General features: G+C 45.5%; 59 protein-coding genes (2 of these 59 running past the window's edge). 34 read left to right on the top strand and 25 right to left on the bottom strand.

Features of this window, described 5'->3' with window-relative positions; genetic code table 11:
• The 4 genes from H8K32_RS05370 to H8K32_RS05355 all read right to left on the bottom strand — a co-directional run.
• Window positions 1-324, bottom strand: partial view of a c-type cytochrome gene (locus H8K32_RS05370; protein ID WP_222613017.1) — the 5' portion only. 264 nt of this gene lie to the left of the window's left edge; the window shows 324 of its 588 coding nt (coding positions 1-324); its start codon is at window positions 322-324; its stop codon lies beyond the left edge, outside the window.
• Between the two features lie 49 nt (window positions 325-373).
• A complete protein-coding gene (locus H8K32_RS05365) occupies window positions 374-997 on the bottom strand; it encodes a cbb3-type cytochrome c oxidase subunit II (protein ID WP_186911447.1) in 624 nt (207 codons plus the stop codon).
• A gap of 12 nt (window positions 998-1,009) precedes the next feature.
• Complete coding sequence (locus tag H8K32_RS05360) at window positions 1,010-2,662, bottom strand: cbb3-type cytochrome c oxidase subunit I (protein WP_186911446.1); 1,653 nt, start codon at window positions 2,660-2,662, stop codon at window positions 1,010-1,012.
• 593 nt (window positions 2,663-3,255) lie between these two features.
• Window positions 3,256-3,780, bottom strand: a complete 525-nt coding sequence (locus H8K32_RS05355) for a hypothetical protein (protein WP_186911445.1) — start codon at window positions 3,778-3,780, stop codon at window positions 3,256-3,258.
• Between the two features lie 644 nt (window positions 3,781-4,424).
• Between H8K32_RS05355 and recQ the strand changes: the two genes are divergently transcribed.
• The 8 genes from recQ (at window position 4,425) to H8K32_RS05315 (ending at window position 12,792) form a co-directional block, all read left to right on the top strand.
• Window positions 4,425-6,278 carry a DNA helicase RecQ gene (gene recQ / locus H8K32_RS05350; RefSeq protein WP_186911444.1) on the top strand — a complete coding sequence of 618 codons (1,854 nt, stop codon included), beginning with the start codon at window positions 4,425-4,427 and terminating at the stop codon, window positions 6,276-6,278.
• A 196-nt stretch (window positions 6,279-6,474) separates the two neighbouring features.
• Window positions 6,475-6,885, top strand: a complete 411-nt coding sequence (locus tag H8K32_RS05345; protein WP_186911443.1) for a GntR family transcriptional regulator — start codon at window positions 6,475-6,477, stop codon at window positions 6,883-6,885.
• On the top strand, window positions 6,882-7,742 hold the full coding sequence (locus H8K32_RS05340) for an ABC transporter ATP-binding protein (RefSeq protein ID WP_186911442.1): 861 nt from the start codon (window positions 6,882-6,884) through the stop codon (window positions 7,740-7,742). The genes H8K32_RS05345 and H8K32_RS05340 overlap by 4 nt, the downstream gene beginning before the upstream one ends.
• A gap of 215 nt (window positions 7,743-7,957) precedes the next feature.
• Window positions 7,958-9,160, top strand: a complete 1,203-nt coding sequence (locus H8K32_RS05335; RefSeq protein ID WP_186911441.1) for a hypothetical protein — start codon at window positions 7,958-7,960, stop codon at window positions 9,158-9,160.
• A gap of 25 nt (window positions 9,161-9,185) precedes the next feature.
• Window positions 9,186-9,875, top strand: coding sequence for a helix-turn-helix transcriptional regulator (locus H8K32_RS05330; protein WP_186911440.1), 690 nt, complete (start codon window positions 9,186-9,188; stop codon window positions 9,873-9,875).
• 374 nt (window positions 9,876-10,249) lie between these two features.
• Window positions 10,250-11,194 carry a phosphate/phosphite/phosphonate ABC transporter substrate-binding protein gene (locus H8K32_RS05325; RefSeq protein WP_186911439.1) on the top strand — a complete coding sequence of 315 codons (945 nt, stop codon included), beginning with the start codon at window positions 10,250-10,252 and terminating at the stop codon, window positions 11,192-11,194.
• A 154-nt stretch (window positions 11,195-11,348) separates the two neighbouring features.
• Window positions 11,349-12,140, top strand: coding sequence for a fumarylacetoacetate hydrolase family protein (locus H8K32_RS05320; RefSeq protein ID WP_186911438.1), 792 nt, complete (start codon window positions 11,349-11,351; stop codon window positions 12,138-12,140).
• Between the two features lie 34 nt (window positions 12,141-12,174).
• Complete coding sequence (locus tag H8K32_RS05315; protein WP_186911437.1) at window positions 12,175-12,792, top strand: hypothetical protein; 618 nt, start codon at window positions 12,175-12,177, stop codon at window positions 12,790-12,792.
• A 35-nt stretch (window positions 12,793-12,827) separates the two neighbouring features.
• On the opposite strand, the gene H8K32_RS05310 is transcribed toward H8K32_RS05315, so the two are convergent.
• Window positions 12,828-13,616 carry a substrate-binding periplasmic protein gene (locus H8K32_RS05310; protein ID WP_186911436.1) on the bottom strand — a complete coding sequence of 263 codons (789 nt, stop codon included), beginning with the start codon at window positions 13,614-13,616 and terminating at the stop codon, window positions 12,828-12,830.
• A 278-nt stretch (window positions 13,617-13,894) separates the two neighbouring features.
• On the opposite strand from H8K32_RS05310, the gene H8K32_RS05305 reads away from it, so the two are divergent.
• Complete coding sequence (locus tag H8K32_RS05305; RefSeq protein WP_186911435.1) at window positions 13,895-14,284, top strand: GFA family protein; 390 nt, start codon at window positions 13,895-13,897, stop codon at window positions 14,282-14,284.
• Window positions 14,285-14,374: 90 nt separating this feature from the next.
• Here H8K32_RS05305 and H8K32_RS05300 read toward each other — a convergent pair whose 3' ends face one another.
• Window positions 14,375-15,136 (bottom strand): hypothetical protein, encoded by a 762-nt coding sequence (locus tag H8K32_RS05300; RefSeq protein WP_186911434.1) that lies wholly within the window; start codon window positions 15,134-15,136, stop codon window positions 14,375-14,377.
• 381 nt (window positions 15,137-15,517) lie between these two features.
• Here H8K32_RS05300 and H8K32_RS05295 point away from each other — a divergent pair, with 381 nt between their 5' ends.
• The 7 genes from H8K32_RS05295 (at window position 15,518) to H8K32_RS05265 (ending at window position 21,342) form a co-directional block, all read left to right on the top strand.
• Window positions 15,518-16,435 (top strand): SEL1-like repeat protein, encoded by a 918-nt coding sequence (locus H8K32_RS05295; RefSeq protein WP_186911433.1) that lies wholly within the window; start codon window positions 15,518-15,520, stop codon window positions 16,433-16,435.
• 219 nt (window positions 16,436-16,654) lie between these two features.
• Window positions 16,655-17,095 carry a hypothetical protein gene (locus H8K32_RS05290; protein WP_186911432.1) on the top strand — a complete coding sequence of 147 codons (441 nt, stop codon included), beginning with the start codon at window positions 16,655-16,657 and terminating at the stop codon, window positions 17,093-17,095.
• A 10-nt stretch (window positions 17,096-17,105) separates the two neighbouring features.
• Complete coding sequence (locus H8K32_RS05285) at window positions 17,106-17,498, top strand: hypothetical protein (RefSeq protein WP_186911431.1); 393 nt, start codon at window positions 17,106-17,108, stop codon at window positions 17,496-17,498.
• Between the two features lie 640 nt (window positions 17,499-18,138).
• Complete coding sequence (locus H8K32_RS05280) at window positions 18,139-18,477, top strand: hypothetical protein (RefSeq protein WP_186910456.1); 339 nt, start codon at window positions 18,139-18,141, stop codon at window positions 18,475-18,477.
• Between the two features lie 213 nt (window positions 18,478-18,690).
• Entirely contained in the window at window positions 18,691-19,392 is a 702-nt protein-coding gene (locus tag H8K32_RS05275) for an SIMPL domain-containing protein (protein WP_186911430.1), read from the top strand.
• Between the two features lie 99 nt (window positions 19,393-19,491).
• Window positions 19,492-20,061, top strand: coding sequence for a DUF6624 domain-containing protein (locus tag H8K32_RS05270; protein ID WP_186911429.1), 570 nt, complete (start codon window positions 19,492-19,494; stop codon window positions 20,059-20,061).
• A 207-nt stretch (window positions 20,062-20,268) separates the two neighbouring features.
• A complete protein-coding gene (locus H8K32_RS05265) occupies window positions 20,269-21,342 on the top strand; it encodes a DUF5694 domain-containing protein (protein ID WP_186911428.1) in 1,074 nt (357 codons plus the stop codon).
• A 284-nt stretch (window positions 21,343-21,626) separates the two neighbouring features.
• On the opposite strand, the gene H8K32_RS05260 is transcribed toward H8K32_RS05265, so the two are convergent.
• Window positions 21,627-22,541, bottom strand: coding sequence for a LysR family transcriptional regulator (locus tag H8K32_RS05260; protein WP_186911427.1), 915 nt, complete (start codon window positions 22,539-22,541; stop codon window positions 21,627-21,629).
• 204 nt (window positions 22,542-22,745) lie between these two features.
• On the opposite strand from H8K32_RS05260, the gene H8K32_RS05255 reads away from it, so the two are divergent.
• A complete protein-coding gene (locus H8K32_RS05255) occupies window positions 22,746-23,612 on the top strand; it encodes a sterol desaturase family protein (RefSeq protein WP_186911426.1) in 867 nt (288 codons plus the stop codon).
• 87 nt (window positions 23,613-23,699) lie between these two features.
• Here H8K32_RS05255 and trmB read toward each other — a convergent pair whose 3' ends face one another.
• Both trmB and H8K32_RS05245 read right to left on the bottom strand, forming a co-directional pair.
• A complete protein-coding gene (gene trmB, locus H8K32_RS05250; protein WP_186911425.1) occupies window positions 23,700-24,416 on the bottom strand; it encodes a tRNA (guanosine(46)-N7)-methyltransferase TrmB in 717 nt (238 codons plus the stop codon).
• A 294-nt stretch (window positions 24,417-24,710) separates the two neighbouring features.
• Window positions 24,711-25,361, bottom strand: a complete 651-nt coding sequence (locus tag H8K32_RS05245; RefSeq protein WP_186911424.1) for a class I SAM-dependent methyltransferase — start codon at window positions 25,359-25,361, stop codon at window positions 24,711-24,713.
• Window positions 25,362-25,444: 83 nt separating this feature from the next.
• On the opposite strand from H8K32_RS05245, the gene H8K32_RS05240 reads away from it, so the two are divergent.
• Window positions 25,445-25,867 (top strand): GNAT family N-acetyltransferase, encoded by a 423-nt coding sequence (locus H8K32_RS05240; protein ID WP_186911423.1) that lies wholly within the window; start codon window positions 25,445-25,447, stop codon window positions 25,865-25,867.
• A gap of 33 nt (window positions 25,868-25,900) precedes the next feature.
• Here H8K32_RS05240 and H8K32_RS05235 read toward each other — a convergent pair whose 3' ends face one another.
• From H8K32_RS05235 to H8K32_RS05215, 5 genes are all read right to left on the bottom strand, one after another.
• Window positions 25,901-28,843 carry a CHASE domain-containing protein gene (locus H8K32_RS05235; protein WP_186911422.1) on the bottom strand — a complete coding sequence of 981 codons (2,943 nt, stop codon included), beginning with the start codon at window positions 28,841-28,843 and terminating at the stop codon, window positions 25,901-25,903.
• A gap of 93 nt (window positions 28,844-28,936) precedes the next feature.
• Window positions 28,937-29,341, bottom strand: coding sequence for a response regulator (locus H8K32_RS05230; RefSeq protein WP_186911421.1), 405 nt, complete (start codon window positions 29,339-29,341; stop codon window positions 28,937-28,939).
• Window positions 29,338-29,736 (bottom strand): response regulator transcription factor, encoded by a 399-nt coding sequence (locus H8K32_RS05225; RefSeq protein WP_186911420.1) that lies wholly within the window; start codon window positions 29,734-29,736, stop codon window positions 29,338-29,340. The genes H8K32_RS05230 and H8K32_RS05225 overlap by 4 nt, the downstream gene beginning before the upstream one ends.
• Window positions 29,737-29,804: 68 nt before the next feature.
• A complete protein-coding gene (locus tag H8K32_RS05220; RefSeq protein ID WP_186911419.1) occupies window positions 29,805-30,947 on the bottom strand; it encodes a sensor histidine kinase in 1,143 nt (380 codons plus the stop codon).
• On the bottom strand, window positions 30,944-31,552 hold the full coding sequence (locus tag H8K32_RS05215) for a response regulator (protein ID WP_186911418.1): 609 nt from the start codon (window positions 31,550-31,552) through the stop codon (window positions 30,944-30,946). The genes H8K32_RS05220 and H8K32_RS05215 overlap by 4 nt, the downstream gene beginning before the upstream one ends.
• Before the next feature lie 260 nt (window positions 31,553-31,812).
• Here H8K32_RS05215 and H8K32_RS05210 point away from each other — a divergent pair, with 260 nt between their 5' ends.
• Together H8K32_RS05210 and H8K32_RS05205 are read left to right on the top strand one after the other, a co-directional pair.
• Window positions 31,813-32,256, top strand: a complete 444-nt coding sequence (locus tag H8K32_RS05210) for a thioesterase family protein (protein WP_186911417.1) — start codon at window positions 31,813-31,815, stop codon at window positions 32,254-32,256.
• A gap of 56 nt (window positions 32,257-32,312) precedes the next feature.
• Window positions 32,313-32,669: a DUF1304 domain-containing protein gene (locus tag H8K32_RS05205; RefSeq protein ID WP_186911416.1), complete on the top strand. Its 357-nt coding sequence runs from the start codon at window positions 32,313-32,315 to the stop codon at window positions 32,667-32,669.
• A 73-nt stretch (window positions 32,670-32,742) separates the two neighbouring features.
• On the opposite strand, the gene H8K32_RS05200 is transcribed toward H8K32_RS05205, so the two are convergent.
• On the bottom strand, window positions 32,743-33,480 hold the full coding sequence (locus tag H8K32_RS05200) for an LOG family protein (RefSeq protein WP_186911415.1): 738 nt from the start codon (window positions 33,478-33,480) through the stop codon (window positions 32,743-32,745).
• On the opposite strand from H8K32_RS05200, the gene polA reads away from it, so the two are divergent.
• Window positions 33,481-36,270: a DNA polymerase I gene (gene polA / locus H8K32_RS05195; RefSeq protein WP_186911414.1), complete on the top strand. Its 2,790-nt coding sequence runs from the start codon at window positions 33,481-33,483 to the stop codon at window positions 36,268-36,270.
• 71 nt (window positions 36,271-36,341) lie between these two features.
• Here the strand turns inward: polA and H8K32_RS05190 are convergent, their stop codons facing one another.
• Both H8K32_RS05190 and H8K32_RS05185 read right to left on the bottom strand, forming a co-directional pair.
• Window positions 36,342-36,806, bottom strand: coding sequence for a hypothetical protein (locus H8K32_RS05190; protein WP_186911413.1), 465 nt, complete (start codon window positions 36,804-36,806; stop codon window positions 36,342-36,344).
• A 113-nt stretch (window positions 36,807-36,919) separates the two neighbouring features.
• On the bottom strand, window positions 36,920-37,204 hold the full coding sequence (locus H8K32_RS05185; protein ID WP_222613016.1) for a hypothetical protein: 285 nt from the start codon (window positions 37,202-37,204) through the stop codon (window positions 36,920-36,922).
• A 19-nt stretch (window positions 37,205-37,223) separates the two neighbouring features.
• Here H8K32_RS05185 and H8K32_RS05180 point away from each other — a divergent pair, with 19 nt between their 5' ends.
• From H8K32_RS05180 to H8K32_RS05160, 5 genes are all read left to right on the top strand, one after another.
• A complete protein-coding gene (locus H8K32_RS05180; RefSeq protein ID WP_186911411.1) occupies window positions 37,224-37,706 on the top strand; it encodes a GNAT family N-acetyltransferase in 483 nt (160 codons plus the stop codon).
• A gap of 223 nt (window positions 37,707-37,929) precedes the next feature.
• The gene (locus H8K32_RS05175) at window positions 37,930-38,844 is read left to right on the top strand and encodes an SDR family NAD(P)-dependent oxidoreductase (protein ID WP_186911410.1); all 915 of its coding nucleotides are present in this window, start codon (window positions 37,930-37,932) and stop codon (window positions 38,842-38,844) included.
• Window positions 38,845-39,051: 207 nt separating this feature from the next.
• Entirely contained in the window at window positions 39,052-39,996 is a 945-nt protein-coding gene (locus H8K32_RS05170) for a hydrogen peroxide-inducible genes activator (protein ID WP_186911409.1), read from the top strand.
• Between the two features lie 216 nt (window positions 39,997-40,212).
• Window positions 40,213-40,764: a GNAT family N-acetyltransferase gene (locus H8K32_RS05165; RefSeq protein WP_186911408.1), complete on the top strand. Its 552-nt coding sequence runs from the start codon at window positions 40,213-40,215 to the stop codon at window positions 40,762-40,764.
• A gap of 108 nt (window positions 40,765-40,872) precedes the next feature.
• On the top strand, window positions 40,873-43,128 hold the full coding sequence (locus H8K32_RS05160; protein ID WP_186911407.1) for a patatin-like phospholipase family protein: 2,256 nt from the start codon (window positions 40,873-40,875) through the stop codon (window positions 43,126-43,128).
• Here H8K32_RS05160 and H8K32_RS05155 read toward each other — a convergent pair.
• Entirely contained in the window at window positions 43,101-43,889 is a 789-nt protein-coding gene (locus H8K32_RS05155; protein ID WP_186911406.1) for a helix-turn-helix domain-containing protein, read from the bottom strand. The genes H8K32_RS05160 and H8K32_RS05155 overlap by 28 nt on opposite strands.
• A gap of 305 nt (window positions 43,890-44,194) precedes the next feature.
• On the opposite strand from H8K32_RS05155, the gene H8K32_RS05150 reads away from it, so the two are divergent.
• Window positions 44,195-44,401, top strand: coding sequence for a hypothetical protein (locus H8K32_RS05150; RefSeq protein WP_186911405.1), 207 nt, complete (start codon window positions 44,195-44,197; stop codon window positions 44,399-44,401).
• A gap of 14 nt (window positions 44,402-44,415) precedes the next feature.
• Here H8K32_RS05150 and H8K32_RS05145 read toward each other — a convergent pair whose 3' ends face one another.
• The 4 genes from H8K32_RS05145 to ugpB all read right to left on the bottom strand — a co-directional run bounded on the left by H8K32_RS05145 (window position 44,416) and on the right by ugpB (window position 48,787).
• A complete protein-coding gene (locus tag H8K32_RS05145; protein WP_186911404.1) occupies window positions 44,416-45,501 on the bottom strand; it encodes a sn-glycerol-3-phosphate import ATP-binding protein UgpC in 1,086 nt (361 codons plus the stop codon).
• 57 nt (window positions 45,502-45,558) lie between these two features.
• The gene (gene ugpE, locus H8K32_RS05140; protein WP_186911403.1) at window positions 45,559-46,410 is read right to left on the bottom strand and encodes a sn-glycerol-3-phosphate ABC transporter permease UgpE; all 852 of its coding nucleotides are present in this window, start codon (window positions 46,408-46,410) and stop codon (window positions 45,559-45,561) included.
• A gap of 2 nt (window positions 46,411-46,412) precedes the next feature.
• On the bottom strand, window positions 46,413-47,294 hold the full coding sequence (ugpA, locus tag H8K32_RS05135) for a sn-glycerol-3-phosphate ABC transporter permease UgpA (protein ID WP_186911402.1): 882 nt from the start codon (window positions 47,292-47,294) through the stop codon (window positions 46,413-46,415).
• A gap of 176 nt (window positions 47,295-47,470) precedes the next feature.
• Entirely contained in the window at window positions 47,471-48,787 is a 1,317-nt protein-coding gene (ugpB, locus tag H8K32_RS05130; protein WP_186911401.1) for a sn-glycerol-3-phosphate ABC transporter substrate-binding protein UgpB, read from the bottom strand.
• Between the two features lie 220 nt (window positions 48,788-49,007).
• On the opposite strand from ugpB, the gene ubiA reads away from it, so the two are divergent.
• The 4 genes from ubiA (at window position 49,008) to H8K32_RS05110 (ending at window position 51,110) form a co-directional block, all read left to right on the top strand.
• Window positions 49,008-49,874, top strand: a complete 867-nt coding sequence (ubiA, locus tag H8K32_RS05125) for a 4-hydroxybenzoate octaprenyltransferase (RefSeq protein WP_186911400.1) — start codon at window positions 49,008-49,010, stop codon at window positions 49,872-49,874.
• Window positions 49,875-50,078: 204 nt separating this feature from the next.
• Complete coding sequence (locus H8K32_RS05120; RefSeq protein ID WP_186911399.1) at window positions 50,079-50,390, top strand: ElaB/YgaM/YqjD family protein; 312 nt, start codon at window positions 50,079-50,081, stop codon at window positions 50,388-50,390.
• Between the two features lie 2 nt (window positions 50,391-50,392).
• A complete protein-coding gene (locus H8K32_RS05115) occupies window positions 50,393-50,776 on the top strand; it encodes a phage holin family protein (RefSeq protein ID WP_186911398.1) in 384 nt (127 codons plus the stop codon).
• Between the two features lie 13 nt (window positions 50,777-50,789).
• Window positions 50,790-51,110, top strand: coding sequence for a YqjK family protein (locus H8K32_RS05110; protein ID WP_186911397.1), 321 nt, complete (start codon window positions 50,790-50,792; stop codon window positions 51,108-51,110).
• 7 nt (window positions 51,111-51,117) lie between these two features.
• On the opposite strand, the gene H8K32_RS05105 is transcribed toward H8K32_RS05110, so the two are convergent.
• The 3 genes from H8K32_RS05105 to H8K32_RS05095 all read right to left on the bottom strand — a co-directional run bounded on the left by H8K32_RS05105 (window position 51,118) and on the right by H8K32_RS05095 (window position 54,850).
• Complete coding sequence (locus H8K32_RS05105; protein WP_222613015.1) at window positions 51,118-52,749, bottom strand: ArnT family glycosyltransferase; 1,632 nt, start codon at window positions 52,747-52,749, stop codon at window positions 51,118-51,120.
• A gap of 579 nt (window positions 52,750-53,328) precedes the next feature.
• Window positions 53,329-54,156, bottom strand: a complete 828-nt coding sequence (gene proC / locus H8K32_RS05100) for a pyrroline-5-carboxylate reductase (RefSeq protein ID WP_186911395.1) — start codon at window positions 54,154-54,156, stop codon at window positions 53,329-53,331.
• The gene (locus tag H8K32_RS05095) at window positions 54,146-54,850 is read right to left on the bottom strand and encodes a YggS family pyridoxal phosphate-dependent enzyme (RefSeq protein ID WP_186911394.1); all 705 of its coding nucleotides are present in this window, start codon (window positions 54,848-54,850) and stop codon (window positions 54,146-54,148) included. Before H8K32_RS05095 ends, proC begins: the two co-directional genes overlap by 11 nt.
• A gap of 120 nt (window positions 54,851-54,970) precedes the next feature.
• Here H8K32_RS05095 and H8K32_RS05090 point away from each other — a divergent pair, with 120 nt between their 5' ends.
• The 3 genes in view from H8K32_RS05090 to H8K32_RS05080 are tightly spaced (at most 41 nt apart) and all read left to right on the top strand, a layout consistent with a single transcriptional unit that may run on beyond the window.
• Window positions 54,971-56,014 (top strand): type IV pilus twitching motility protein PilT, encoded by a 1,044-nt coding sequence (locus tag H8K32_RS05090; RefSeq protein ID WP_186911393.1) that lies wholly within the window; start codon window positions 54,971-54,973, stop codon window positions 56,012-56,014.
• Window positions 56,015-56,055: 41 nt separating this feature from the next.
• Window positions 56,056-57,192 (top strand): PilT/PilU family type 4a pilus ATPase, encoded by a 1,137-nt coding sequence (locus H8K32_RS05085; protein WP_186911392.1) that lies wholly within the window; start codon window positions 56,056-56,058, stop codon window positions 57,190-57,192.
• A gap of 2 nt (window positions 57,193-57,194) precedes the next feature.
• Window positions 57,195-57,671, top strand: partial view of a glutathione peroxidase gene (locus H8K32_RS05080; RefSeq protein ID WP_186911391.1) — the 5' portion only. It continues 6 nt past the right edge of the window; only the first 477 of its 483 coding nucleotides appear in the window; its start codon is at window positions 57,195-57,197; the stop codon falls past the right edge of the window.

Genomic DNA, 57,671 nt, shown 5'->3' with positions numbered 1-57,671 from the left:
TGCAACGATCCAATCAGATTCAGCCAAGGGAGGAAATACACCCGCGATACCATTCCCATTCGCCTGGTGACAGGCGACACAGTTCGCGCTAAATAAAGCCGCACCATCAACCTTCGTCGTCGCAACTGGCGCTGCAAAATCAGCTGCAGTGCGAGAATCTCCCCAATTCTGATTGCCGCTCAGGTCGCTCGTTGCAAGATAAACGATTGCCCAGGTAAATAAACCCGCAATCAAAAACAGCAGTACAAAAGGAACTGGTTTAACTTGTTCATCAGGATCAGCATTTTCACGTTGCTGAGCAGCATCCGGTTTTATAGAGGTCATGGTCGTTATCAGTAATTATGAGGATACGAAGATCGAAATACCGGAATCTCTATTTTGACGCCGACGGCAAACTGGCTGGTATTTGACCAATTGTTGGCGCATCATCAACCGGATACGTATGGTCAAGTGCCATCAGATAGGCGACTAAATCCAATGCTTGCTGACCAGCTACTACGACGCCTTGTCGTGGCGCATAGGCTGGCGGTAAATTGACTATTTTATCGTGCGTCTCAGCATGTTCCTTCAGCACAAATAAATGCTGAAAATTAGGCATGATACTTTCCGCTGCATATGCGCGCGGTTGATACAAATGACCAAGTTGCCAATCCTGGCTTGGTTGACGGGCCGCAATATTAAACAAATCCGGACCGGTACGCATCGTTCCCAACAGCACAGGCTTATCGTAGTAATAGTCAGCGGCGACAGGTGCTCGCCCCCAACCCCGTTCGAAATCCGGTGCCTGGCTACGACTACGCGGTTGTTGCGAATGACAGGCCATACATTCATTTTCTATATATACCTGACGTCCACGCAATTCCTGTTGGGTGTACTGACGCAATCCCTTTGGTGCCTCGATTTTGCTAAATTCAGTGAATGGCAATACAACCAAGGCGGAGACGGCGATGCTCAACATAAACGAGCTGCCGAAAAGAAGTTTGATTTCATTATTCATATCGTTATCTTCTTAATTCGAGGTCGTTACTACGGCGTGAGTTGGCATGTAATCTCTCCAAAGCAGAGCAGCCTGATCGCGCTGCGGTCCACGGTGCAGAAGCATGAGCAAGAAGTGACCAACAAATACAATGTGACCCAGCGTCATGACAGCACCGCCGATAGAGCGACCTATCAATCCGACCTGCGTAACAACGACTGAATCAATAAATGGACGGCTTGCATCCAGCATCATCATGCCTTGTAAAAATCCAGCCCACGATAAGGCGATGAAATACAAAGCAAAACCTAACACAACCAACCAAAAATGCAGCGCAATCAATTTAGGAAAAGGCCATTCGTAACCACGTATACGCGGCATGATGAAATAAAACGCCCCAAACATTACCATCGTCACGAAACCGTACAATCCCAGATGGGCATGGGCAACGGTAAAGTGTGTGAAATGCGTGATGGTATTAATCGAGCGTAGCGCCTCCATCGAACCATGGACAGAACTGAGCGTATACATCATGCCGCCGAACACGATAAAGCGTAGCGTTGGTGAATGGACCAAAAGGCGAAAATGTCCCCTCATTGTCAAATGCTGATTAATCGTAAAGGCAGCAACCGGAACGATCATCATCACACTTTGGACGATCGACAAATTAATCAGCCAGCCAGGAACCGGACTGCCGATCAGATGATGCCCACCAACCTGTCCATAAAAAAAAGCAAGTGTCCAGAAACCGACCAAAGAAAGATTGTAATTCTCGACCGGACGCCCGATAATTTTTGGCAGCAAATAATAAATGCATGCCAAAGACAATGGCGTATAAAAAAGCCCCAGCACATTGTGGCCGAACCACCAGTTCATCGTCGCCTGTTCTATTCCAAAATGAATGGGTAACTTAGCGGCCAATAACAGAACTGGAAACCAGAACAACGCTGCGCTGATGTACCACACAGAGACATACAAATGGGTCGCCTTACGGTTCGCTAGCGTAAACACGAGTGGCATTGCAATTAATGCGCCGCCAACAACGATACCTAATGCGATCGGTGTTGGTATTTCTAACCACTCTAATCCCGTGTTATATCCATTTGCGATGCCTATCAAACCAAGCAACAAAGAAAGATTCCATACACACGCGCCAAGCATTGCATAACCCGAGCCTATCAATGTGGTCTTCAGCAAACGCGGCAACATCCAGATAGTACAACCGAGGCAAGCCATAGGCGCCCATCCGTAAGCCACAATGTTGAGGTGCAATGTGCGGGTAACGCCAAACGTCAACCAAAGCGCACCACTCAGCCAATCCGGGGCATTCAATTTTATTGAGCTGATTAATCCAAAAAAAGAGCCTGCCAGCAACCAGGCCGCTGCGAAACTCATCATCAGCAATGCGACTGACGCACTTGAGCGATCAGCATCAATGCGTTCTTCTATCTCTTTTGGATCGACTTTCGAAACGATCCCATCAGACTGTCTTTCCTCTTGCATTGCTGCTCGCGAAGTCCGGGTAGACGCAGGATCTTCGATTGCGCCGATTTCTCCGGCACCAAAGATAGACTCTGCTGCTTCACGATTCGTGCTGATGAGTTCTCGTCTTTGGGTCCAGATAAAAAACATTAAGCCGATAACGGCGATCACAAATGCTGAAAGCAAGATAGCCATGGTATTCATACAAACGCCCCTTTGAAATGTTTGTCGTACTCTGCTGTAGAGAAAGGACGCGATGGCGCAAGTCGCTTTCGTAAAACTCGGCGAAAAAAGTCGAAATAAAGTATGGAAAGCGAACTGATAAAAACGGTTGAAGCACTGCCTCAAATCGAGAAATATGAACATTCCTGATCCACATCAGCCGACAAGTTTCCATGTACGATCAAGTTCATATCACGATCATCCAACACCCATCATTGCTTTAAAGGGTATTAGTCAACATATTCATCTTGCGGCAGATAGTAAGTAAATAACATCCGCAAATCAAGTGTATTTTTATTACTAAAATATGACAGGTTAAAATTTCAACCAAATACGAATCTTGCGTAAATTATTGAACGCATTCGATGCAATTCACATCATTTACAGAATATCTGAGATGATGAGCTTATCGATGATTCAAATCTTGTTTGTAGCTGAAACGTGTAGCCCGTTGTGACACGCTAGCAAAAAAAATGCCGGTTTTTTCAAACGTATCCGAAAAAGACCGGCATTAAACTACAGGGAGACAATGAGTGTTGATGATCGCAAACCACGACCATCTGAAATCTTTTGGCTTACAACTTAATCCGCATTAAGTCGCCATTCAAAAACAGCATAGAAATACCATCCTGGTTCGGTTGAATCTGCATGATCTGCTGGTCAAAAACATTCGCATACACGTTTTTTCCATCAGCACGGAAAATACCTAGCCAGCGTTTGCCACTGGCAATCATTTTCGATGCCGAGTTGGCGGCCACCAGCAAATATTCGGTATCGCGCACACGCATACTGGCTGATAGCAATTCACCTCTCGTAAACATCGCTGGCAAATGTGCTGAAATGATGCGCTGGCCATGACGTTCAACTTGCATCAACATTCCCTTTGCCGCCTGAAACGGTACTACCGTAAATTGATAGCTGCCCATGCGGGTCGGTGTCTTTGCGGCGATTTCGGTTCTTTCATCAAAATCGGCAAAATACGCCTTGCTCAGATCGCTCATTTCAAGCATCTCAAAAAATTGATGATTGCTGAAATTGCCTGCATTACCTGCATTGCTTGAATGGCTTGAATTGCTGCTGGATGTCGAAGATAAATACATGGCATATCCTTGGTCTAGGCTAGGGGCTAATTCATTCGTACCGGTGCCAGCAAGAAATCCACTATCAACGGTGAGAACGCAGTATCAGTAGAATCAATTCGTATCTCAATTCAAACTTATAAGGTATTAAAAAACAGCACCATTCGTCTCAATGTTTTCTTTTTTACAATATTTAAATGATAATATAAGTTGTTAAAAAGTTCACTATTTATTTTTACGTGTGTTGTTACCTGACACGGATTGATTGATGGCAATCAAATCAGGTAGGCGAAGAAACGCTCATAAAATATACTCCCTACTAGTATAAAAATTTACCCTTTATTTGATAATAACAATTGCTATGTTTTATAAAAAAAAAGGGGGAGTATGTAAGATAACGACTCTAATGAAGTGGAATACCGGCAAAAACCAAGCTCATCGGTGTCCCAACATGGTAAGCTTCGTGCCGATCAAAACTAAAGAATCAGCACTTCGACAGCTATTCCAGAGCATCCTTGATTGATCGTCTGCCAGAGCAATCCCAGACCTGAACCACAACCCAGATCTCTCAACTTAGTCGCATCAGAAGCTGTCGTCCTGCTGACATCAACATCGAATTGCGTAAAATAGACGCAAAACAAACAAAAAAATGGGCAGAATAAGTAGTGTCGTCTTTTAGCACCTCCAGTTATCACAACAGCACCGAAGAGCAGGCACTCCACCTGCTGCAAACGGTATTTGGCTATCCAGCATTTCGTTCGCAGCAAGGACAAATCGTCGAACACGTGGTTCACGGTGGCGATGCGCTGGTACTCATGCCTACCGGCGGTGGTAAATCACTGTGCTATCAAATTCCAGCATTGATACGCAAAGGCGTTGGCATCGTCGTGTCACCGCTGATCGCGCTCATGCAAGATCAGGTCGATGCACTGGCTGAAGTTGGCGTGCGCGCAGCGTTTTTAAATTCGACCCAGACGTTTGAAGAAATTCTGAACGTTGAGAAAAAAATGCGCGAAGGCGATCTGGATCTGGTCTACATTGCGCCTGAACGCCTGCTCACGCAGCGTTGTCTCGAACTCTTAAACATCATCGACATCGCTTTATTTGCGATCGATGAAGCTCACTGCGTATCACAATGGGGACATGACTTCCGCCCAGAATACATACGATTGTCAGCACTGCACGAACGCTTTCCGCACGTGCCACGAATCGCCCTGACAGCGACTGCAGATCAACAAACTCGCGATGAAATCATTCATCGCCTGCAACTCGAAAACGCACTGCAATTTGTATCGTCTTTCGACCGGCCTAATATCCGTTATCAAATCGTCGAAAAAGCCAATGGGCGCAAACAGTTACTCGACTTCATTCATGCACAACACACTGGCGACGCCGGTATCGTGTATTGCCTGTCGCGTAAAAAGGTCGAAGAAACCGCCGAATTTTTAAATGAAAACGGTATTACATCCCTGCCCTATCATGCAGGCATGGATATGCAAGAACGCAGCCGTAATCAGGCACGTTTTCTGCGTGAGGACGGTATCGTCATGTGCGCCACCATTGCGTTTGGTATGGGCATCGATAAACCCGATGTGCGTTTTGTAGCGCATCTGGATTTACCAAAAAGCGTCGAAGGTTATTACCAGGAAACCGGTCGCGCTGGTCGCGATGGTGCCAGCGCCAATGCATGGATGGCATATGGTTTGCAAGACGTCGTACAACAGCGGCGCATGATCGATGAATCTGAAGCCAACGACACATTCAAGCGCGTCCAGGGCGTCAAACTTGATGCCATGTTGTCGCTGTGTGAAACCTTAAACTGCCGCCGGGTTCATATCCTCGATTATTTCGGTCAGGCTTCAGAACCCTGCGGCAACTGCGATACCTGCCTGAGCCCACCCACCTCATTTGATGGCAGCGTTGCTGCACAAAAAATTCTGTCGACTATTTACCGGGTCGATCAACGTTTTGCTGCTGGTCACGTCATCGACATTTTACGCGGCATTGACACCGAGCGCGTGACCCAATGGCGGCACGATCAATTATCGACGTATGGTATCGGTTCAGATAAGAGCGAAGCCGAATGGCGCGCATTATTACGTCAATTGATCGCTTTAGGATTGGTTGCGGTGGATTACGAAAATTTCAGCTCACTCAAATTAACCGAAGCCTCCCGCGCTGTTTTGCGTGGCGAAACCAAGGTGCAGCTGCGACAATACAAGAAAGCCGAAAAAGCCGTCAAACATAAACGCCAATCTGCCAAAGATTACGCCGAAGCAGAACTCTCCATGGCGGAACAAACACTGTTCGACAAACTGCGCTGGTGGCGCGTGGAAACCGCACGTACACACAATGTTCCAGCCTACGTGATCTTCCCGGACGCAACCCTGCGCGAAATCGCCCGCCAAGCCCCACCAACCCTGATCGCCCTACGCGCGATTTCTGGCGTTGGCGATAAAAAACTGGAAAGCTATGGTGCTGAGATTTTGCAGTTGATTGAAGAATTACAAACTAGTTAAATCAATACCGCCGATTGCTGTTGAGCGAATACGACCCGTCAAATCTCATCAAGCGTCATGACAGCATGAATTGCTGTCACCCTGCTATTTAAGCCCGACATCAACGATGTACGGGTTTTTTTTATTTTGAGCTTGCGCTTTCAAATTTAGTGCATTAGTATAGTAATGCACCAATTCAAAAAAAAGACTATTCACCATGAGTCCACCAAAACTACTACCGCCTGACATCTTTCAGGTTAGCACGGGCAGCAGCGAACCTATCTATCGTCAATTGATGGAGCAGTTGCGTCGCCTGAGTGCCAGCGGTCAGGTACAGCAAGGAGACACCCTGCCCTCGATTCGTGAGGTAGCACTGGCATTAAGTGTGAATCCGATGACGGTATCAAAAGCTTATAGTCTGCTAGAAAACGAAGGGCTGTTGATACGCAAACGCGGTATCGGCATGCTGGTTGCGTCCCTAGCCGCAGATTTTTCTGATGAAGAGCAACGCCTGGCGTTAGTGCGCCCGGGGCTGGAACGACTCGCCGCAGAAGTAAAACAACTTGAACTGGCACCGAAAGCTGTGCTGAATTTATTCCAACAAATTTTGCGAGACAATAAGTCATGAGCGCACCTGTCGACATTCTTTCCCTGAGCAAATCCTACGGCCAACAAAGCATACTCAAGTCCTTAAACTGGCAAATTCCCAGCGGCTCTATCATCGGTTTATTAGGCCGCAATGGTGCTGGTAAATCAACACTCATTGAATGCTTGCTGGGCTTGCGTGATTTCCAACAAGGCGAAATCCGTTTGTTTGGCGAAAACGTCAAGCAGCTCAGTGCAGCAAGTAAGGCAAAAATTGGTTACGTGCCACAGACGCCGGATATTTTCGGCTGGCTCACCGCAAAGCAATTATTCGCTTATTTCAAAGCCATGTATCCGCGCTGGAATGAAGCCAAGATAGCGACGCTGATGCGCAACTGGGATTTGCCTTCCGATAAAATCATCAACAAATTATCGGTCGGTCAAAAACAAAAAATATCGATTATCCGCGCACTGGCGCATGAGCCTGAACTATTGATTCTGGATGAACCGGTATCGAGCCTTGACCCCGCAGGGCGTCGTGATTTTTTACGTGAGTTGGTTGCGCAGATCGATCAACAAACAACGATCGTTTTTTCTACCCATATTTTGTCCGACCTGGAACGCATTGCTATGGATGTGGCATTCTTAAATCACGGATGCATCAGCTTGCAGCAACCTTTGGATGTATTGATGGATAACACGCGAAAAATTACTGGCAGCACATCAACGATACAAAAGCTAGACATAGGCAACCCGCTGAAACGCGCAGAACTGGCGAATGGTTACAGCAGTGTACTGGCACAATTTTCTGAAGCAGAACTCAGCGAACTCAATCGACATACCGACATGCGTATAGAAAAATTGGGCTTAGAAGACTTGTTTATAGAATTAACGAAATAAGCTGAGGACTCGCCATGAAAATTCTATTGCAGATTTGGATGCAACCGATGTATCAGTACATCAATAATAAAGACTATAAAATTTTTTACTTTTTATTCGCTATTTTGCCTACCCTGTGTCTGACCTTAGCTTACACGGGATCTGGATTGACTGTGAAGTCTTGCGCCCTTGCGATACTCATTGGAATTAGTGCTGCCTGCGTCATTTTAATGATGTTGTGGTTTTTTATGATGATGCTTTTTGTCAGGCAGCAATATATTCCATCGAATGCACAACTTATTCCAGATTACCAAGCAAACATGAAATTAGCGTTCGCGATTCCTATTCTACTCATCGCCACCGTTTTGACTTTCTCTTTAAAATTGAGATCTGGATATTCAGCTGGCACTATTTGGGTAATGAGTATCCTAGCGCTTATAAGTGGCGCGTCCACTATTCGTAGCGATTTCATTGTCCTCGTTTTTCCTGGCTATACGATCATTTCGGGCGTCTTACCATCGTTCTCAATCACGAACTTATTTCCAGGGAATTTAGAAAGTTTTGACCGGGTTTGGTTCATGATACCGTTGGGAGTATTGATGCTATACGGCGGATTGCAATGGATATTCAACATAGAAAAAGATCAGCTTTTTCAAAGAAAAGGTAGCTTAGAAAAATTAAATAAACAAGCTGAAAACGCGTCAACTGCCAACGACCAGGGATATTCAAGAAAATTAAATTTCTATGACTACTCTTTAAACAGAGCAACAACGCAGGAAATAAAACCGGATCGCTTATTGCCATTTCTTTTTGGCCCTTCCACTCATTGGTCTCAGCCACTATTATCTTTTATCCTGTTGGCTGTTTTCATCGTAGGCTGCATGATGTTTTTGGACATCGTTCAATATGCGCTCATTGCATTGATGTTCGGATTGAATTTGATTTTGTGTGTTCGAATAGTGCATTTTTGCTGGGCATTTTATGGACGAAGACAAGAACAAAGTCTCGTATCGATGACGCCGTTAGTGACGTCGAATCAGGAAATAACCCGTTTGATATTAAACAGTGTATTGAAGAATATTTATGCTTTTTGGACGATCAATTTCGTATTCACGATTATTGTATGCACCACTACGGAAGTCTCGTCGGCAATTTTTCGCATCGCATTTCTATGCTGTTTCGGCAGCCTGATTTTCATCCATTGCCTGCTAAAAAATCACGCAGTAAAAAGTCAATTGCATGAGACTGGCTTTATGGTCACCACGCTCGTTTTTATTGCTTACGTCGGAATATCAATGGCGCTCTGGACGAGATTTGATCAATTTAATATTGCCATTCCATGTGCCTTACTTTTCATTATTCATATTGGCTTGGCTCGTCACCAGTGGCAGCAACGCTTACACCAAAACGCATTATTCCCAGTTGGACGAGCTGTATAAAAACTTAAAAAATAGAAACTAAACCATGTCACGCTCTGAACGTCTGCTGCAATTGATGCAAATGCTGCGTCGCTACCGCTATCCTGTGACGGCGGTAACGTTGTCACAGGAGTTGGGAATCAGCGTACGTAGCGTGTATCGCGACATCGCGAGCTTGCAAGCGCAAGGGGCAAAGATTGCGGGGGAAGCAGGTATCGGCTACGTATTGCAAGATGGCTTTACTTTGCCGCCGTTGATGTTTTCTGCCGAAGAGATTGAAGCTATCGTGCTCGGTTCGCGTTGGGTGGTGGAACGTGGCGACGAGAAGCTGGCAGAAGCCGCCCGCGATGCGCTAGCTAAAATTGCGGCGGTGTTGCCTGTGGCTGAAAAGCGTGAATTAGAAACCGCCGGTTTGCTGGTGGGCCCACGATTTGATAATCAGGGCAACGATGCGTTGTTACGTGATATCCGCTTTGCAATCCGCAATGAATACAAACTCACGCTGGACTATCAGGATGAAAATGGCACGCTAAGCAAGCGTGTGGTCTGGCCTTGCGCACTGGCATTTTTTGAACAAGTCAGGATGGTTGTTGCCTGGTGTGAATTGCGCCAGGATTTCAGACATTTCCGCACGGATAGAATTCAAAGTTTACATTCCGCAAAGGAACGTTTCCCACAATCACGAGCCAGTCTTTTAAAGACCTGGCGGCAGCAGCAAGGCATACGCCAGAACTGACCTGTATCCAGGCTTTCTTCCGTATCACTATGCGACATGGTGCTTTAGCGCTGATGTTCTCATTGTTTTATCAGTTTTTGAAATACGCCCTTGAATTTTACAATTTGACCACCTAATATAATAAAAGCATGTTTATTTATTAATATTTACAGTAAGTTGTGTGTACGCAATTGACTGATCTGACCCCAAGCAGACCAGCCTGTAAATTAAAAAATAAGCATGCATTTTTTCTGGTGAGTAATTCTGCTCTACAGATCTATGGTCAAGAGGTCAGGCAAGGCGCCCATCAGGCTTCGATCCAATTCAGGCAAAGCGCCGGTTCATGGCAAGGACAAATCGTGTGGCAGCTATTTCATTCTCTGAAGGAGAATCTGATGAAAGACAGACGTAGTTTCATACTCAATAGTTTATGTGCAGCATCTGGAATGATACTAAGTACGTTTGGCAAAAATACCTGGGCGCAAAATAATGTTGTCCGCTTCGGTATCACGTCACAGCGTCCTGCAACCATCACCAAAGAGCGCTGGACAGAAATAGGTAGCTATCTGAGTAGCAATATGAACTGCAAGGTAGAAATTGTGCCTATTCCCATTGCGCATGTCTACCAACATATCGCCGAAAATAGCGTTGATTTTGTGCTGGCAAATCCCAATGAAACAATGCTTCTTAAATACAAACAACATGCAAAAATTTTAGCTTCTTTAAATGGGCAACATGGGCCTTTATTCGGTGGCGTGATCGTCGTTAGAAAAGGCGGTGAGATTAAAAAAATTGAAGACTTGAATCAAAAAGCAGTTGTCGCTCTTGGTCAACAATCAGCAGGTGGTTATTTATTTCAAGTACATCTGATGGCTGAAAAAGGTCTGTACCCACATCGTCAATATGGCGTCGTGATGGCGGACACACAGGACGAGGCTTTGCATATCCTTAAATCTGGCAAAGTCAGCGCTGCCTTCATTCGTAGCGGCGTGCTAGAAAGCATGACTATAGAAGGAAATATTCAGCCTGATGAGTACGCAGTGTTAGCCGAGCGTAAAGACACGACGTTCCCGTTACAACATTCGACCGAGCTATACCCTGAGCATTACGTATTAGCACTGCCCCACGTCAGCAAGGAATTGGAGGGGAATTTTAAAAATGCTCTTTTAAAGCTTTCACCCTCAGATGTTGCTGCTCAAAAAGCTAATATCAAAGGCTTCATTGAACCTTTAAGTATTGCGAGTCTGGAAAACGTGATGAAGCCTCTGAAAGTCGCACCATTTGATCAACAAAATCAGGCCAGCAAAAAGCAAACAGCCTCTACCATTTTGCTAGATTGAGCAAGGACTACGCACCGTTGTTGACTGTATCTGATGTTGACAACCAACACCAGATACAGCAACAAATTAGCTGTAAAGAAAAAACATCCCCTATTCACATCTCAGCCGTCTCCGATTACACTCAGCGCTTCTACTTTGTATTGAAAGCGTAACTTTGTCCTCGTTGATTACCAATCCAGAATCGGATCGTTTTTTGGATGCAGCAAAAATCTTAGCGCAACGTCGTTTACGTGGCGAAAGCGGCGCACAACTTCCATTTGATTTGCGCCCCACCAATGTGGCGGACGCGATGCAGATTCAAGCTTTGCTCGCCAGCCAAATGCAAGACGACATCGCTGGGTGGAAATGCGGTATGCCAAGTGAAGACAGGATTGTGATTGCGCCAATTTTTGCGAAGACAGTCTTTCAACAAAAGTTAAGCAATATCTGCAAAGTCTATGATAAAAATTTTGTTAAGATAGAACCGGAAATTGCCTTCGTTCTCGCCACAGATTTGCCACCGCGCATAACGCCGTATGTTGCAGACGATATACGTGCAGCCATTTCACACGCGCAATTGGCATTAGAAATCATTGGCTGCCGTTACTCTGAACCTGCATTGACAAGCTTTACTGAACATTTGGCTGATGGACTGTTTAATCAGGGCTTATTTCTGGGTCCCCAAATTCATCTGCATGACGCAGAACAGGCACAGAAAATGACTATCAGACTGAGCGTTGAAAACGCTGTACAACAAGAATTTGATGGGATACATCCAGCCTTCGCCCCCATCGAACCTTTATTCTGGCTGGTAGAATACCTGCGTCAACAAGGAGCCGGCCTCAAAGCTGGTCAGGCAATTATCACTGGTTCTTTCGCAGGTAGCCCCACCGTTCCAATCAACAAGAACATATCATTGCAATTTGCAGAATTAGGTAGTATCGACGTTCGTTTTGAGCAATATTAAGAACAATAGCGTTGCCCCAACCGTAAAAGGCGAAATGAATACAAAAGACTTGAAAAATAAAATTATAGGCTATGGTAAATCGGCGATCTCCATCGTCAAACCGCGAATCATTGGCAGCATGTTTGATGCGGCTCAAAAAATTCCCGAATCATTCATTGGCGAATACATCCGTGGTCAGGCAAGATTAGGTGCTTATAAGTTTTTATTTGAAACCCATCGCTCAGTGATCAACGCCATCCTTTGGCAAAATGCACTGTTATTGAGCTCAATCATGCTGGTTTATTTTTTTCAATCAGCTATACCGTTTTATCTTGCTTACGCCTTCGTTGCGATCTACTCCGCGTCAATTGTGCTGAGATCATGGCCAAAGTTACGCCAATGGTTTAAGTTTCGCAGCCTGTTTTTAATCGTCAAGCAAACGATCAGTGAAGAAATAGAAAACGAATTATGCCGTTTGCCTATCTATGGAAAGAAAGCGATTGAATATCTAGGCCCCGATCTTGATACACTATCACACGACATCACAGATGAGCTTTTGCCAGATATCAGGGCTGCGTTAATACACATGGGTTTAACGTTAGTCATGGCTTTTATTGCATTTCGGCTGACCGCGATTCCGATGTTGGAGCACCGTGCCTTGCACCTCGGTTGACGAGTAAAACTGAAATGCTTTAGTTATTTACTTATTTACTTATTTAGCTTACGTGCCACGAACCACGGCTCTTTTTTCATTTTTAAAATCACTTCGTTAATTCTATCAATGACAGAATTGTCTGCATCTAACTTGGTTGCGAAGTAGACATTCAAGGTTGCGAAATCTTTATCGTTCACACAAAATAATTTTTCTGCTTTGCTCGCCTGATCAGGTGTTAGCTTCATTGAAACGCTATTTAAATTCTTTTCAACCTCGGCATTACTAAAGCTTCCGCTATAAAAGAATAGTGCATCAACTCGCCCATACATGAGCTTCTGCAGCCTTGATTCGATACGGTTATTGTCAAAGTCGGTATAGTAAAAAATATTCCGCATTCGATCTAATTCATTCCCATAAATTGTTCCTCTGACTAAACCTATCATTTTGCCTTTCAGATCGTTAATTGAAGAATAATTTGCTTTATCCTTACACTTGGTAATAAGTAAAACACGGTCTGAATATACCGGCAAAGAAAACCTGAATTTTTTTAGTCGCTCCTCATTTTGAGATATACCCCAGATGACGCCTCCACCTTCTTCCGCCATGTTTAATGCTCTGGCCCATGGATACTGTTTGAAAACAACTTTATGACCGATATTTTTTTCAATATACGTGAACACTTTTTTAGTACGGACAGGGATAGGAATTTGCTCACCCTTTTCGTTTAATTCTTCACTAAATAATATCGTCACCGGCTCGTCGGTTGGAGCAGCTTGAATCTCACTCAATCCTAAGGCTTGAACGAATAGCGAGATCAAAAGGAGCTTCAGCTTAAACGGCATATGCTTACTAACATTAAAGAGAAAAAATCGCTTTGAAAAGTACGCTACTAATCACGACGAAATAAACAATATATTCAGTCACCATTTATTGCTCAACAAAAAGTCATGCATATAGATATTACAATACGGCTGTATAGATGGCGTAGCGTTTTACCTTTCAGTGCAAGGATTATTCGCCTTTGATACTCTTTATTGCCGTAATATTAAGTAAAATATTTACCTAAACAAACCGCACAAATTTCCAATTAAATTTCCAATTGAATACAAGGAACCTTAGCATGATAACGGAAAGCTCAAACCTTATAGACCTGCATGGTTCTTGTCACTGCGGGGCGGTACGCCTGACACTGCCATCAATGCCAGATACCGGCATCAAATGTAACTGTTCACTATGCCGGCGACTAGGCGGTTTGTGGGCATACTATCCATTTGGCGCAGTAGTCATATCAGGACATCCGGAACATACAACAGAATACATTTGGGGCGATAAAACACTCAGAACAATTCGCTGCAAAACCTGTGGCTGCGCAACCCACTGGGAACCGATCAACGGTGAACCAGGTGCCCGGCATGGAGTGAATTTGAATAACTTTTCCTTGTCACTACAAGAGGCGGTGAACATACGCTATTTTGATGGCGCGGATACCTGGAAATACATCGATGATTGAAAGGATTCGAGTCGGAAGAAAATCAGAAAAACCTACGCTCATCTACAGATAGTCAGCAATGAGTCATCATAATCGGATGAGTCAAGATTATCAGCCACCGTTTGCTGACAACAGAGATTTTACCCACGCCATCATTAACTCCTGATTGTCTTTAATATCCTTATCCGAATAATAGCTACGGAACGCCCCCAAAATAACCAGCTTTCCTTTAATAAAACAATATGCTGAGGTAGACACGTTATACTGCGCGGTATTGGACGTTTCGGTAGAGAAATTAACTTGTACCTTTGTTGAATAAATCAGTCCCTGAGTATCATTACGATCAACCGAAATTGGCACAACCTGCCCAATACCAAACCCCACTTGCTTACTCTCAATCTTTGATAAAGCTTTAGATACCCGATTGGTCTCAGCTGAAAGTTGTGGCTCCAAACTTTGTTTTAGATTGACTTGCATCGCTACGAGCTTGATTCTTAAGTTATCAAATTGTGCTTGAGTCGCAACGCGATCCAAATGACTCACGGGTGTCTGTACCAAGAGCCATGATTCAAACATATCAACCTGCGTTTTGTCATAGGTTTCCAAATCCTTTTCAGTAACCAAATGTGCCAACGTGAGGATATCAGCATTATCCATTATCTTCGCATGTGCCCATAGTTTAGCGTTACGGCGCGACACATCAACAAAACCAGGCGGCGAGACGAAACGAATAGTTTGCGCACCAATATGGAGTTCCGCCACTGAATCATCCGATTCTGCACTTCGGGATTCGGGTTGAAAAATCACGAGTAGAAATAGCAGCAAACCAGATAGCAACAAATTCGAACGGTGGTGCCTGGAGAATAGCATCATGATTTATTCCAACTTCAAGTTAATTGATTGTCAAATGCAAAAAACCGGAAAAACAATTTTTGGCAAAAAAAGTTAAATTACTTAGCAAAAAGGGATAGTAATTGCTCGTATTTTGTTGAAGTAGTTTTATACCTTGTGTTGAGCCTATAAGAGCCTATAAGAAATTCTATCTTACAATCCACCATATCATGCTTGAAAACAACTGTTTTCTGTCTTCCACGTCAATTTAATGTACATGACAATTGCCCCTCAGGTAATATTTCTCTCGCACAATTGCATTGGTTGGTCTATTACCTGATCTCCATGGCATTCTTGTTATCCAACCACGAACACTCTCACAATTTGCTTCCATGGAAGCCCACACTGAAAGTGAAACAAAAAATGAAAATATTACTTAACATATCCCTCTTAATGGCATTGTCTATCTCTCAGCTGAGCTTTGCTGATTCAAACGAAGATGCGATGGCATTGATCAAAAAAGGCGACTACTCTGGCGCATTAAAAATCATTCAGCCCATTGCCAACAAGGGAGATGCGAATGCCCAAGCATACTTGGGCATGATGTACGCACGTGGCTTAGGCGTTAAGCAGGACTATACCGAGGCTTTTCGCTGGTACACCCTGTCATCGAATCAAGGGGACGCAAACGCAGAATACAATCTCGGACTGATGAATGAAAATGGTTTGGGTGTCAAACAAAATTATGCAGAAGCCTTGAAGTTATATCGACTGGCGGCGACACAAGGAATGCCCGAAGCGCAAGACAATCTGGGACTGATGTATGAACGAGGTCTGGGCACACCCCAAGACTACTCCGAAGCAATGAAATGGCATAAGATGGCGGCAGATCAGGGACTTGGAACCGCGCAATTTCAGGTTGGCTTTATGTACCGCAACGGACTTGGCGTCAAGCAGGATTATTCCGAAGCTGTCAAATGGTATCAACGTTCAGTATTACAGGGATATGCACCTGCGCAGTCCGATTTGGGCATGATGTATATTAATGCCCAAGGTGTTACCCAAGATTTTACCGAAGCAGGTAAGCTAATTAAATTATCAGCAGAACAAGGGTTTTCGACTGCTCAGACGAATTTGGGTGTGTTATACCGGATTGGTAAAGGTCTGGCAAAAGACGAAACAAAAGCATTAATGTGGTTCAAATTGGCATCTATGTCCGGTGACGCACAAGCAATCCAAAGACGCGATCAGCTTTCTTCTCAATTGCCACCGCAAGCCGTTGCTCAAGCTGACAAGTTAGCAATTGAATGCAAACAAAAGAAATTTAAATCATGTGATTAAGCACAAAGACGTTTAAACATTTAAAGCGACAAGTGCATCAATGATCAGTTTAAATGTACTAGTTCAAACTTCACCGGACATGAACTGTCAGATGAGTTCAAATTCTGAAAGGCCGCTATCGGCCAACTGCGGACATTCGCACTCGACTCCAAATTAATATTGCTTTGTCAATTTTTGTGTGGCAGGATTAGATAGATTATTCGCTGCGGCAACTCCTCGATGAGAATTCCTACCTTTGAAATCGTGCCGACATTCGGCATTGGACAGATACAGTTCGGCATGTCCCGACATGAAGTCAGGTCGGCGCTAGGTGCACCGGAATTTTCTCATGACTGCCAAGACGGTTTTCTGTCAGGATTTCATGTTAGCTATGACCCGGCTGGACTTGTTGAATTCATAGAGTTGGCAAAGTCAGATAAATTCTTCACGTCTTTTCATGATAAATCCCTAAATAGCCTGAAGGCAGACCAAACGGTTGCCTTCGTTTCGGAGTTTGATGACGCGGATATTAGCGCCCCTGAGTTCGGCCATTCATTTATCTTTCCGGTGTTGGAGATGAGTCTTTGGCACGCAGTGATGCCGGACTCCCCCGATGACCCGGAAGGCCAGTATTTTGACGCAATTGGTATTGGCCGCTTGGGATATTTCTCTGACCGGTAATGGATAGAAAATGACAGACGAGGAATGGCACACTTTTTTTCGGATTTGTTCAACGGTTCTCGGCCGAGGCTCTTCGCTCGCAAGGCTAAGTGATTCTTGGTGTGGATGGACCACTTTTGATAAATTAACTGATTGTATTTACTATTGGAATTCAGGATTGCCGAATTCTGACGACTTGGAACCTACTTATGTTAAAGATGCAGGGGTATGGAGCCAACCATTCTTGTATCAGTCTATTGCCCATATTGTTATTCCCAAAACCTTTGGATGGGAATCTGCTCCTGGACCGGACTATATATACGACACAAAAAATCAAGATATTGAACGACTTTCAAGAGAATTATCTGATGCCGGTATCAACCATCGAAAGACGGATATGGTCCTCGAAATTAAGCTGTATTAAGTCGGCCAAATGCGGCCTGTCGAGGTCGTCGTTCAATTTGAGAAATAGCTCAATGCATAAATGAAAAGTTCTTATCACCGAGACAGTTACCATTGGCTAGGCCGGCGTACAAGCAAGGCCAATGATGAACTCAAGTATTGGCGAAATCTTTGGCGCAAGGCGCGATGTATTGCGATTGATCTGCCCGACAAAAAGTGGTGCGACTATTGGCACACGCACTTTGATTGGGATAGTAGGGGGAAACGGAGTCGCTTTGAACATCGGAAGCATATACGCCCGTTGATGTTTGCCTTTGCCCGAGCAAGAAGTGAACTCGCAAGTCAATCAACGCCATATCAGGTCTTTGTGTGCATCTACCCATCCGATCCTGGATCGGACGCGCTATATGTACACACGCCGAATCCGCAAACGGAGTTTCCTGCGAAATTTGAAGAATGCCAATTTACAGATGTATGTCCCCCTTTGCTCATGGGCTTAGTTGATATTGAAAGATGTAAAGTCGGTGTTTCAAAATTCCAAGGCGGCACCTACTACACCGTCATGCCACGATGATGACGTCCAGAGAGATTGCTGCTTCCGGCCAGGAGCAGACGGTCGCAGGCAGTCGGAATTGGAGAAAATCTGAACTATCAACTGGAAAATGGACAAAAGCAATCACTTGAAAAATCTATTTGCGGACAGTTCGCTGTGGGTTTCGGCGAATATTATTGGCATCTTCGTATATTTGAATGCACGCGAGTATTCCTGGCCGACTGCAACTGATGAAGGCTTGATAGCTACCGGAAATGACGCAATTTTCTTTGGACTAACAGAATTGCCGGTGTTGGCCCTATTCTTTGTTGTGAACACGACTTGGTTGTTGCGAATATTTATGCGCCGAAATATGCCGATGTTCCTAGTTTGGATAGTGATCGCAATAGCTTGGGCAACGCCACTCGCAATTGAGTTCCATGCCAGAACCCATGCTGTAGCAGTCTAGTTGAGGCCATTTCCCCGATTGACGCTAGGGATTGCGGCAGTCGGCCACAAGCAGTCATTTGACCAAGCTTTTTTTAATATTGCTTTGCCGACATGACTGTGGCAAGATTGGATGTTGCTTCAAATTTAATTTTTTCAACGCCTCACTCTGGTTCGACTAATCATGCTGCCATGCTTATTGCAAAATTGCACTATAACGTTCAAGAAAATATTCTTGCTGGCTATTGTGCTGTGTTTTCATAGCTCCGGATTGGCATCGCAACTACCGGACTATCCTTTTATCCATACAACAGGAATAGCCTATGTTCGCGTCACACCCGATATCGGCGAAATTAATTTCGACGTCCACGTTAGCGACGCCGACGCCGAAAAAGCGCTGACCGTCGCGACGGCGCGGATGGCAGAAATTAAATCCGTGGCTGCGCAGCAAGGTACGCAGGAGGAGGATATCGTCATTCGCGACTTGAAGAAAGAGATGAAAAAGGATGCTGCCGGCGCTAATGCAGCCGAGCCCATTTATCAATTGAGCTATAGCGTCGTTCTCAAAATACGTGATCTGAAAAATTGGCAGGCCATTATGTCACCGCTTCTTAAGCTGAGTAATATCGATAAAGTCGAAGCTTCTTTCGATTCCACTGTACGAGACAAGATTGAATTAGATTTATCTATTGAGGCGGTAAAAGACGCCCAAAGAAAAGCCAGTGGATTGGTGGGCTCCTTTGGTAAGCATCTAGGGGCGGTAACGGCAATGTCCGAAGGCAAGCTCAAAAATCTCAGTACTGCGATTGGATTGGTGAATGAGCAATCAACTTTTCTTCCTGAAGTGGAACGCCGCCAAGCAATTGGAGAAGACTTGTTTGTTATTCCTCCGCTCAAGTTACAGTCTTCCGTAGACGTGATATTCAGAATCAAATGACGTCGGAGGAATTTTACGTTCGGCGTCATAAGCTGAAACCATCCAACAACTGCCGGACGTTGGACGGTTTCGCGGAATATTAAATTACGCAATGTCATTATGAAAATTCAGAAATTTTTAACTATCGGCTTAACGCTGCTCTTCTTCTCCCAGTGCTCATTCGCTAACGAATGTAAAAACACGATACTCGCCAAGAAATATGCGCAAATGTATCGCGATGACCAAGCTTTGAGAGGCAGGTACATCAATATTCTTGAGATGGAAAACAGAAAAGAAAATATTGATTTCAAGGAGAAAGAACAACTTGAAATTGAAATAACAAAAACGGACGATGCTAATGAAATTGAGCTTGACAAGTTAATCGGTCTCTGTGGCTGGCCCGGTAATCTGGACGGGAATCGTGCGTCGCTCTCGGCGCTTGCGATTATTCAACACGCAGATTTGGACTACCAATTAAGGCATTTTGCAATGGTTAAAGCTGCAAACCAGCGCAGAGAGATACCCAGTGATAGATTCGTTTTGCTAGTGGATAGGATTTTAGTGAGACAAGGAAAATTACAACTCTATGGAACTGAATTTGAATATGGGAGCAACAACGTTGCACCCATCGAGGACCCGAAGAATCTAAATGCTCGCCGAAAGAAGATGGGACTACCACCGATAAATTAATCGCTATTGACCAAGCTCGGCCACAAGCGGTCATATAGCCAAACATTTTCAATGTTGCCTTGGCAATACCAATATGAAAATATTGTGTGCTGTTTGAAGTTTAATTATTTCCAACGTCTCATTCTGGGCCAACCGATTATGCCGATACGCTCGTTGCAAGTTAGCACCATAGTCCATAAGACATATCCAACTCCGTTCAGGAAGCGCATGCATCGCTTACTCTGGAGTATTTTTTTGGTGCCTATCTTTCATGCCTCAGTATTTGCGGACGAACCTGCCACCCCAGAATTTTCTCCTGGTACGCTTAAATTGGTGAGGGGGCAAATCAACGAAGTGCTGGTGCTCGGTTCACCGCATTTGTCGCAACTGCCGAAATCGTTCGATTTGTCTCAATTGGGTTTGCTGACTGAACGTTTAGAAAATTGGAAGCCACAGGCCATCGCGATAGAAGCACTTTCCGGTTTGCAATGTGCCTACTTGCGGGGCTACCCACAGCGCTACAGCGATACGGTCAAGAGCTATTGCCGAGATACTTCGGTCGCCCGTGCCGCTACCGGCCTCGATATTGTCGAGGCGAGCGCGCAAGCGGAGCGTCTTCTGAGCTCCTGGCCCGCATCGCCGGCTGCGGCACAACGGCGTACGCTGGCATCGCTGTTCCTGGCTGCCGGTGAACCCGCCTCGGCTCTGGTGCAATGGCTACGCCTGCCGATGGAAGAACGGCGGGGCGGCGACGGATTAAATGAACGCTTGGTGGAGATGCTCAATTCGCTACAGAAGCGGCGCGACGAATCCTACCGTATTGCCGTGCCGCTCGCCGCGAAAAGCGGGCTCGAGCGCGTATACGCAATGGATGACCACACGGCGGATATGCCCGATGCGGACGAAAAAGCCTATGGCGAAGCCATTATGAAAGCGTGGGATAACCCATTTTCGGCGGAACGCAAGCGAATGGATGAGGCGCTGGAAAGTCATCTGGATACACCGCAAGGCGTTCTGGCGATGTACCGCGGCTACAATGAGCGCAGCCAGGCCGGCCTCGTTTTCAAAAGCGATTTCGGTGCGGCTCTCGAAGAACCCTCTCCCCAGCATTTCGGCCGTGGTTACGTCGCCTATTGGGAGACGCGCAATCTACGGATGGCGTCGAATGTTCGCGAAGCGATTTCCCCGCAGGGTATCCGTACCTTGGTTATCGTTGGCGCCTCGCATAAAGGCTACTTGGAAGCATACTTAAATCAAATGCATGACATACGTATCATCAGTGCGGACGATATATTGCACTAAATGAAATGCATGAACGCTTTGAATCGTATGGCGACCTCGGCTCTGCATTGGGTGTAACAGACGAGGATAAGTGCTCATTTTCACGACATGCAGCAATCAAGTTACGGAGGACCTTTCCAGTTTATTGAATGTCCGCTTTGGGGCGGAAGCTGCCGGTCGTCAGTCGAGCACCGTGTGTCAGGTCAAGTATGAATTAGTACAGTTTAAAGATTATTTAAAGCGTTGACTAAATACGGGTAGTTTTCTTTTCTACGCTGACTGCATCGCTCTCAATACACTTAATATTAATTGTCACTTTTGCGTATTTCTATGTATTGACGGATTTTCTCAATCAACCAACTGGCGGCAGGTGATAAGCTCCTGCCTGCCAGCGTCACAATACCCATTTCTGCATACACCTCAATTTGGTCTGGCATAGTTAATTCACACATGGTACCGCGCTCAATTTCTGTCTGAACGACGGGATAGGTACTCAATAAAACGCTGTCGCTGTGTAAGCAAACGTAGTGCAGCAAGGTTGGGTTATCGCATGTCAAAGAGAGTTCAAATTTCTGATCGGCTGCCAATTCAAAATATTTATGCAATTCATTGTTGACGCTCTCAGGTAAGCGCACTGAGACCAAAGGATATTCAAAAACCTCCTGTTTATTGTTGAATGCTTTTCCCACCAACGGATGCTCGCGCCGACAAAAAAAACCGCCGTATTGACGCGAAAACCTTTGTACGGTAATTTTTTTGTCCTCGGTCAGATTATGTACATCAGCAATAAAAAACTCTAATTGCTCATCGTATAGTTGATTCAGCAAGGCATTCCAGTTATTGATATTCACTTCCGTGCGTAGCTTTGGATAGTCATTCAATAGCTGCGCCAACACGGGTGGTAAAAAGGTCGCACCGGGTAAAGGGCCTACACCAAAATGGATGTCCCCCATTTCGTGGTTCTGCATGAGTGTGACTTCATGGCGTAGATTGTTAGCGTCGATCAGCAATTCTTTCGCACGCTTTACCACCCGTAACCCAATGGGAGTGATGCTAACCCCATGTAAAGTGCGGTCGAATAACTTGCCATCAAGTTCGTCTTCCAGGCTTTGGATACTGCGGCTTAGGGCAGATTGCGTCAGATTGACTTTTTGCGCCGCCCGAGCAAAGTTCAATTCTTCCGATAAGACCACGGCGTGTCGAAGTTTCCGGAGATCCATAACTGCCCCCTACCTTTTCTGGTATGTGTCTGACCTGAACGGCAGGCCATCAAAAACATCGCAATAATGATTTTTACTCATTAAAGATCATAAAATAATGCATTGGACGAATAGCAAATACAAGAGAAGAATGGGGCTTAACGCTACATCAGAGAGCGAAAACAACAGGACATGCCTGTTTGTACAACACATTGGAGACTTTTCATGAACCCGATTCAACTCATCGCCATTACGGCGATCTATCTTGGCTTTGGGCTAGTAGAGGTGGTCAGCGGCCGTTTTAGCAAACTTGGCGCCTCAAAAGACGACTGGAAAATTGACAGCGCGATGCTGCTTCTGTTGCTCACGCTGATACAGCCAGGCATTGTGGTGGCGGTGAATTTTTTGGGGATGCATTTTTTCCCATCGCAGCATAATGCGTATAGTTATTTACCAGCATGGAGCATGTTTTTGATCCTGCTGGTGGCAGACGATTTGACGCAATACTGGTGGCATCGCCTCTCACACACGTCGTGGATGTGGCCATTCCATCGCGCGCATCACTCGGCGGCCTATATGAGCATCCGTGTCGTCTATAGAAATAACTTTTTCTATTACGCTGCGATGCCAGGAATATGGATTTCGTCTATCTTAATTTATCTTGGATTTGGCGACGTTTATGTAGTCTACGTGATCCTTAAACTAGCAGTCATTATCGGTGCGCACAGCGCCAACCCCTGGGATAAGCCATTGTATGAAATGCCTGTCATGAAGCATGTGATGTGGCTGGTGGAGCGTACTATTTCAACACCGGCAACGCACTATGCACACCACGCACTAACTATGGATGATGGCATCGGTCATTACCGCGGCAACTATGGGAATTTCTTATTTTTCTGGGATATTTTGTTTGGGACAGCATTGATCACACGGCGTTACCCACCCAAAGTTGGCTTACAAGATGATCTGCTATATGGCAAAGAAAACTGGCTGGCGGAATTGTTTTACCCTATACTCAAATCCAAACGTAGTCATTCTGCGCTGGGAAAAGAGAAGGTAATTATTGACGAAGCTTTGGCGCAAGAGCAGTGAGTTTGTAGGGCAGGTACAGCCCGCGCGGGCTGTACATTTGATCGGAGTTGATGGTTACACCCGCCCTATGCAGGTAGGACTACAAAACTAGATTTTTTCGAACACTAAATCCCACACACCATGACCGAGCCGCAATCCACGGTTTTCAAATTTGGTTACTGGACGATAATCCGGACGTGGCGCATAACCTTCAGCGGTATTTTTTAATGTTGGCTCAGCGCTTAATACTTCCAGCATTTGCACGGCATAATCTTCCCAATCGGTTGCGCAATGCAGATAGCCACCAGGTGCCAGACGCGATGCCAGCAATTGTACCAATGGCCCCTGAATCAAGCGGCGCTTGTTGTGGCGCGCTTTGTGCCATGGATCTGGGAAGAAAACGTGCACACCATGCAGTGACAAGGGCGCGATCATATTGGTCAACACTTCAAACGCATCGTGTTGAATAATGCGTTGATTTTGCAAACCCATTTCTTCGGTCAGCTTGAGTAAGCTACCGACACCTGGCGTGTGTACTTCAACGCCGATAAAATTTTTGTCGGGCATGCTGGCCGAGATTTTGGCGCTGGTTTCGCCCATACCAAAACCAATCTCAAATACAGTTGGTGCGGTACGTCCAAACGTCGCATCAACATCAAGCAACGCCTTTTGGTAAGGAACGCAAAAACGTGGTCCAAGCGTCTCGATCGCTCGCGCCTGCGCATCAGACAAGCGTCCGGCGCGGGTCACAAAGCTACGAATACGGCGCTCAGTAGGGTCATAAAACAGCGGCTTGCCGCTATCAGCAGGTTTGGAATCAGACATACGGGAACTTAGCAAAAGAGGAAGATCTGGAACAATTGAACAACATCGAAGGGCGTTAAAAAACATCAATCAGGCAATGATCCGGCAATCTGCTTTTTTCACCCTTTTTTTACGCCCGCTTTTGACAAAGCGGCTTTCGATGGTATTTCAGTTCCGTAAAGGCCGTATTTTAACAGAGCCAGCGCACGATAGCCAAAACCTGAACCAAATCAGCGCCTTAGCCGGAGACAGCTATCACGATCGCCAGGGTAAAAGCTGACAAAATATTAAAAATGATCGATATTTTGGTGGAAATTAAATCTGTTGTGTCAGCTTTTTGGCGATCAAAACCACATCCTGCGTTGGAGATGGCGCATTTGCCGGGCTCGCCACTAACTCAACAAACTGCACTTCAAAACCGTAACTCACCAGCATATCGCTAATTTTTTGTGGAGTACGATACACCGTCAACAATTCATCGCCACTGCTTGATCGCTCATAACGTGAAGAACTCTCAGAGGCTGAAATTGTGCTCAATAACAATACGGCGTCCGCATTTAATACGCGATTCAACGAGGTAAAAAATTGCTCCGCATCAGTCTGATTCAGATAGCTCAATCCAAATGCAAACACGGCCCCATCACAGTCTGTTGCAAGCTCATGTAAACGGCGACAATCTCCGACAAAAAACTGTCCCGCCGGCACGCGCTGCCGCGCAATGTCTATCATTTTCGGCGCCAGATCTACGCCAGTCAACGATAAATCAGGACGATGTCTTAGCAGGTAAGCAGACACATTACCCGGACCACAAGCAATATCAATCACCCGCGCAGCATGCGGCAACTGCGCAGCGAACATCGCATAGAAACGATCATATTGCTCAAGGTCAAAATATTTTTCTGCATAGCGTTCTGCAAATTGATTGAACAATTTAACTGAAGCCAGGCAATCATCTTCGGGGAGCATTCCTAAATACTTTCTATAAGATAAAACTGATTGTTTAAAAATAAGATAACATTGCCTTTTATTTCTGACTACCTTTTAAGAGCATGCGTATCACACTACCGCCCGGCTACAGCACTGCATTGTCAACACCTAGCATTGAAGATTATTGCCGCTTGCGCAGCGCCAGTGGTTTGAGCGCAAAAACTATTGAGGCGGCGGGTCGCGGCTTAATCAATAGTTTATTTGCAGTGCAGATCATCCATCAGCACACGACGATCGGTATGGGGCGCATCATTGGTGATGGGGGATGTTTTTATCAGGTGGTCGATATTGCGGTATTACCAGAGCATCAGGGCAAAGGCTTGGGGAAAATCATCATGCAAGAAATTATGCGATTTATTCAAGATGAAGTCCCCTCCAGCGCGTATGTCAGTCTGATCGCTGATGGAAAAGCACAGGATTTGTATGCACAGTTTGGTTTTAAGCACACTGCGCCGCGGTCAGTTGGGATGGCGATCAAAATATAAAAGAAGGTAGGGACTATTCCCTACCGACCGCGATTATGCCTCCAGCAACTCTTGCTCTCTGATCGTTGGTAACCATAGCGTGACGGTAGTACCGATGTCTTTTTCACTTTGAACATCCACCCTGCCTCCATGCAGTTCAATAATCTCTTTGACGATGCACATACCAAGACCCGTGCCGGGAATATTGCCGGATGGGTCAGCACGGAAGAAACGTTCAAACAAACGTGACAACTGCGCTGGCGTAAGACCTATGCCCTGATCACTGACGCGTATGCCGATTTCATTCACCTCATCATGCTCTTCACACAATATACGAAGATCAATATTGCCGCCGTTTGGTGAATACTTATACGCGTTGCTTAATACGTTCATCAAGGACTGGCCAATTTTTTCAGCATCCACATTCACCTTAGGTAAATTTTCGCTGATAGTGACATTGACGCGACGTGGATCGTTATTGACCAACAAGGCGGCTACGGCATTTTCAACAATCGGAGCGATTGGCTGTACCGTAAATTTAAAATCCTTGCCTGCGCGTGCTTCTATCCGAGCCAGATCCAGCAGTTCATTGATCAGATTAATCATGATGCCAGCCTGACGGTTAATAGTTCCAAGCAAATCTTTTTGCGTTACTTCATCATATTTACGACGTAATAAGAGTTCGGAAAAACCGAAAATACTCGCCATGGGGGTACGTAACTCATGCGCTGCAGTCGATAGAAACTCGCTCTTAATGCGATCAATTTCGGTTTCGCGTGTTACATCGCGGAAGTAAATAACCTGCTCCAGAGAACCCGCCGCAACCACACGTATAGAGCGGATTAATATCCTGGTCTGCGGTGTCGACAGATACACCATTTGCTGCCTCGCCTGTACCATGTCATCATCAGAATCGAGCACCAGATTCATCATATTTTCATCATGTGCTGAGACGTAAGCATGTGCAGGATCACACAATGCCTCCATCAATTGATCAAACTCCTGCATGCTTAAGTTTGATAATTGGATATTGCTAAATCCTGTCATTTCTAAAAATGCCGGATTGACGTTGGTGAGTTTTCCATTGGCATCAAAAGCAACCACTCCATCAGGGCTCAAAGTGCAAATGGCATCAAGACGCATTGATCTGATGCGTAAATTCTCCTCTGCTAACACGCGATCAGTCACATCATTTTGACTGCTGACATAATGCGTGATGCGTCCATCGTTATCGACAACGGGTGCGATGGATAAGTCGTTCCAGAACAAACTACCGTCTTTGCGATAATTACGTAGTAGCACTTTGCATTCACGACCTTCCTTAATGGCTTGCGAGAGTTCCGCAATTTCTAATTGAAAGCGATCATCTGCTTGCAGGAGACGGCAATTCATACCTAGCATTTCACTTGCGGTGTATCCAGTAATTCGTTCAAAAGCAGGATTGGTATAAATGATAGGCTGACTAGGCATCGTCATATCTGCGATCGCAATACCGTTATTTGCAGCTTCTATCGCTTTTAAACGCAATTGCAAAATCGCTTCTGCCATTTTGTCGTCACTAATGTCCCTGACCATCAAGGAATAATTCACTTCATCATTTTGATTAAATTGACTTAATGAAACTGCCAATGGAAATTGATCACCAGATGATCGAATACCAAAAGACTCAAATCTGGCGCTACGCATCGCACTGCCAGCATTGCCATAGCTATTTAATACCTCTGTCAACTTATTGACATCCATTCCGTCAATAATTTGTTCCAGCGGAAAATCAGACTGAATATCAGAAGACAAACCAAATATATGCTCAGCAGCCATGTTTACTGATTTCACCCTGCCATTGCCATCGACACGCAAAATACCATCAGCAGCGGAGTCAAGAACTGCTCTTAAGGCATTTTCACTATGGCTCAATTGGGTTGTCATTTCCTTTGCCATGCCAAAGGCGCGATTACGTGTCGCAGCAAGATTGGTGACGACGAAGGTCAACAAAAAGGTTACCAACACACCTGCGGCAAAGATCATGTGGCTAATCATATTGTTCGATAAGGCTTGAAATGCTGGGAGGCTGGCAAAGCGCAGCGTCCAGACCTTACCTTCAAATTCCATTTCACGAATGCTGACATAATGCGCATTATCAAATTGATTCATTGGCGCATTAGCAAATAGCATATTTTTTTCGTCTAAGTCTTTACCGTCAAATACTTCAACCCCCACCGTTGGGTCAACATTCACTAAAACGTTACGCATCATGTCTTCGGCGCGGAAAGGAATATAGACATAACCGAGTAAGGATTCACGACGCTCCTCAACAGATCCTCTGGGCAGGTCGTGTGTATAAATAGGCAGAAACATCAGAAATCCGGCCTGATTTCCTTCTTTACCTTCCTGCACTAATTTAACCCGCCCGGTCAACGAAGGCTCACCCGAATCTCGCGCCAAATCTAACGCATTCCTTCTAACCGTTTCTGAAGCCAAATCGTAGCCAAACGCATGCAAGTTGCGTCCCCAAAATGGTTCGATATAAACAACAGTCAGATAATCGCTATGCTGCCCAAGTGGATGAATTGTGTACTCAGGATAACCTTCAGCGCGTATCTTTGCCGTATGCTCAGCCTTATCTTTGTCAGCTACGCGTAAAATAAAACCAACCCCTTGTATGCCAGGTGAAGTTTCATCAAGACGTAAGCTAGAGACATAAGTGCGCCATTGTTCACGTGAGGTATTGTTATTCATATTAAACAATGCCGCGCCACCACGCAGGATTTGTTCGTTGCTATTCATGCGCCGCGCTAAAGACGTAGTGATGAGTTCGCCTGTGCTGATAAATCGCGATTTTTCTATATCCTCGTGATTACGGATACTGATACTCCATATCGCATAAGAGATGCTCAAACCCGCCACCAGAATCAGGCAACCCAACCATTCTTTTCGGAGAAACCGGAAAATCGGATGACGCGATGGGCGAACGTCGACTTGTGATTGCTGCTGGTTCATGATTTTCTCCTACCCATTTTGGGCACATCTAATGAAACTTAGAATGTAGCGAGCATGGCATTAGCATTAAAAAAGACATCCATAAAACGTTGTTCAACCATGATTCATTTCAACGGGCAATTGTGCGCGGCGAGAAATGACGCGATCGACTTCATCAATCAATTGATAGAAATTAAAAGGCTTTTCAAAAAAAGCATCTGCGCCAAATTGGAACCCAAGCGTTTTTTCGTCTTTCTGAAAAAATGCACTCAAAATAATGATAGGTGTCAGGCACAAATCAGGATCACCCTTAATCGCCTGACATAGAGCAAATCCATCGACAATGCCGGGCATGCGCAGATCCATAATTAAACATGCTGGTTTGTGCTCATGTGCCAGTGCCAGCGCTCGCTCGCCGTTACCCGCTTCAATCACAGGGTAACGTTCGATTTCCATCACCATACGTACCATTTGCCGCGCATCCGACTGATCGTCGACAACTAAAATTGTTGGTTTCATGCTATGACTCCACTAGCTTCAATTTCGGCAAAATAACGGTCTATGGTATCCATCAATTCGAGCGGACTAAATGGCTTGATCATGTAAGAATTAGCACCAACTTTGAGACCAGTATCAATATCCGATTGCTGACCTCTGGCGGTCAACATAATGATTTTGGTATGCAAGTAGTCTGGATTCTTCTTCAGTTTTTCACAAACCTGCAAACCATCCATACTGCCCGGCATCATAACGTCTAACAAAATGATGTGCGGTGCAACCGTCAATGCCAGGTTATAGCCACTATCACCGTTATCGGCCTCGTGTAATTCATAGTCACCAAAATCGAGTGTCATACGAATTAATTTCCGGATATCTGCCTGATCTTCAACGATCAGTATGCGTTTGGTTTTCATTTTCGCCTCCGCTACACAACAACCTACAACGATGACCTACAACAAAGACTTGCATTCAATAATTGATCTCATTTTTTTTCGACCGCTTGCGCCACTCTTACTGATTGCATGCGCTGCATTAAAGCGACCATATCATGGGCATAGCGTTGCGCCTGCTGCGCATCCAGGACTTGCGTATCATTAACTGGCGCACCGGTTGCTAATTCCAGATTAAATTCGATGATGTCATCACCGTCGCCTTCAACTACTGTCATGCGACCGCCATGTAAATGTAGAATTTGCTGGCAAATCGGCAGACCTAAACCAGGGCCTTTTGCTGGTGTACTACCTGGTTTAGAACCGCTGGCTTTTTTATCTTTAACGTATTCTTCAACCTGATTAAAAGGCACAAATAATTTTTTCTGTAACAGCGATTTACTGGCAAATTGCCCATGATTACGCAGGCTCAGAATGACGTGCGTACCTGTACAACGCAAGACGATTTCTAACCGCGATTTTGGTAATGCATGACGCGCCGCATTGTTGATCAACTCACGTAAAGCCCGCGTAAGCCAGATGCTACTTCCATAGACAGGAGGTAATTCAGCATCAAGACCATCTAAATAGATTTCCAGACCACGCGATTCCAACTGCTTATTCTCGGCATTCAAAGCGCTTGTAATCATGGTTTCAAAAAGCAAACGTTCCTGATCAACCAAAGGTGAAGTTCCAAATAGCTCCGCCAACATTTCGATTCTTTGCAAGCGTTCTGAAATCGCTTTGCCATTTTCTACCAGACCTTGCATTTCAGGCGAACTATCCTCTTCTGAAAAAAAATCCAGTTGTTGAGCGAACTGATGAATTGGTCGTGCCAGATCAATCCTGATGAATTCGTAGAAATTTTTTAAGGTCATTTCATAAAATTGTTTTTCGGTCTGAATGTGTGTCACGATTGCATACTGATCGGCAATTGGTAACGGCATCAGTTTGGCGATGCAGCCAGCGGGACTACCCAATTGTGTTGGCAGTGGGACACTCAAGGGCGCTTTACCAAATCCTGCTGCTAAATCGCGCACACCTTTGACTATTCGTGGATCAGGAAAAGGCATACCGATTTTGGCAGAAAATACGGTATTTCCTGGATCATTGACGTATTGCACGATGCCTTCTTTGTTCACAATGGCAACCCCATCGCTTAAAGCATCAAAGAAAATTTTCATCTGGGCATTCATGATCTGCTCCTGCACATTTTCCATGTTTCTACATACTTACTGATCGCTTTTAATAGCTGAGGCAACACAACCGGTTTTTTATAGCATTCGATTACTGAAGGTAGTCCACCCAAGTCATCCATTTCTTGTTTCGATAATCTGGTTGTGACGATGATCCTCATCGTTTCAGACCATGAGTGTTTACTCAATGTCGCTAAAAATTGAAAACCATCCACATGTGGCATCACGACATCGGTAATCAACAAATGTGGCGGTGCTTCACCTATCCGTATCAGGCTTTCGAGAGAATTTTTTATTGATAAAACCTTGATGGGAGCTCCGGGCATGCTGGCGTAAAAATCAGTCAGACTTGTATGCAAAGGCTGATCATCCACAACCAAAATATCAAATGTCTCTCCAGCATCCACAAAGGGAAAGCGCGCGGCACACATCGCATCGACAGAGCTTTTAAATATCCGCCGATGACCGCCGGGAGTTTTCCAGGCATGAAGACGACCTTGTGCCACCCACATTTGCACGGCTCTGATGCTGACCTTGAGAACTTCAGCGGCATCGCGGGTCGACATTGTTTCAGCATCAGGATCAAGTTTCAGGTCGCTTTTCATGACGTACCTCGCTTCGTTTTTTTCATACTATGCGTTTATTTCGTATTTACAAGGAGCAACATTTCAACAATTGTTAAATCTACTTATGAAGAATATTTAATAAATAACTTGCTTTAAAAAATATTCCCGATCAGGCTAATTTGACTTTCGACATCTAGGAAACACATGTAATTAGCAAAAAACATACATAACGAAATTCCCTTTTGCCTCTTCAAAGCCAGTTACAATCACGGCTTATGCATATTTTTTAAAAAGTTTTTATGGCACGCCTGCAATTAGAATTTCCTGAAGACCAGTACTACTTTTCCACACCCCTGACAGTTCGGGTGACCGATATCAACGGCGCAAATCATCTCGGCAATGATTCAATGATTTCTATGATTTCGGAAGCTCGGGCACGATTTTTGTTTGAATTTGGTATTCGCGAAACCGCACAAGAAGGTATTGGTATTATCGTGACTGATCTGGCAACGACTTATAAGGCCGAGGCGCATGCGCGTGATCAATTGCTATTTGAAGTCGGAATGATGGATTTTAATAAATATGGCGGCGATATTATTTTCCGCATCTCTCGCCCCGCCAACCAGACCTTAGTCGCGATGGCAAAATCGGGTTTTGTTTTCTTTGACTATCAGGCTGGAAAAGTCGTAGCAATGCCGGACGATTTCAAGGCAAAATTTTCCCGCGTTAATTACATCGATTAGATAAAACCCAGCTAGATTGATTGTCCACCAGCACTTATGGCCTCAGAAGGATTGCTATGCAAGTAGTTACAAATATAGTTGTCGCACTCATCGCAGTTTTACATGTGTACATTCTGGTATTGGAAATGTTTTTGTGGGAAAAACCAGCAGGATTGCGTGCATTTCGGCAAACCAAAGAGTCTGCAGCGGCGACAAAAGTACTAGCTGCAAACCAAGGCTTATATAATGGCTTTTTAGCGGCCGGATTGTTCTGGGGTTTGCTGTTGGGTGCGGCTGGTCATGATGTAAAAATTTTTTTCCTGTCTTGCGTGTTTATCGCTGGCGTTTATGGTGCTGCGACCGCCAGCCGCAAGATTTTGTTCATACAGAGTGTTCCGGCGGCAATCGGTTTGATATTAGTTTTTCTGGCATAAGCCACAACAAAAATGGCAGAGTGATCTCTGCCATTTTTGTTTTCGAGCCAATGCGACAATGACTATATAAAAATTACAAATACAGCATGCGGTGTCGTTCTTCTTCGGAAGGTTCGATATTACGCTCTTCATAAAACGCATAAATCGCGTCGACAATATTGGCTGGTTCATCAATTAATTGCACCAGATTCAGGTCTTCTGGCGCAATCATGCCATTACCTGCCATTTGCACCTTGATCCATTCGAGCAGACCGCTCCAAAAGGTAGTTCCAACCAATATCACCGGTATGCGCCGGGTTTTTCCCGTCTGCATTAAGGTCAAGACTTCACTGACCTCGTCCATGGTGCCAAAACCGCCGGGATAAACCACGTAGGCATCAGCGTATTTTACAAAGGCGACTTTACGTGCAAAGAAATGACGGAAAGTCAGGCTGATGTTTTGCCAGGGATTGCTTTTTTGCTCATGTGGCAATTCAATATTGAGACCTACAGAGGCCGATTTGCCTTCATAAGCACCTTTATTAGCCGCCTCCATAATGCCAGGGCCGCCTCCAGATACCACTGCGAACCCTTCATCGGACAAGCGGCGCGACAAATCGACACAACTTTGATAATACGGGTCATCCGGCTTGATTCTGGCTGATCCGAAAATCGTCACCGCAGGGCCAATATTTGAAAGGCGCTCGGTAGAGTCGATAAACTCTGCCATAATCGTGAACATATGCCATGATTCACGCGCTTTTAAGGCAGTTGCCTTATCTTTGTCCATAATCTGGCGCAACCTAGTCACATTTTTTCTGTTCTCGTTCATATGCAAAATACCCTGTTGTTAGTTGATGGTTCCAGCTATTTGTACCGTGCTTTTCATGCTATGCCTGATCTGCGCAACCCGCAAGGCGAACCCACCGGTGCCATTTACGGCATGATCAATATGTTGCGCCGCCTGCGTAGCGACTATCCGGCAGCATACATGGCGTGCGTATTTGATGCAAAAGGCAAAACATTCCGCGACGATTTATATCCGGAATACAAAGCCCAACGTGCACCAATGCCTGACGATCTGCGACTGCAAATTGAACCTATCCATGAAGTCGTCAAAGCCATGGGTTGGCCAATTCTGATGGTCGAAGGCGTAGAAGCCGATGACGTGATCGGCACACTGGCGGTAGAAGCCAGCAAAGTCGGTATGAATACCGTGGTATCAACAGGTGATAAAGATCTGGCGCAACTGGTCAATCCACAAGTCATGTTAATCAACACGATGACCAATGAAAAAATGGATGAGCCTGGCGTATTAGCAAAATTTGGTGTGCCACCGAACCGCATCATCGACTATTTGACACTGATTGGCGACACCGTCGATAACGTCCCGGGCGTGACAAAATGCGGCCCCAAAACGGCGGTCAAATGGCTGACGGAGTTCGATAGTTTAGATGGTGTGATCGCGAACGCTGACAAAATCAAAGGCGTGGTCGGTGATAACCTTCGTGCGGCACTTGAATGGTTACCACGCGGTCGTGAATTGATTACAGTAAAAACAGATTGCGACCTTGCCGCACATTATCAATCGATACAAGCGAGTCTGGTATCGCAAGCAGAAAGCAAAGAAGCAATGCTCGCTTTCTTCACGCGCTATGGTTTTAAAACCTGGTTGCGTGAATTATCCGGCGATGCCACAGCTGGCGCAACACCACTTAGCTCTGGATCTGCATCTACCTCTTCGGGCAATACGCCAGCACAAGCTGGTTTATTTAATGAAGACGCAAACGCCAATCAAAGCGAAGCGAAAGTCGTTATTAAAAACTATGAAACCGTGTTGACGGAAGCGGCATTGGATGAATGGATTCATCGCATCAACGCCGCCAGTTTAACCGCCGTGGATACGGAAACCACCTCATTAGAACCAATGACAGCACAATTAGTTGGCATCTCACTGTGTTGTGAAGTCGGACACGCTTGCTATATCCCCGTCGCACATAATTACGGTGACTGTCCAACACAGCTATCGAAGGCATTAGTGTTAGAAAAACTCAAGCCATGGCTGGAAGATGATAGCAAAGCAAAAGTTGGGCAAAACCTGAAATACGACACCCACATTTTTGCGAATCAAGGTGTACATCTGCGCGGTATCAAACACGATACCTTGCTGGAATCGTACGTATTTGAATCGCATAAATCGCATGATATGGATAGTCTGGCTTTACGTCATCTCGGAAAAAAAACCATTAGCTTTGAAGAAGTGTGCGGCAAAGGCGCTGCACAAATTTGCTTCGATCAGGTCGATCTGGAACGCGCCACCGCCTACGCCGCTGAAGATGCTGACATCACACTGCAATTGCATCTGGCGATGTGGCCAGAAATAGAGCCTGACGCCAATCTGCAGCGCGTTTATCACGACATAGAATTGCCAACATCTATCGTTCTGCAAAAAATTGAACGTAATGGCGTTCTGATCAACAAAGACCTGCTGGCAACACAATCGAATGAAATCGGCAAACGCTTGTTAGAGCTGGAACAAAAAGCCTATGAACTCGCGGAACAACCATTTAATCTAAATTCCCCAAAGCAATTGGGTGAAATTTTCTTTGGCAAACTCGGTCTGCCGGTCGTCAAAAAAACACCTTCAGGTGCACCATCAACTGATGAAGAAGTATTGCAAAAACTGGCGGAAGATTATCCACTGCCAAAAGTGTTGCTGGAATACCGTGGTTTAGCGAAACTCAAATCGACCTATACCGATAAACTACCAAAAATGGTCAACACCAGTACAGGCCGTGTTCATACCAATTATGCGCAAGCCGTAGCAGTGACCGGTCGATTGGCTTCGAATGATCCGAACTTGCAAAATATTCCGGTACGCACAGCCGAGGGGCGCCGCATCCGTGAAGCGTTTGTTGCCGCTCCTGGCAATGTGATTATCTCTGCCGACTATTCGCAAATTGAATTGCGTATCATGGCGCATATTTCTGGTGATGCGAGTTTGCTCAAAGCGTTTGCTGATGGCGAAGACGTACACAAGGCAACGGCATCAGAAATTTTCGGTGTCTCGCTGCCAGAAGTAACCAGCGAACAACGCCGCTATGCCAAGGTCATTAACTTTGGCCTGATCTATGGTATGAGTGCATTTGGACTGGCAGGTAATCTTGGTATAGAACGCAGTGCGGCGCAAAACTATATCGACAAATATTTCCAACGTTATCCAGGCGTCGCGCAATATATGGCTGATACACGCACCAAAGCCAAGGTACATGGCTACGTCGAGACTGTATTTGGTCGCCGTCTGTGGCTGGCAGAAATCAATAGCCCAAATGGTCCACGCCGTCAGGGTGCAGAGCGTGCGGCGATTAACGCGCCTATGCAAGGTACAGCTGCAGACTTAATTAAGCTGGCAATGATTGCGGTACAAAATTGGCTGGAAACAGATCACCTGCAATCCAAAATGATTATGCAAGTTCACGATGAATTGGTGCTCGAAGTACCAGAATCTGAACTCGAACTGGTCAAGAAAAAATTGCCGGAACTGATGGCCAATGTCGCTCAATTAAATGTCCCGTTATTGGCTGAAGTCGGCGTCGGCACAAACTGGGAAGAAGCGCATTAAATCAGCCTGAAATTAAAAAAGCCGTGCAATCAGACAATGCTGACTGCTCGGCTTTTTTTATGATGCAAAGTTTATTTCTTTTCTTTCAACCATTCTGCATGAGCAGATTCAGCGGCTTTGATAGCACGGTCAATATGTTCCAAAGCACGATGACGCAATTCATGTGCATCTGGATTGTCTTCTTCTTTATCGATATCAGCATGTGCCTTTCTCAGCGTTTCGATCGCTTTCAATAAACGGCTGCCGTGTTCTTTTACGTCAACACCAGGATGATCATTGAGGTCCTTACCGTCATCAATAGATGCCCGTTTGATTTCATTAATCGCAGCATCAATTTCATTAATACCTTTATCTTCACCTGCATAAACTTTAGCATCACCCGCTTGGTGATACAGAAACCAGCGTGCTGTGCGCAAATCAGTCAGTGCATGTAAATAAGCTGGATGTTTACCAGGTACCATCTGCGCCATCGACACTAAAGGGGACAACCCAACAACAAGTGCAAAAGGGATCAGGCATTTTACGAGTTTGCTCATGGCAATTCCTTTAAACAGATTTTAAGAAGTCATTTTGATCATGCGCCGAACTACGATAATGAACATCAAATTTCATCATTTATTGATCGGTGCAGTGCTACCATTAACGGCCATTAAGAAAGACGGTTGACATTGAATATTCTTGTCGCTCCCATCATCTTCACCGCTAAAATTTGATCAAGCCGAGCATCATAGCCTTGCAAACAGCCATTTGTCATATTCAGAATGCATCGGCTTGTATCAGGAGTATTACAATATGCTTTTATGGCGTGAGAGAGGATTTTGAAAAAAAATTTGGGTGCAGTTGCAAGCCGATACGCTTTGCGAATAAAGTCATTTTGCGACAAACCTTCACTCACTAACAAGGAATACCGTAGCACTTCAACTGCATTCATCATTTATATTATTTATCTCATTATGCTAACCATTCTCCAAGCCGACTTACAGCAAGTGCAGCATGCAGACGATTTGGTATTGATGCTAAATACCTATGCCAGCGACCCCATGGGTGGTGGCGAACCGTTATCAGATTTTGTACGACAAAACCTGATCGCCGAATTACAAAAGCGCCCAAATATTCGTGGTTTTCTCGCCTATCAGAATGATCAGGCGGTTGGATTTGCCATTTGCATAGAGGGTTTTTCTACGTTCGCTTGTAAGCCTTTACTGAATATCCATGATTTTGGCGTACATCCCGATTTCAGAGGATGGGGAATCGCCAAAAAATTATTAGGCTTCATCAGCGATTTTGCGCAAACCCACGCTTATTGCAAAATCACTCTGGAAGTTTTACAGGGCAACGCGCCAGCACATGCTTTGTATATAGATCAGGGATTTAGCAGTTATGAATTGAATCCCGCCATGGGTGGAGCAATCATGATGCAAAAAAAGTTTGCTTAGCAATGAACAAATACAGTACGAAAAACAGGACGATCTTTTCCGTGTTTTGGAGGCAATTTCCTAAATAAATTGATGCCTGCATGTACCTGCGGTAAAGACAGCAATTACAATGTTGTTCGACATTCATGCGGATTAAGAGATATTTCCTCATTCAGGTTTAGTAATAAATAAAAAGTAATAAGCAAAGCGGATCGATTCAACAACATCGTTTAAAGGAAAACAAATGACTATTGATTTCAAAGGCAGAGTTGCAATTGTGACTGGAGCTGGTGGCGGTTTAGGGCGTGAGCATGCATTAGCACTGGCGGCACGCGGTGCCAAAGTAGTCGTTAATGATCTTGGCGGTGCGCGCGATGGCTCCGGGTCATCGTTAACCGCAGCACAAGCAGTCGTAGAAGAGATACGTGCTGCTGGCGGTGAAGCAATCGCCAATGGTGCCTCCGTGACAGATTTCGCCGCCGTGCAAGCGATGGTCGCAGAGACGATCGCGCAATGGGGTCGGGTCGATATCCTGATCAATAACGCAGGGATTTTGCGCGATAAAAGTTTCGCCAAAATGGAAATTGATGATTTCAAACTCGTTATGGATGTCCATCTGATGGGTGCCGTACATTGCTGTAAAGCGGTGTGGCCAGTCATGACTGAACAAAAATATGGTCGTATCGTGATGACGACTTCATCATCAGGCTTATACGGAAACTTCGGACAATCGAACTATGGCGCGGCAAAACTGGCGTTGGTAGGATTGATGCAAACCTTGTCGTTAGAAGGCGCCAAATACGATATTCGCGTCAACAGTCTGGCACCTACCGCAGCTACTCGAATGACAGAAAGCTTATTCCCTGCCGAATTTTTACAGGCACTCAAGGCCTCAGACGTGGTACCCGCAATGTTGGTGCTGGCAGCCCAGGATGCGCCAACCCGCGCCATCCTTTGTGCCGGAGCGGGTAGTTTTGAAGCAGCTAATATCACGTTGACGCCAGGAATCTGGGTCGGTCGCGGTCAAGATGCGCCTGAGCAACTCGCTGCCCGTTTGGCAGAAGTACGCCAGCGCGAAGGCGAAACTGTGCCTGAAAGTGGCACCGCTCAAGGGCATCTGGAATTGAGCAAGGCCATGAGTAAAATGCAAAAAAATTAAGAAGTTCTTGCCTATATGAGTTTCGTTCGCTTGCATATTTAACAAGCGAACGAAATTTATACTCCACCTGAGTATGATTCTATTTTGGGAAATTTCTTCTTATTTTATAATGGGATGAAATATATACTCCCCCTATTTTTCGTATTTTTGAAGTCCTAAACAAAACAGATTGCTGACGCCAGCGAAAGTCTGTGCCAAACTAAGCTCATGACACTCACAGAATTAAAATATATTGTCGCCGTCGCCCGGCAAAAGCATTTCGGTCATGCAGCAGAAGCTTGTTTTGTTGCACAACCGACGCTGTCCGTTGCGATCAAAAAACTCGAAGATGAGTTGGGAGTGACCATATTTGAACGCGGTGGAACAGAAGTTTCAACCACGCCACTCGGTGCGCAAATCGTCGCGCAGGCCGAGCGGGTTCTTGAGCAAACTGCTGCAATTAAAGAGATTGCTAAACAAAACAAAGATCCTCTCGCCGGCTCTTTCAGACTCGGTGTGATTTATACCATTGGCCCTTACCTGCTGCCAACTTTAGTCAAAACGATGATACAGCGCGTGCCGCAAATGCCGCTGGTGTTGCAGGAAAATTTTACCGTCAAACTCATAGAGCTATTACGCCAGGGCGAATTGGATGCGGCGATTATGGCTTTGCCGCTCCCTGAACAAGGAATGATGGTTCAACCGTTATATGATGAGCCCTTTGTCGTTGCCATGCCCAAAGATCATGCCTGGGCCAAACGCAAAGAAGTTTCGTCAGAAGAATTGAAATCAGAAACCATGCTGTTGCTCGGTAATGGTCATTGCTTCCGCGATCAGGTGCTGGAAGTGTGTCCGGAAATGGCTCGTTTCTCAACCACAGGTGACGGCATCGCCCGCACCTTTGAAGGCTCATCCTTAGAAACCATACGCCATATGGTGGCGTCAGGAATAGGATTAACTGTGCTACCAATCGCATCAGTACCCGACATGGAAACCACTGATGGCATGTTGCGTTACGTGCGCTTTGCCAAGCCGGTTCCGGATCGCCGCGTGGTGATAGCCTGGCGCAAGAGTTTTACCCGCCAGGCTGCGATAGAAGCGATACGCGAAGCCGTACTCGCCTGCGACCTGCCAGGTGTCACCATGTTAAACGAAAGCGCCAGCGCGCAATAAAGTCGTGACGCAATTTTTACTGACACAATCTTCTCTTCGTTGATTATTTTTATCAACCATGTATAGCCACAAGTGCTTTATGCTCCCACTCAAATTGGTACGGAGCGTCAGTGCTTTGCCTTAGTGTTCGAGATAGTTGGATCAAGAAGAGTTTCGATAGCAGCCGAAACAAGCGCCAAGAATTAACCGATTTCAATTCCTTATTCAGCGACGAAGATGCTCATTGACTCCATTACTACGCCTCGCCTGAGCTTAGGTGTTTTAAAACCAGAACATGCGAGCATTCTACAGCACTACCTGCAAGAAAATCGCCAGCATCTCGCCGCTTGGGAGCCTATCAGGGATGATCGTTATTTTGAACTAGCGCAATGCGAGGAACGCTTACATCAACAATTACAACAAATGGCAGCAGGGAATGGTGTGTTCCTGGCGCTGATGTGTGACCAACAAATGATAGGCAACTGCCATTTCAGCAATATCGTTCGTGGCGTATTTCAAGCATGCCATCTCGGCTATGCGATAGCACATACCCATCAGGGAAAAGGCTATATGACTGAAGCACTAAAGGCTGCCATTCAACATATGTTCGAACAAGAAAAATTGCATCGCATCATGGCAAATTACCTGCCAGAGAATGTGCGCAGTGCAGGCGTTTTAGAACGACTTGGTTTCGAAAAAGAAGGTTATGCCAGGTCCTACCTGAAAATCAACGGTGAATGGCGTGATCATTTACTGACCGCATTAATCAACACGACGGTGCCTGAATAATCTTGGTTCAGGATTCCCATCAAAAAGATTATAATGTTGTCTTTTTTGAACTTTTCAGATTCATTTCTGTCTACCGTCGTTCAATGTTTGCAGAGAGCTTGCTTCAACATGCTATTGCCCCGTCTTTACTACTCTTACGCCATTCTATGCCTACTCTTTATCTCACCACTAAGCATTGCGCAAACCAATACGAATAGTTCCGTTGATACGAACTTACCGCAAAATCGACCACGCATTGCTTTAGTACTCTCGGGCGGAGGTGCGCGTGGGTTCGCCCACATAGGCGTATTACGTGCACTAAGGCAAATGCGCATTCCGGTCGATATCGTCGTAGGGACAAGTATGGGTGCCGTCGTTGGTGGTGCCTACGCTGCCGGACGCACGCCAGAAGAATTGGAAAAGACGGTACATGATACCGACTGGGACAATGTCCTCTCAGATCGACCTGCCCGTACCGATTTAGATTTCAGACGTAAAGAAGAAGATACACTGATCCCGACCAGGATAGAATTTGCAGCAACCAAGAAAGGCGTGTTTCTACCTCCTGCGGCCGCTGGCAACGCAGCCTTAGAGAACGCATTGACACAATTGCTCCCCGAGGGCATGCGTGACCATCCTGTAAATCAACTAGCCTTACCTTTTCGTTCAGCCGCATCTGATTTATTAACGGGTGATCTGGTCGAACTGGACAACACGCCATTGCTGGCAACCATGCGCGCCTCTCTTGCGGTACCAGGTGTTTTTGCGCCGGTACGTATTAAAGAAAAGCTCGTCGTCGATGGTGGTCTGGTCAGTAATCTTCCTGTAGAAATGGCGCGGGCAATGGGCGCAGACATCATTATTGCAGTCAATGTCGGGACACCTTTAGCCAAAGAGCATCAATTGCAAAGTGCCGTCGATGTGGCAACGCAAATGCTGCAAATCCTTACCGAACAAAATGTGCAACGCTCAATCAAGCAATTAAAATCCGATGATATTTTAATTTCGCCCAGTCTTGATGGCATTAGTTTTCTTGATTTCGCCCAATATCCACGCGCCATCAAAGCGGGAGAAAAAGCCGTTGAAAATTTAAAAGAAAAATTGCAAAACCTGAGCATTTCTCAGGAAAAATTTTCTTCCTACGAAGAGCACCGTTTATACACCGGATCAATCACTAAAACACCCATCACAGCATTGCCGGTTGCAAAGATCGAAGTCGAGGGCACGCAATACATCAACCCAATTGCTTTGATTTCTCAGACAGGATTAGAGGAAGGTCAGGTACTGACTCAAGAGCAAATTCGTAAGGCAACAACGCGACTTTATGGTCGGGGAGATTTGGACAACGTCGAAACCATGATCAGCGATAAAGAAGGAGAACGCAGTGTTCTGATTAAACCAACTGAATCGAATTCCAGTCGCAATCGCCTGCGCTTCGGAATGGAACTCGCCAGCAATTTTTCTGACGAAAATAGCTTTTCCTTAGATCTGATGCACGTCGCTTCCTCACTTAATTCATACGGAGGGGAGCTACGTACGTTGGCAAAAATTGGTAGCGTCAGAAAATTCAAAACGCAGTTCTGGCAACCTTTAGCACCCGCTTCACAGTGGTATATTGCGCCAGCAATCGAATACAGCGCCCGCAACCAAAATGTTTATGATAGCGGAGTCAAGATCGCCAACAGAGAAATCAGCAACACCAGTGCCACATTTTTAGTAGGACGACAATTCGGTAATTGGGGAAGCCTTGAAGCGGGTATAGAGAGAGGGTATAGAAAGATTAACTCGGAATTATCATCAGACCCTGAACAAACTTTCGATCCTAATCTGCGCTTTTTTGACACTACCCAAATTATTAATTTTAAAGTAGACACACTCAATTCGCTCGTTTTCCCTACGCAAGGCAGTTACGTCAATGCCATTTGGCAAAGATCACCAAGCAAAGTCTCAGGAGAACCTTCCACAGCGGAATCCACCATCAGTGCCTTGCGGGCGTTTGAATATGGCGACTGGTCAGGACACATATACGGTGAGTGGTCGCGTACACAAAACAAAGATCCGGATACACCGCTGGGTGGTTTTCTGAGATTATCAGGATTACCAACGAACTCGTTGAACGGCGATAGAAGTGTGTTTGGGCGGATCGTAGTAGCGCGTAAAATAGGTGCACTGCCCAGCACAGTGGGTGGCGCGATCCGCTTTGCCTTGTCCGCGGAAGTCGGAGGTACCTACGGTACGACCGAACCTTTTAGCAGAGGTATTTTAAAGCAGGCTGGTAGCGCTAGCTTGTCAGTCGACACCCGCTTTGGCCCACTGTTTTTTGGTGCTGGAGCAACCCGTGGCGCGGGCTCCGCCGTCTATCTTTTCTTAAGCCCTATCTGGTGAGTCGTACGTGGGAGTTCAGGTTTAGTCTCTGGGCGGCGTAAAGCAGTCAAGGCAGAAAATTCCCATGATTGGAAACCAACCAAGAGCGTAAATCCATCGCGCTCTTCTGGTTTCAAACGGCGATCATCTTGCTGCAAACGCGCGAGCTCCGCAGCAAGGTGCTGAATTTTTTGTACGATTTCCATGGCGCTACGATCAGAAACCCGTGCCGGTACGCAAAGCAAGGTTTCACCAGTGTGATTAAAAGTACCTTTAAAATAATCACTCACGACGTGATCGCGGAAAAACTGCTGCACGGGGCCGTCGGGGCGCCAATGAAAAGCTGGTGAAACGTTCAGACGATAACGATTATTTGGACGTAACTCAATCAGTTCCAACTTATCCAGGGCAATCAAATGCAGGACACATTCGGCCTGACTCAACTCATACGTTTCAACAATCTGCTCCAGCGTCCAGTGACCTAGGCAAGAAATAGCGACCAACAGAAGCTTGGCGTCTGCAATCAGAGATTTTTCCTGTTCCAGCGTTAAGGTATCAGAATGCGGTGTCACATCCGCCGCTTGGCGAAACACGTCTTCCAATGCGATACCGGCTGCTTTGCAGATTTCTGCCAGGCGCGATAAGTTCATATCCTTTTGGCCGAACATACGCTTCACGCTGGACTCGCTCATTCCTATCCGTTCAGCCAGAATTTTGTAGGTCACTCCAGCAGCCCGAAGCTCAGCGCGCAATACATTCAGTAATAACTCAGGTGAACTCATGGCTTCCCTTTAAAATTGAGATTTTGAAACAATAGCATCAAATTTCGATACCATAGATACTGTTTTCTAGACCTTAGAACATTTTACTAGTCCGAAGTTTTATGAATTGCGACACTACGCTCAGCAATCAATATTCTTGAATATTAAGTGAGTAACAACCGTCTGACAAAGCCAACGTGGTGTTCTGGTCAGACATTTCTCTGACGTAGTTGAGCACTTGCTTGATTACTGTGAGCGTAGCGGGTGAATCGTGTCTCCTCCACCATTTGCCCGCTGAATCCCAACATCAGACATGGAAGGTGTTTATGAAAACGATCATCCGCTATAGCGCCTGTATTCTGGCCACAGGTATCGTCTTTGCTTCCGGCTACATGCTTGGACAACAGCACGGGATAGAGCAAGTATCGAATCGTCATCTGACAGATATGTCGAATCTAATCAGCGATTCCGAACCAGCAGAAAAAGACCTGATCACGCAAATGCCACGCCGCAAACCTTCAATGTTGATGTGAATTTCTCAGTTGCTTTAATCAATTCGCTTCTGCGTGTGCGGATCAAATCTGTGCATGCTATCAAAGGTAAATCCTGCCGTCGTCTTCTGCCCAACGCTCACTGGCGTTCCCACAGGTGCACGTACAACAACTTGCTGACCGGCGCAGCGTCCATGAATCAATAAATCGGCACCTAAAGACTCCACCAGTTCGACCTCAAATGGTAAGCCAGGCATACCGATAAATAAATGTTCAGGACGCACACCGAGTATAGTTTCGGTATCGGCCTCAGTCTGACGTTGCAGATGCAAAGGATGGAATGGCAATTCGAATTTAACCTCGCCTATCGTCATCCAATGTCCATCGCTACTGATTTTACCTTGCAGCAGATTCATTGGCGGCGAGCCGATAAAGCTCGCTACAAAACTCGTGGCTGGCCTGGAATAGACTTCATCTGGTGTACCAATTTGCTCTGCCACGCCACCATTCATCACAATCATGCGCTGCCCTAAGGTCATCGCTTCCACCTGATCATGCGTGACATATAAGCTGGTCGTTGCCAATGCTTTATGCAGTTTCTGAATTTCCAGGCGCATTTGCACACGTAACTTGGCATCCAGATTTGACAATGGCTCATCAAACAAAAAGACCGCTGGTTCACGCACAATTGCACGCCCCATCGCTACTCGCTGACGTTGGCCACCAGACAGAGCGCGGGGCGTACGATCGAGTAAATTTTCCAGTTCAAGAATCTTGGCGGCCTTATTAACGCGGTCTGTAATTTCCAGTTTTGAATAACCGCGTATCTTCAAGCCATACGCCATGTTTTCAAAAACACTCATGTGCGGGTACAGCGCATAGTTCTGAAACACCATCGCAATATCGCGGTCTTTTGGCTCCAGGTCATTGACGACTCTGTCACCGATCACTACATCGCCTTCGCTAATTTCTTCGAGACCAGCGATCATGCGCAACAAACTCGACTTACCGCAGCCTGAAGGACCAACGATAACGACAAACTCACCATCATCAATATCGACAGAAACACCATGAATCACATTCACTGCTTTTTTGCCGTGACCGTATATTTTTTTTACGTTTTTTAAGTGGACTTGTGCCATCTTCACTCTCTATACAAATTCTTTATTTTGCGGGTTGCTCGCTGCGAAAAAAAGCCATTATTTTTCTGAGTCAACCAATCCTTTGACAAACCATTTCTGCATCAAGATGACAATCAATCCCGGTGGCAGCATCGCCAACAATAGAGTGGTCATGACCAGATTCCATTCGACAGCAGCGTCGCCACCAGCAATCATGCGCTTAATCCCGACACCAATCGGATACATATTTTGGTCAGTCGCCACCAACAATGGCCATAAGTACTGATTCCAGCCATAAATGAACATGATCACAAACAGTGCCAGCAAATTAGTACGTGATAAAGGCCAGATCACATCTTTAAAGAAGCGTAATGGTCCCGCGCCATCGATGCGCGCAGCTTCGGCCAGCTCGTCAGGAATTGTCAAAAAAAACTGCCTGAAAAGAAAGGTCGCTGTTGCTGAAGCAATCAGGGGTACAGTCAAACCGGCGTACGAATTGAGCATACCAAGATCAGAAATGACTTTATAAGTCGGATTAATCCTGACTTCGACTGGCAACATCAGGGTCAGAAAGATCATCCAGAAAAATAAACGTCTGCCCGGAAAGCGGAAATACACCAAAGCAAATGCAGACAACATAGAAATCGAAATTTTTCCAACGGCAATCAGCAATGCAGAGGCAAGGCTTACCCACAACATACGCGCAACCGGATTAATATCTACATTGGCACTCGCACCGCCATTGAGCACTGTCACAATGTTATGCCATAGCTGATCGCCGGGAATTAAAGAAATCGGTGCTAGTGCTGCCTGGTCGGAGGTTTGCGTGCTGGCGACAAATGCAATGTAAATCGGAAATGCAATCAGCAACACACCAAAGATCAAGACGAAGTGACTCAGCGCATCCAGAAAAGGTCTACGTTCTATCATGTTCAATACTGCACTTTCTTTTCTACATACTTAAACTGCACTACTGTCAGCACAACCACGATCAACATCAAAATAACAGACTGCGCCGCAGCGCTACCAAGATCACCGCCTTTAAAGCCATCATTAAACACTTTAAACACGAGAATCTCGGTTTCTTTACCTGGACCACCCTGCGTCGTGGCTTCTACGATCGCAAATGTATCAAAGAACGCATACACAATATTGACGACTAACAGAAAAAAACTGGTCGGTGTCAGTAAAGGCAGAACGATAGAAAAAAAACGCCGAACCGGTCCGGCACCATCAATTGCGGCTGCTTCAATCAAGGATTTTGGAATCGACTGCAACCCAGCAAGGAAAAATAAAAAGTTATAGCTGATCTGCTTCCACACTGCCGCTAACACGATCAAAATCAACGCATGCTGGGCATTCAGCAAATGGTTCCATTCAATACCAACGTGGCGCAACAAATGGGCAACAACACCGAGCGTAGGATTAAGCAAGAACATCCATAAAACACCGACAACAACGGGGGACACGGAATACGGCCAGATCAGCAACGTTTTATAGACAGCTGCACCGCGTACCACGCGATCAGCAAACACGGCGAGAAGCAAGGATATGCCCAGCCCCAATACCGCCACTAACACGGAAAATATGCCTGTCGTTTTAAACGAAGTCAGATAGCTGGGGTCGGCAAATAAGGTGTTGAAATTATCCAGCCAGACAAACTCACTGGACAATCCAAATGCATCTTGTAGCAAAACTGATTGATATAGCGCTTGTGCTGCCGGCCAGAAAAAAAATAAAACTGTCACAATGAGCTGCGGTGCCAATAAAGCGTAGGGCACCCATCGTGAGCGAAAACGCGCTCGTTTTTCCAAGAATCACCTTCTGATAAAAATAGTCAAATCAAGACAATCGATACAACCGATACAATCATTAAGCACGATATTAATTGCAGTATCGAACTTAAAAAGTCCCCTCACTTTTAGTGTCATCGCGAGAGCATTTGCTTGTACCCAGCGCAAAAGCTATCGCGACGATATCATGAGGTCGCTTATTTATTAGCTTTTTCGAAGCGAGATAATAAATCATTACCCCGTGTTACGGCTGCATCTAAGGCTTCTTTCGCTGTCTTTTTTCCGGTCCAGACAGATTCCAATTCTTCATCAATCACAGTACGGATTTGTGGAAAGCTACCCAGACGGATGCCACGTGACTTATCTGTCGTTTTTACCACCATTTGCTGAACCGCGACTCCTGTGCCTGGATTTTTTTCATAGAAGCCAGATTTTTTAGTCAATTCATACGCAGCCGTGGTGATTGGCAAATAGCCCGTTTCTTGATGCCATTTAGCTTGTACTTCGGGTTGCGATAAGAACTTATAAAATTTAGCAACACCTTTGTATTCTTCATTCTTCTTACCACCCATGGTCCATAAAGAAGCGCCGCCAATAATCGTATTTTGTGGTGCCCCTGGTACGTCGGAATAATATGGTAAAGCACCCACACCAAATTTAAATTTGGCATTTTTGACGATCACGCTATAGACAGAGCTCGATGAAGTCAGCATCGCGCATTCACCCGAATAAAACTTCGCATCAGCTTCGCTCTTACGGCCTGCATACACAAAATAGCCTTGCTTAGCCCAGTTCGCCATATCTTCGATATGTCTGACGTGCAGAGGGCTATTGAATTTCAGACGCGCATCGAGTCCACCGAAACCATTATTTTTTGATGCGAAATCAACGTTATGCCATGCTGAAAAATTTTCCAGCTGGATCCAGGTTTGCCAACCAGTGGTGTAAGGGCATTTACTACCAGCGACTTTCAGGCGCGCGGCATCGGAAATCATTTCCTGCCACGTTGTCGGCGGTTTGTTCGGATCAAGCCCTGCTTTGGCAAACAACTCTTTATTATAGAAAAGCACCGTCGTTGAACTATTAAATGGCAACGACAACATCTGGCCGTTTGGCGCGGTGTAATAGCTAGCCACCGCCGGAATATAGACTGATGGTTCAAACTTTTCGCCAGCAATTTTCATCACTTCGGATACTGGCTTGATGGCGCCTTTAGCATACATCATGGTCGCCGTACCGACCTCGAATACTTGTAAAATATCCGGCGCATTTCCAGCACGAAAGGCAGCGATCGCGGCCGATAAAGATTCATCGTATTCACCTTTGTAAACCGGGGTAACCTTATACTCAGACTGGCTTTTATTGAATTCATCGGCCAGGTTATTGACTCTGTCACCCAGAGCACCTGTCATTGAATGCCACCAACTTATTTCGGTTACTGCTAAGGCGGGAGCGGCTTGTGTCAGCATCAACGCGGCCGAGGCAGCCAAGCCAAATTGTCGTAAAAATTTCATGTAATTTCCTGGAGTACAGATAATGAGCAGGACACTTGCAATAAATGGTCATCAGCAAGGCTCTTAAGGGTGTGCCAGTTGAAACCTTCACCTGGGCGCATTCAGCGCCTGGTTTGCAAAATACCTGATTAAATAAATAGATCGGCTAAGATAGCATTGAGACCACTTGATGTATAGAGGACTTATAATTCCATTTGATTGAAACAACAAACAAGTAAAAATGAACGCTTTTGTTACCCGTTGTCATTGGTATGTCAAATTAGTACGCTTAGATAAACCCATAGGAATTTTATTGCTATTGTGGCCTACTCTGGTGGCGCTGTGGTTTGCTTCCGCCGGTAAGCCAGATTGGAAACTTGTCTTCATTTTTAGTGTTGGAACCGTCTTGATGCGGTCCGCAGGTTGTGCGGTCAATGATTTTGCAGATCGCGATTTTGACAAGCACGTGAAACGTACTGCGGAGCGGCCACTGACGAGTGGCAAAATTTCAGGTAAAGAAGCACTGGCGGTGGCTGGAATTTTAGCTCTGATCTCGTTTGCGTTAATCCTGCCTTTGAATACATTAACCAAGCAACTTTCAGTGTTTGCGGTATTGATCGCCGTAAGTTACCCGTATTTCAAACGCTTTTTTGCACTCCCTCAGGCTTATTTAGGGATCGCGTTTGGCTTTGGCATACCTATGGCTTATGCGGCGGTTCAAAATGCTGTTCCTATGAGCGCCTGGATATTACTGCTTGCCAACGTGTTCTGGTCACTGGCGTATGACACTGAATATGCGATGGTCGATCGTGATGACGACTTAAAAATAGGCATCCGCACTTCGGCAATAACGTTTGGTCGCTACGATGTGCTGGCGGTGATGTTGTGCTACGGCGCAAGCTTCTCCTTGATTTCTGTGATTGCGCACCAATATGGTTTAAGTAGCTGGTTTTTTGTAGGAATGGGTGTAGCAGTCGTTTGTGCGCTCTACCATTACACACTCATACGTGAACGTGATCGCATGCGCTGCTTCGCAGCGTTCAGGCATAACAATTGGCTGGGAGCCGCAATCTTTGCTGGTGTTGCACTTGACTATGCATTAAAGTAAAAGTCTGTATTTGCACAGGCAAGCATAATTCCTGGCAAGATATCTCATCCGCCCCTGCAGTTTGACCAGCACATGGTGCCGGATGACGTAAGGTGAACATAGCAACAATTGCATTGCTTTTTGATCTACCGCAAGTGTCGCAAGTCAAGTTGTACCTAGACTGAATCTGGATGTTTTATCTAAAACCAATTTAAAGGAACGAAGATGAGCTCTGTAGAACAGCAAAAAGACAAATTAATGGACGATTTGCATCAAGTTATACGTGATGCAGAAGACATGCTCAAAAACACTGAGCAACAATCTGGCGAAGGCTTTAAAGCAGCGAAAGCACGGTTTGAACATACCCTGAGAAATGCCAAAGCTGAACTGGCACGCGTTGAAGAACTCGTTGTAACCCGCACCAAAGACGCCGCCCGCGCAACCGATGTGTATGTCAAAGAAAACCCATGGCAATCTGCTGGTATCGCAGCCGGCGTGGGATTGCTAGTAGGGTTGTTGATCGGTCGCAATAAATAAATATGGCGATTCTTGACTCGCTAGGCCAACTGGCGGCGACCTTCATTGGCATCGTCCATACCAGGCTGGAACTGGCATCAGTAGAGATCGAAGAAGAATTGGGACGTTTTTTCTCACTTCTGCTTTGGTCTCTCGTCGCCCTTTTTTGCGCTTGTTTTGCGCTAGTTTTGCTCGCGGTACTGTTAATTGCGGTATTTTGGGAAAGTCACAGAATTATTGTCGTTACCGGCATGATTTCTGTTTTCTCCGCTGCTGCGCTGGGTTTGGGATTTTGGTTGAGGGCTCAGTTTGTTAAAAAACCGCGTTTACTTTCGCTCACATTATCAGAGCTAAGCAAGGATGCCTCTGCACTGCATGGCAATTCTTCACGCTCACCGATAGATTAACGAATTGATGACTATGAACCCGAATCAACTTGCGCAACGCCGCGAAGCTTTGTTAATTAAGATTCGGGCACAAAGGCAAGTACTCACTTTGCAAACGCAAGAGATCAGACAATCGCTCGATATTGCAGAATTTAGCTATCAGTGTGCTAGCAGCGTCATAACAAAAGTCAAACAACAGCCACTGGCAGCAATTGCAATTGCTGCAGTAGTATTTGTCATCAAACCAACTCGTATTGCGTCACTCTCAAGAACCGCGCTTAAAACCTGGCAAATATGGAAAACAATCGTGCCAGTGATTAAACGATTTAAGTCAGAGTCGAAAAATTCTCCCTGAAACCGCTTTATCTCAATGGACGGCGTGCGCTACTGAACGCTAATTGGCCATTCATTTTCTTGGCAGCAAACAGCCAGAGCCGTTCGTTATTATCTCCAGGGCGAGCGCCCTCCCACACCAATTCCCAGTTTTTATCATGCATATGTTCTGGCTTCTGTTTTTGAAATCCATTAATTAACAGATAATCGCAGCTAGTATCAGGAATGTTCTCTTGTCTATAGGTTGTAATGCCAGCAAAATATCTGAGCATCGCTCTTTCAGACTCACCTAAATCTTTACTCGCCATACAGTCAAAATTACCTGGCAATGCGGTTTGCATGGAAGAAAAAACACTACGATAGCTTTTCGCATGATCAACCCAGGGCATAAGCAATTGACTCATCAACATCCAGCTCAAACCCAGGCCAGCAACCCAGCTGACTAAACCGCGACCTTGAATTTTAGAGAGCGATCCAAGTCCGGCAAAGGCCAAGGCAGTTAAACCGAAGGCAAAAACAACATGCCAGAATTCAAAATGCGGTACAAATTCTCTTGGCAAGACTCTAAGCAAGAACATCCATTCTGGTGGAGATCCATTAATAGTCATGAGAGCCCACACCAACCAGATAAAGCCAATGACAAATCCAAAAATCATTCTTGCAGACCAATCCCAGATCTTATCCACACTTGCAGCCAGATTTCGAGCTGCAGGAGCGGCAATCAAAGCAATCGGCAAAAGCAAAGGCAGCGCGTAATTGTCACGCGCCGATGCTGCGCGCCATAACACGAGAAGCATAATCGCAAATACCAATCCACAAGCTTGTATCGCGGATGAAGTAAACAGGGAAGCGCGCTGACGCCATAGGGTAATCATTGCCAGCGGCATAGCTGGAAAAGCAAACCATGGTAAGGTGGTAATCCAAAAACCTTCCGTATGCGGAGCACCCAATTGCGCCACCGAAAAGCCAAAAAAACGTCCCACGTTATTGAGCCAAAACCAATCCATAAACAACGTGGGTGAGCGATGATACAAGCATACTGGCCAAATCAATAGCCACGGTGCAGAATATAACATCGCTAATTTTAAGACCTGCCAGTAGCTAGACTTACGCCACTGTTTGAATAAGAGCGGTAATAAAGCGACTGTCAGACCAAATACACCAAGCGCCAACACCCCTTTTGCCATAAACCCAATACCAACACCAGTTCCCAGCAATGCACCTGAGCGATGCGGGTTTTCATCAATGTGTACGAAACCCGCCGTAGCGACCGCAAAACCTGTCAACAAAGGCACGTCAGTTAACATCATGTGCGAATGCAATACCAGACCGAGGCAACCCAATAAAGAAAGAACGGCATAACGCCCGTAACCACGGCCCCACCATTGGCGTGCAGCCCAACCAGCAGCAATGCAGGTTACCGACATAAATATACCAGTCGCCAATCTTGCGCCATCATGCAATGCCAGCCACGGCGAGAAGGTTTTTGCCATGATAGTGGCAAGCCAATAATACAACGGTGGCTTTTCCATAAATGGTTCACCAGCCATGGTCGGAACAATCCAATCACCTGTTTCGAGCATGTGATGAATGATTCCGAAAATATATGTTTCGTCTTGCTTCCAAGGATCATGACCGATCAAACCCGGAACAAGGTACATTGATACTAGCAACAGTAATGCAATCCATGTCCAATCAAAAGACGCGAGAAGGCGTCTTGGACGTTCCAAGGAAAATGGCGCTTTTATGCTATTCAGAATGTATGTGTTCTGATAACCATTGCCGGCAGTAGCCTGAAGCAAAGATGTAAAGAAACTGCGAAACCAAACAAAAAATTCCATACAAAAGCCAATAAAAGTGCAATGGGGTTTGTGCGGTTTACTTTTTTGATTTCTCAGAAACTAAGAAACTTTCACCTGAAGGTGGTAAAGCGCAACACTTGGGGAGGATGTTACAATTGTTACAACTAACAGCATTAATCAACTATCAGTATCACATTGTATCCCATTGAGACAAAATTTTACGTTTGCACTTAACAAATAAGAGCCCAGATTCTAACTAGATGATAATAAAAACAACGCCAATTAAATTTAAGGCAAAAAAAATGAAGCCAACCATGAATGGACAGCTTCATTTACCACGTTAAAATTATCGTTAATGCAACTTATTCTAAGAAACAATCTTTATTGGTTTGTAGCAATTTGTATTAATTTTTCACTATTTATTCTTATTTACATTCATTAATTTTGTTGGCCAAACTCTTCTCCGAGTTCAGCTGCCCTGCTGGCAGCTACTTTAATCGCACGAATAATATGAGATTTGACGCCGTCCGCCTCCATACTGCTTAAGGCGGCATAAGTCGTACCGCCTTTAGACGTGACTCGTTCACGCAAAATAGATACGGCGTCACCAGAATGCATGGCTAGCTGGGCTGCACCTTCAAACGTTGCAACGGCAAATTGCTTGCCTTGCTCGGCACTTAGTCCTAGCTCTTGAGCGGCCTGCTGCATTGCTTCAATGAAATAGAATACGTATGCTGGACCACTGCCAGAAATAGCAGTCACCACGTCGATCAGTCTTTCCTCCTCGAACCACGCTGTAGAACCAACAGCCCGTAAAATTTCGTCTGCACACTGTTTTTCTGTTTCGCTCACTCCTGGCAACGCATACAAACCGGTAACACCTTTGCCGATTAAGGCGGGCGTATTCGGCATTACACGCACAATTTTGCTGTATGAATTTAACCAGCGTGAAATATCAGTAACACGTATGCCAGCAGCGATAGAGATCAATAATTGGTGCTTGATGTGCGCTGACAACGCTCCGACAACGTCCCTTAACTGCTGTGGTTTTACAGCGAGAATGATGACATCCATTTGTTGCAAGTGATGATCGATGCTTAGCGATGTACTAACGCCGAATTCCGTTTCCAAGCGGGTCAGCATTGCCTGACTTACATCTACTACATGAATATGTTTCGCAGGGACATCACCTTGCAACAGGCCACCAATCAAGGCAACCGCCATGTTGCCTCCGCCGATAAAGCCGATCTTCAATTTACTTTGCATAATTTCTTCTCCCGAAAATTGCCGTACCTATTCTGACCATGGTGCTACCTTCCGCGATTGCCGCATGTAAATCGCTGCTCATTCCCATTGATAAGGTATCTAATACGATACCGTGCTTACAGATTTCATCCTTGAGCTGCTTCAAATGTCTGAACGCTAATCGCTGTTGTTGCTCATCTTCGGTTGCTTCCGGTACAGCCATCAGTCCACGCAACTTAAGTCTGGGAAGTTGCGCGATTTTAAGCGCCAATGACAGCGCATCTTGCGGCAATACCCCGCTTTTACTCACTTCGCCACTGATATTGACCTGCAAACAAATATTCAAAGCTGTTAAATCGGCCGGACGTTGTTCAGATAAACGCTGCGCAATTTTTTCTCTGTCAACAGAATGTACCCAGGAGAAGTTCTCTGCAATCGGTTTAGTTTTATTACTTTGTATAGGCCCGATAAAATGCCACTCCAGTTTCAAGTCTGGCGAATGCTGCTGGATAAAATCAATTTTTTCCAACGCTTCCTGGAGATAATTTTCACCAAAAGCCATCTGTCCGCAGCTGGCAGCATCTAAAATAGCATCTGCACCAAAGGTCTTAGAAACAGCCAACAAACGCACTTGTTCTGGTGAACGTCCGGAATCGAGTGCAACAAGTTGAATATCAGCAAGTACGGCTTGCAAGTTGTCGGAAATTAAGGACATAATCAAGGAATCTCGTTTCTAAATTTTTAGTTGGAATTTGGTCACTTTTTGCTATACCCATCCAAAATCAGGCTTGTATTACAACGATCATCAGCGACACTCTCATTACCGGAATTATAAATGGACATTTCTGAACTCCTTGCGTTCTCCGTCAAGAATAACGCGTCTGACCTTCACTTATCTTCCGGCTTGCCACCGATGATACGGGTACATGGCGACGTCCGACGTATTAATTTGCCGCCATTGGAGCACAAAGACGTACATGAGTTGATTTATGACATCATGAATGACTCGCAGCGCAAGACCTATGAGGAACATCTGGAGTGTGATTTTTCCTTTTCAATTCCAGGTCTGGCACGTTTCCGTGTGAATGCGTTCAATCAGGAGCGAGGTCCGGCGGCTGTTATGCGTACCATTCCATCGAAAATCCTTTCGCTGGAACAACTCAACACACCTAAAATTTTTGCCGAATTGGCACTCAAACCACGGGGCCTGGTGCTGGTTACCGGGCCGACAGGTTCTGGTAAATCTACGACCCTGGCGGCGATGGTGAACCATTTGAATGAAAATGAATATGGCCACATACTGACTGTCGAAGATCCGATTGAATTTGTGCATGAGTCAAAAAAATGCCTGATCAACCAACGTGAAGTAGGCCCCCACACCATGTCGTTTCAAAACGCGTTGAAGTCGGCATTGCGTGAAGATCCTGACGCGATTCTGGTGGGTGAATTACGCGATCTGGAGACTATACGACTGGCGTTGACCGCCGCGGAAACAGGTCACTTGGTATTCGGTACTTTACACACCTCTTCTGCGGCAAAAACGATCGATCGTATTGTCGACGTATTTCCTGCCGAAGAAAAAGAAATGGTGCGATCCATGCTGTCAGAATCTCTGCAAGCAGTGATCTCACAAACGTTATTAAAAACCAAGGATGGCTCTGGCCGCGTAGCCGCCCATGAAATCATGTTGGGTACACCAGCGATTCGCAATTTAATCCGCGAAGCAAAGATTGCCCAAATGTACTCAGCAATTCAGACTGGTAGCAGTATCGGCATGCAAACACTGGATCAAAATTTGACTGATCTCGTCAGACGAAATGTAATCTCAGTAGGGACGGCACGCAGCGCAGCCAAAATCCCGGACAATTTCCCAGGTTAATTGATTGAAGTACATTTTGAGCAAATAGGACAAGAACAACAATGGAACGCGATCAGGCAACCAAATTTATGCATGACCTGTTAAGGCTCATGCTGACTAAAAATGGCTCGGATTTATTCATCACAGCAGATTTCCCGCCCGCATTTAAAATTGATGGCAGAGTAACTCCCGTCTCAAATCAACCGCTAACACCTGCGCACACGGTCGATCTGGCGCGCGCTATCATGAACGATAAACAGGCGTCAGAGTTTGAGTCAACCAAAGAATGTAATTTCGCAATCAACCCTGCGGGTATGGGGCGCTTTCGCGTTTCCGCATTCATGCAGCAGGGGCGCGTTGGCCTGGTTCTGAGAACCATTACCACCGCCATTCCTAAATTAGAAGACTTAGGCTTGCCTGAGCATTTGAAAGAAGTCGCTCTGACCAAGCGCGGTCTGGTGATCATGGTGGGTTCAACTGGCTCAGGTAAATCAACCACGCTGGCAGCGATGGTTGGACATAGAAATAAGAATAGCTATGGCCACATCATTACGATCGAAGACCCGATTGAATATGTGCATCCACATGGCAACTGTATTGTTACGCAGCGAGAAATCGGAATCGATACCGAAGATTGGGGTGCAGCACTGAAAAATTCTCTGCGTCAGGCACCGGATGTAATACAGATCGGCGAAATCCGCGATCGTGAAACCATGGATTTTGCTGTCGCCTTTGCCGAAACCGGCCATCTTTGCCTTGCCACCTTGCACGCCAACAGCTCGAATCAGGCCTTAGATCGTATTATCAACTTTTTCCCTGAAGAGCGCCGTGCGCAATTGCTGATGGACTTGTCTTTAAATCTGAAAGCCGTCATTTCACAACGTCTGATTCCTGTCAAAGGTCGCAAAGGCAGGATTGCAGCGGTGGAAGTGCTGTTAAACACACCTCTCATTTCCGATCTGATTTTCAAAGGCCAGGTGCATGAGATGAAAGAGATTATGAAAAAATCTCGCGAACTCGGCATGCAAACCTTTGATCAGGCGCTGTTTGATTTACATGAAGCAGATAAAATCACCTATGAAGATGCATTGCGTAACGCGGATTCCGTCAACGAATTACGCTTAGCAATTATGCTGCAGGGTAAAGATGCAAAAGACCGCGATCTCTCTGCAGGAACCAATCACTTAGGGATATTGTAAGTATGAATGCACTCGATTTTAACGCTAAGAATTTGCAAGGTCAGGATATTGATCTGAAGCAGTATTTGGGTCAGGTCGTGTTAGTCGTCAATACCGCCAGCAAATGCGGGTTTACGCCGCAGTACCAAGGTCTGGAGCAGGTCTATCAACAATTCAAAGACAAAGGTGTCGTTGTACTTGGTTTCCCATGCAATCAATTCGGTCATCAGGAGCCAGGTACTGCGGATGAAATCGGCAGTTTTTGCGAAAAAAATTACGGCGTTACTTTTCCCTTGTTTGAGAAAATTGACGTCAATGGCGATGCTGCCCATCCGTTTTTTACGAACTTGAAAAATGAGGCGCCTGGCTTGATGGGTACCAAGGCCATCAAATGGAATTTCACCAAATTTCTGATTAAAAAAGATGGCACAGTATTTCGCCGCTATGCGCCGCAAACCACGCCAGCATACCTGATCGCCGACCTCACTCAACTATTGGCT

It is taken from the genome of Cognatundibacterium jejuense, from assembly GCF_014284255.1.
GTDB classification, from domain to species: Bacteria; Pseudomonadota; Gammaproteobacteria; order Burkholderiales; family Burkholderiaceae_D; genus Undibacterium; species Undibacterium jejuense.
The sequence above is the reverse complement of the archived record's forward strand: the minus strand, read 5'-3'. Positions and strand labels throughout refer to the sequence as shown.

Bases quoted from the DNA above. Each gene is read 5' to 3' on its own strand.
- H8K32_RS05365 (WP_186911447.1), bottom strand. From the start codon at position 997: ATGAATAATGAAATCAAACTTCTTTTCGGCAGCTCGTTTATGTTGAGC.
- H8K32_RS05360 (WP_186911446.1), bottom strand. From the start codon at position 2,662: ATGAATACCATGGCTATCTTGCTTTCAGCATTTGTGATCGCCGTTATC.
- H8K32_RS05355 (WP_186911445.1), bottom strand. From the start codon at position 3,780: ATGTATTTATCTTCGACATCCAGCAGCAATTCAAGCCATTCAAGCAAT.
- H8K32_RS05345 (WP_186911443.1), top strand. From the start codon at position 6,475: ATGAGTCCACCAAAACTACTACCGCCTGACATCTTTCAGGTTAGCACG.
- H8K32_RS05340 (WP_186911442.1), top strand. From the start codon at position 6,882: ATGAGCGCACCTGTCGACATTCTTTCCCTGAGCAAATCCTACGGCCAA.
- H8K32_RS05330 (WP_186911440.1), top strand. From the start codon at position 9,186: ATGTCACGCTCTGAACGTCTGCTGCAATTGATGCAAATGCTGCGTCGC.
- H8K32_RS05325 (WP_186911439.1), top strand. From the start codon at position 10,250: ATGAAAGACAGACGTAGTTTCATACTCAATAGTTTATGTGCAGCATCT.
- H8K32_RS05315 (WP_186911437.1), top strand. From the start codon at position 12,175: ATGAATACAAAAGACTTGAAAAATAAAATTATAGGCTATGGTAAATCG.
- H8K32_RS05310 (WP_186911436.1), bottom strand. From the start codon at position 13,616: ATGCCGTTTAAGCTGAAGCTCCTTTTGATCTCGCTATTCGTTCAAGCC.
- H8K32_RS05305 (WP_186911435.1), top strand. From the start codon at position 13,895: ATGATAACGGAAAGCTCAAACCTTATAGACCTGCATGGTTCTTGTCAC.
- H8K32_RS05300 (WP_186911434.1), bottom strand. From the start codon at position 15,136: ATGATGCTATTCTCCAGGCACCACCGTTCGAATTTGTTGCTATCTGGT.
- H8K32_RS05295 (WP_186911433.1), top strand. From the start codon at position 15,518: ATGAAAATATTACTTAACATATCCCTCTTAATGGCATTGTCTATCTCT.
- H8K32_RS05290 (WP_186911432.1), top strand. From the start codon at position 16,655: ATGAGAATTCCTACCTTTGAAATCGTGCCGACATTCGGCATTGGACAG.
- H8K32_RS05285 (WP_186911431.1), top strand. From the start codon at position 17,106: ATGACAGACGAGGAATGGCACACTTTTTTTCGGATTTGTTCAACGGTT.
- H8K32_RS05280 (WP_186910456.1), top strand. From the start codon at position 18,139: ATGGACAAAAGCAATCACTTGAAAAATCTATTTGCGGACAGTTCGCTG.
- H8K32_RS05270 (WP_186911429.1), top strand. From the start codon at position 19,492: ATGAAAATTCAGAAATTTTTAACTATCGGCTTAACGCTGCTCTTCTTC.
- H8K32_RS05265 (WP_186911428.1), top strand. From the start codon at position 20,269: ATGCATCGCTTACTCTGGAGTATTTTTTTGGTGCCTATCTTTCATGCC.
- H8K32_RS05260 (WP_186911427.1), bottom strand. From the start codon at position 22,541: ATGGATCTCCGGAAACTTCGACACGCCGTGGTCTTATCGGAAGAATTG.
- H8K32_RS05255 (WP_186911426.1), top strand. From the start codon at position 22,746: ATGAACCCGATTCAACTCATCGCCATTACGGCGATCTATCTTGGCTTT.
- trmB (WP_186911425.1), bottom strand. From the start codon at position 24,416: ATGTCTGATTCCAAACCTGCTGATAGCGGCAAGCCGCTGTTTTATGAC.
- H8K32_RS05245 (WP_186911424.1), bottom strand. From the start codon at position 25,361: ATGCTCCCCGAAGATGATTGCCTGGCTTCAGTTAAATTGTTCAATCAA.
- H8K32_RS05240 (WP_186911423.1), top strand. From the start codon at position 25,445: ATGCGTATCACACTACCGCCCGGCTACAGCACTGCATTGTCAACACCT.
- H8K32_RS05235 (WP_186911422.1), bottom strand. From the start codon at position 28,843: ATGAACCAGCAGCAATCACAAGTCGACGTTCGCCCATCGCGTCATCCG.
- H8K32_RS05230 (WP_186911421.1), bottom strand. From the start codon at position 29,341: ATGAAACCAACAATTTTAGTTGTCGACGATCAGTCGGATGCGCGGCAA.
- H8K32_RS05225 (WP_186911420.1), bottom strand. From the start codon at position 29,736: ATGAAAACCAAACGCATACTGATCGTTGAAGATCAGGCAGATATCCGG.
- H8K32_RS05220 (WP_186911419.1), bottom strand. From the start codon at position 30,947: ATGAATGCCCAGATGAAAATTTTCTTTGATGCTTTAAGCGATGGGGTT.
- H8K32_RS05215 (WP_186911418.1), bottom strand. From the start codon at position 31,552: ATGAAAAGCGACCTGAAACTTGATCCTGATGCTGAAACAATGTCGACC.
- H8K32_RS05210 (WP_186911417.1), top strand. From the start codon at position 31,813: ATGGCACGCCTGCAATTAGAATTTCCTGAAGACCAGTACTACTTTTCC.
- H8K32_RS05205 (WP_186911416.1), top strand. From the start codon at position 32,313: ATGCAAGTAGTTACAAATATAGTTGTCGCACTCATCGCAGTTTTACAT.
- H8K32_RS05200 (WP_186911415.1), bottom strand. From the start codon at position 33,480: ATGAACGAGAACAGAAAAAATGTGACTAGGTTGCGCCAGATTATGGAC.
- polA (WP_186911414.1), top strand. From the start codon at position 33,481: ATGCAAAATACCCTGTTGTTAGTTGATGGTTCCAGCTATTTGTACCGT.
- H8K32_RS05190 (WP_186911413.1), bottom strand. From the start codon at position 36,806: ATGAGCAAACTCGTAAAATGCCTGATCCCTTTTGCACTTGTTGTTGGG.
- H8K32_RS05185 (WP_222613016.1), bottom strand. From the start codon at position 37,204: ATGATGAATGCAGTTGAAGTGCTACGGTATTCCTTGTTAGTGAGTGAA.
- H8K32_RS05180 (WP_186911411.1), top strand. From the start codon at position 37,224: ATGCTAACCATTCTCCAAGCCGACTTACAGCAAGTGCAGCATGCAGAC.
- H8K32_RS05175 (WP_186911410.1), top strand. From the start codon at position 37,930: ATGACTATTGATTTCAAAGGCAGAGTTGCAATTGTGACTGGAGCTGGT.
- H8K32_RS05170 (WP_186911409.1), top strand. From the start codon at position 39,052: ATGACACTCACAGAATTAAAATATATTGTCGCCGTCGCCCGGCAAAAG.
- H8K32_RS05165 (WP_186911408.1), top strand. From the start codon at position 40,213: ATGCTCATTGACTCCATTACTACGCCTCGCCTGAGCTTAGGTGTTTTA.
- H8K32_RS05160 (WP_186911407.1), top strand. From the start codon at position 40,873: ATGCTATTGCCCCGTCTTTACTACTCTTACGCCATTCTATGCCTACTC.
- H8K32_RS05155 (WP_186911406.1), bottom strand. From the start codon at position 43,889: ATGAGTTCACCTGAGTTATTACTGAATGTATTGCGCGCTGAGCTTCGG.
- H8K32_RS05150 (WP_186911405.1), top strand. From the start codon at position 44,195: ATGAAAACGATCATCCGCTATAGCGCCTGTATTCTGGCCACAGGTATC.
- H8K32_RS05145 (WP_186911404.1), bottom strand. From the start codon at position 45,501: ATGGCACAAGTCCACTTAAAAAACGTAAAAAAAATATACGGTCACGGC.
- ugpE (WP_186911403.1), bottom strand. From the start codon at position 46,410: ATGATAGAACGTAGACCTTTTCTGGATGCGCTGAGTCACTTCGTCTTG.
- ugpB (WP_186911401.1), bottom strand. From the start codon at position 48,787: ATGAAATTTTTACGACAATTTGGCTTGGCTGCCTCGGCCGCGTTGATG.
- ubiA (WP_186911400.1), top strand. From the start codon at position 49,008: ATGAACGCTTTTGTTACCCGTTGTCATTGGTATGTCAAATTAGTACGC.
- H8K32_RS05120 (WP_186911399.1), top strand. From the start codon at position 50,079: ATGAGCTCTGTAGAACAGCAAAAAGACAAATTAATGGACGATTTGCAT.
- H8K32_RS05115 (WP_186911398.1), top strand. From the start codon at position 50,393: ATGGCGATTCTTGACTCGCTAGGCCAACTGGCGGCGACCTTCATTGGC.
- H8K32_RS05110 (WP_186911397.1), top strand. From the start codon at position 50,790: ATGAACCCGAATCAACTTGCGCAACGCCGCGAAGCTTTGTTAATTAAG.
- H8K32_RS05105 (WP_222613015.1), bottom strand. From the start codon at position 52,749: ATGTACCTTGTTCCGGGTTTGATCGGTCATGATCCTTGGAAGCAAGAC.
- proC (WP_186911395.1), bottom strand. From the start codon at position 54,156: ATGCAAAGTAAATTGAAGATCGGCTTTATCGGCGGAGGCAACATGGCG.
- H8K32_RS05095 (WP_186911394.1), bottom strand. From the start codon at position 54,850: ATGTCCTTAATTTCCGACAACTTGCAAGCCGTACTTGCTGATATTCAA.
- H8K32_RS05090 (WP_186911393.1), top strand. From the start codon at position 54,971: ATGGACATTTCTGAACTCCTTGCGTTCTCCGTCAAGAATAACGCGTCT.
- H8K32_RS05085 (WP_186911392.1), top strand. From the start codon at position 56,056: ATGGAACGCGATCAGGCAACCAAATTTATGCATGACCTGTTAAGGCTC.